This window comes from Pseudomonas sp. Marseille-Q5299 (assembly GCF_943737035.1).
GTDB classification, from domain to species: domain Bacteria; phylum Pseudomonadota; class Gammaproteobacteria; order Pseudomonadales; family Pseudomonadaceae; genus Aquipseudomonas; species Aquipseudomonas putida_E.
Genome location: NZ_CALSFR010000003.1, coordinates 226,686 through 284,356, shown reverse-complemented (window position 1 = coordinate 284,356; position 57,671 = coordinate 226,686). Strand labels below are relative to the sequence as shown.

At 62.5% G+C, this 57,671-nt stretch carries 48 protein-coding genes, 1 pseudogene and 1 riboswitch (2 of these 50 cut by a window edge); of the genes and pseudogenes, 27 read left to right on the top strand and 22 right to left on the bottom strand.

Translation table 11 applies throughout. The features are described 5' to 3' along the window. The 4 genes from NGJ21_RS09975 to ahcY all read right to left on the bottom strand — a co-directional run. Positions 1-249 carry the beginning of a substrate-binding periplasmic protein gene (locus NGJ21_RS09975; RefSeq protein WP_119688159.1) on the bottom strand. Its footprint begins 540 nt before the window's first position, so the window shows 249 of its 789 coding nt (coding positions 1-249); its start codon is at positions 247-249; its stop codon lies off the left edge, out of view. 76 nt (positions 250-325) lie between these two features. Beyond that, complete coding sequence (locus NGJ21_RS09970) at positions 326-1,402, bottom strand: hypothetical protein (RefSeq protein ID WP_251962067.1); 1,077 nt, start codon at positions 1,400-1,402, stop codon at positions 326-328. Between the two features lie 94 nt (positions 1,403-1,496). Beyond that, positions 1,497-2,342, bottom strand: coding sequence for a methylenetetrahydrofolate reductase [NAD(P)H] (gene metF / locus NGJ21_RS09965; RefSeq protein WP_119688161.1), 846 nt, complete (start codon positions 2,340-2,342; stop codon positions 1,497-1,499). A gap of 165 nt (positions 2,343-2,507) precedes the next feature. Next, positions 2,508-3,917 carry an adenosylhomocysteinase gene (gene ahcY, locus NGJ21_RS09960; protein WP_046785039.1) on the bottom strand — a complete coding sequence of 470 codons (1,410 nt, stop codon included), beginning with the start codon at positions 3,915-3,917 and terminating at the stop codon, positions 2,508-2,510. Between the two features lie 20 nt (positions 3,918-3,937). Next, positions 3,938-4,034: riboswitch (S-adenosyl-L-homocysteine riboswitch) on the bottom strand. A 179-nt stretch (positions 4,035-4,213) separates the two neighbouring features. On the opposite strand from ahcY, the gene NGJ21_RS09955 reads away from it, so the two are divergent. Further along, complete coding sequence (locus NGJ21_RS09955; RefSeq protein ID WP_012312432.1) at positions 4,214-4,615, top strand: acyl-CoA thioesterase; 402 nt, start codon at positions 4,214-4,216, stop codon at positions 4,613-4,615. A gap of 51 nt (positions 4,616-4,666) precedes the next feature. Here NGJ21_RS09955 and NGJ21_RS09950 read toward each other — a convergent pair whose 3' ends face one another. After that, positions 4,667-5,902 (bottom strand): cation:proton antiporter, encoded by a 1,236-nt coding sequence (locus tag NGJ21_RS09950; RefSeq protein ID WP_115273426.1) that lies wholly within the window; start codon positions 5,900-5,902, stop codon positions 4,667-4,669. A 202-nt stretch (positions 5,903-6,104) separates the two neighbouring features. On the opposite strand from NGJ21_RS09950, the gene NGJ21_RS09945 reads away from it, so the two are divergent. Then, entirely contained in the window at positions 6,105-6,938 is an 834-nt protein-coding gene (locus tag NGJ21_RS09945; RefSeq protein ID WP_115273427.1) for an EamA family transporter, read from the top strand. A 25-nt stretch (positions 6,939-6,963) separates the two neighbouring features. Beyond that, the gene (locus NGJ21_RS09940) at positions 6,964-7,350 is read left to right on the top strand and encodes an MAPEG family protein (protein WP_012312435.1); all 387 of its coding nucleotides are present in this window, start codon (positions 6,964-6,966) and stop codon (positions 7,348-7,350) included. 49 nt (positions 7,351-7,399) lie between these two features. Here the strand turns inward: NGJ21_RS09940 and mltA are convergent, their stop codons facing one another. Continuing rightward, the gene (gene mltA / locus NGJ21_RS09935) at positions 7,400-8,551 is read right to left on the bottom strand and encodes a murein transglycosylase A (protein WP_046785041.1); all 1,152 of its coding nucleotides are present in this window, start codon (positions 8,549-8,551) and stop codon (positions 7,400-7,402) included. A 115-nt stretch (positions 8,552-8,666) separates the two neighbouring features. Here mltA and NGJ21_RS09930 point away from each other — a divergent pair, with 115 nt between their 5' ends. Further along, complete coding sequence (locus tag NGJ21_RS09930) at positions 8,667-9,113, top strand: c-type cytochrome (protein ID WP_115273428.1); 447 nt, start codon at positions 8,667-8,669, stop codon at positions 9,111-9,113. A 56-nt stretch (positions 9,114-9,169) separates the two neighbouring features. Here NGJ21_RS09930 and NGJ21_RS09925 read toward each other — a convergent pair whose 3' ends face one another. The 5 genes from NGJ21_RS09925 to NGJ21_RS09905 form a co-directional block, all read right to left on the bottom strand. Then, positions 9,170-9,565, bottom strand: coding sequence for a DUF1090 domain-containing protein (locus NGJ21_RS09925; RefSeq protein ID WP_039601823.1), 396 nt, complete (start codon positions 9,563-9,565; stop codon positions 9,170-9,172). 126 nt (positions 9,566-9,691) lie between these two features. Next, positions 9,692-10,087: a DUF1090 domain-containing protein gene (locus NGJ21_RS09920; protein WP_115273429.1), complete on the bottom strand. Its 396-nt coding sequence runs from the start codon at positions 10,085-10,087 to the stop codon at positions 9,692-9,694. A gap of 132 nt (positions 10,088-10,219) precedes the next feature. Next, entirely contained in the window at positions 10,220-11,923 is a 1,704-nt protein-coding gene (gene ligB, locus NGJ21_RS09915; RefSeq protein ID WP_196997375.1) for an NAD-dependent DNA ligase LigB, read from the bottom strand. 167 nt (positions 11,924-12,090) lie between these two features. Further along, positions 12,091-13,281 carry a methionine adenosyltransferase gene (gene metK, locus NGJ21_RS09910; RefSeq protein ID WP_251962066.1) on the bottom strand — a complete coding sequence of 397 codons (1,191 nt, stop codon included), beginning with the start codon at positions 13,279-13,281 and terminating at the stop codon, positions 12,091-12,093. Between the two features lie 19 nt (positions 13,282-13,300). After that, positions 13,301-14,293, bottom strand: a complete 993-nt coding sequence (locus NGJ21_RS09905) for an ArsR/SmtB family transcription factor (protein ID WP_046785046.1) — start codon at positions 14,291-14,293, stop codon at positions 13,301-13,303. A gap of 226 nt (positions 14,294-14,519) precedes the next feature. Here NGJ21_RS09905 and tkt point away from each other — a divergent pair, with 226 nt between their 5' ends. The 10 genes from tkt (at position 14,520) to NGJ21_RS09855 (ending at position 24,777) form a co-directional block, all read left to right on the top strand. After that, a complete protein-coding gene (gene tkt / locus NGJ21_RS09900; protein ID WP_115273431.1) occupies positions 14,520-16,517 on the top strand; it encodes a transketolase in 1,998 nt (665 codons plus the stop codon). Positions 16,518-16,674: 157 nt separating this feature from the next. Further along, positions 16,675-17,736 (top strand): erythrose-4-phosphate dehydrogenase, encoded by a 1,062-nt coding sequence (epd, locus tag NGJ21_RS09895; protein ID WP_046785048.1) that lies wholly within the window; start codon positions 16,675-16,677, stop codon positions 17,734-17,736. A 12-nt stretch (positions 17,737-17,748) separates the two neighbouring features. Next, positions 17,749-18,912: a phosphoglycerate kinase gene (locus NGJ21_RS09890; RefSeq protein ID WP_046785049.1), complete on the top strand. Its 1,164-nt coding sequence runs from the start codon at positions 17,749-17,751 to the stop codon at positions 18,910-18,912. A 32-nt stretch (positions 18,913-18,944) separates the two neighbouring features. Continuing rightward, positions 18,945-19,163, top strand: a complete 219-nt coding sequence (locus tag NGJ21_RS09885) for a hypothetical protein (RefSeq protein WP_012312446.1) — start codon at positions 18,945-18,947, stop codon at positions 19,161-19,163. Between the two features lie 64 nt (positions 19,164-19,227). Continuing rightward, entirely contained in the window at positions 19,228-19,557 is a 330-nt protein-coding gene (locus NGJ21_RS09880) for an MliC family protein (protein ID WP_046785050.1), read from the top strand. A 101-nt stretch (positions 19,558-19,658) separates the two neighbouring features. Further along, positions 19,659-20,723 carry a class II fructose-bisphosphate aldolase gene (gene fba / locus NGJ21_RS09875; protein WP_008093958.1) on the top strand — a complete coding sequence of 355 codons (1,065 nt, stop codon included), beginning with the start codon at positions 19,659-19,661 and terminating at the stop codon, positions 20,721-20,723. 197 nt (positions 20,724-20,920) lie between these two features. After that, positions 20,921-23,041 (top strand): putative bifunctional diguanylate cyclase/phosphodiesterase, encoded by a 2,121-nt coding sequence (locus NGJ21_RS09870; protein ID WP_046785051.1) that lies wholly within the window; start codon positions 20,921-20,923, stop codon positions 23,039-23,041. Positions 23,042-23,080: 39 nt separating this feature from the next. Then, the gene (locus tag NGJ21_RS09865) at positions 23,081-23,581 is read left to right on the top strand and encodes a M48 metallopeptidase family protein (RefSeq protein ID WP_125923473.1); all 501 of its coding nucleotides are present in this window, start codon (positions 23,081-23,083) and stop codon (positions 23,579-23,581) included. 12 nt (positions 23,582-23,593) lie between these two features. After that, positions 23,594-23,890 (top strand): winged helix-turn-helix domain-containing protein, encoded by a 297-nt coding sequence (locus NGJ21_RS09860; RefSeq protein ID WP_012312450.1) that lies wholly within the window; start codon positions 23,594-23,596, stop codon positions 23,888-23,890. Between the two features lie 149 nt (positions 23,891-24,039). Next, positions 24,040-24,777, top strand: coding sequence for a substrate-binding periplasmic protein (locus NGJ21_RS09855; RefSeq protein WP_046785053.1), 738 nt, complete (start codon positions 24,040-24,042; stop codon positions 24,775-24,777). Between the two features lie 23 nt (positions 24,778-24,800). On the opposite strand, the gene yccS is transcribed toward NGJ21_RS09855, so the two are convergent. The 7 genes from yccS to NGJ21_RS09820 form a co-directional block, all read right to left on the bottom strand. Continuing rightward, positions 24,801-26,984, bottom strand: coding sequence for a YccS family putative transporter (gene yccS, locus NGJ21_RS09850; protein WP_046785174.1), 2,184 nt, complete (start codon positions 26,982-26,984; stop codon positions 24,801-24,803). An 83-nt stretch (positions 26,985-27,067) separates the two neighbouring features. Beyond that, on the bottom strand, positions 27,068-28,249 hold the full coding sequence (locus NGJ21_RS09845; protein ID WP_115273436.1) for a BaiN/RdsA family NAD(P)/FAD-dependent oxidoreductase: 1,182 nt from the start codon (positions 28,247-28,249) through the stop codon (positions 27,068-27,070). A gap of 117 nt (positions 28,250-28,366) precedes the next feature. Then, on the bottom strand, positions 28,367-29,704 hold the full coding sequence (gene dbpA, locus NGJ21_RS09840; RefSeq protein WP_237859352.1) for an ATP-dependent RNA helicase DbpA: 1,338 nt from the start codon (positions 29,702-29,704) through the stop codon (positions 28,367-28,369). A gap of 112 nt (positions 29,705-29,816) precedes the next feature. Then, positions 29,817-31,244 carry a multidrug transporter subunit MdtD gene (gene mdtD / locus NGJ21_RS09835; protein WP_039604767.1) on the bottom strand — a complete coding sequence of 476 codons (1,428 nt, stop codon included), beginning with the start codon at positions 31,242-31,244 and terminating at the stop codon, positions 29,817-29,819. Between the two features lie 74 nt (positions 31,245-31,318). Next, the gene (locus tag NGJ21_RS09830) at positions 31,319-32,650 is read right to left on the bottom strand and encodes a TldD/PmbA family protein (RefSeq protein ID WP_115273438.1); all 1,332 of its coding nucleotides are present in this window, start codon (positions 32,648-32,650) and stop codon (positions 31,319-31,321) included. Beyond that, positions 32,650-34,092, bottom strand: coding sequence for a TldD/PmbA family protein (locus tag NGJ21_RS09825; RefSeq protein ID WP_251962065.1), 1,443 nt, complete (start codon positions 34,090-34,092; stop codon positions 32,650-32,652). Before NGJ21_RS09825 ends, NGJ21_RS09830 begins: the two co-directional genes overlap by 1 nt. A 30-nt stretch (positions 34,093-34,122) precedes the next feature. Then, a complete protein-coding gene (locus tag NGJ21_RS09820; RefSeq protein ID WP_119688168.1) occupies positions 34,123-35,925 on the bottom strand; it encodes an acyl-CoA dehydrogenase in 1,803 nt (600 codons plus the stop codon). 344 nt (positions 35,926-36,269) lie between these two features. Between NGJ21_RS09820 and NGJ21_RS09815 the strand changes: the two genes are divergently transcribed. Beyond that, complete coding sequence (locus tag NGJ21_RS09815) at positions 36,270-36,998, top strand: hypothetical protein (protein ID WP_144415439.1); 729 nt, start codon at positions 36,270-36,272, stop codon at positions 36,996-36,998. 61 nt (positions 36,999-37,059) lie between these two features. Here NGJ21_RS09815 and NGJ21_RS09810 read toward each other — a convergent pair whose 3' ends face one another. After that, positions 37,060-37,467 (bottom strand): hypothetical protein, encoded by a 408-nt coding sequence (locus tag NGJ21_RS09810; protein ID WP_158621129.1) that lies wholly within the window; start codon positions 37,465-37,467, stop codon positions 37,060-37,062. A gap of 539 nt (positions 37,468-38,006) precedes the next feature. Between NGJ21_RS09810 and NGJ21_RS09805 the strand changes: the two are divergent. Then, positions 38,007-38,247, top strand: a pseudogene (locus NGJ21_RS09805) (hypothetical protein). Between the two features lie 93 nt (positions 38,248-38,340). Beyond that, positions 38,341-38,604, top strand: coding sequence for a DUF3077 domain-containing protein (locus tag NGJ21_RS09800; protein WP_115273442.1), 264 nt, complete (start codon positions 38,341-38,343; stop codon positions 38,602-38,604). A 170-nt stretch (positions 38,605-38,774) separates the two neighbouring features. Here the strand turns inward: NGJ21_RS09800 and putA are convergent, their stop codons facing one another. After that, positions 38,775-42,728, bottom strand: coding sequence for a trifunctional transcriptional regulator/proline dehydrogenase/L-glutamate gamma-semialdehyde dehydrogenase (gene putA, locus NGJ21_RS09795; RefSeq protein WP_119688170.1), 3,954 nt, complete (start codon positions 42,726-42,728; stop codon positions 38,775-38,777). Positions 42,729-43,084: 356 nt separating this feature from the next. Between putA and putP the strand changes: the two genes are divergently transcribed. The 8 genes from putP to NGJ21_RS09755 all read left to right on the top strand — a co-directional run bounded on the left by putP (position 43,085) and on the right by NGJ21_RS09755 (position 52,727). Continuing rightward, a complete protein-coding gene (gene putP / locus NGJ21_RS09790; protein WP_251962064.1) occupies positions 43,085-44,563 on the top strand; it encodes a sodium/proline symporter PutP in 1,479 nt (492 codons plus the stop codon). A 129-nt stretch (positions 44,564-44,692) separates the two neighbouring features. Further along, on the top strand, positions 44,693-45,529 hold the full coding sequence (locus NGJ21_RS09785) for a 23S rRNA (adenine(2030)-N(6))-methyltransferase RlmJ (RefSeq protein WP_115273445.1): 837 nt from the start codon (positions 44,693-44,695) through the stop codon (positions 45,527-45,529). Between the two features lie 184 nt (positions 45,530-45,713). Beyond that, the gene (locus NGJ21_RS09780) at positions 45,714-47,471 is read left to right on the top strand and encodes a carbamoyltransferase family protein (RefSeq protein WP_115273446.1); all 1,758 of its coding nucleotides are present in this window, start codon (positions 45,714-45,716) and stop codon (positions 47,469-47,471) included. Next, complete coding sequence (locus NGJ21_RS09775) at positions 47,455-48,585, top strand: glycosyltransferase (protein ID WP_161870970.1); 1,131 nt, start codon at positions 47,455-47,457, stop codon at positions 48,583-48,585. The genes NGJ21_RS09780 and NGJ21_RS09775 overlap by 17 nt, the downstream gene beginning before the upstream one ends. Next, positions 48,585-49,481: an antimicrobial resistance protein Mig-14 gene (locus NGJ21_RS09770; RefSeq protein WP_115273448.1), complete on the top strand. Its 897-nt coding sequence runs from the start codon at positions 48,585-48,587 to the stop codon at positions 49,479-49,481. The genes NGJ21_RS09775 and NGJ21_RS09770 overlap by 1 nt, the downstream gene beginning before the upstream one ends. Next, positions 49,478-50,881, top strand: a complete 1,404-nt coding sequence (locus tag NGJ21_RS09765) for a PIG-L family deacetylase (RefSeq protein ID WP_115273449.1) — start codon at positions 49,478-49,480, stop codon at positions 50,879-50,881. Before NGJ21_RS09770 ends, NGJ21_RS09765 begins: the two co-directional genes overlap by 4 nt. Positions 50,882-50,929: 48 nt before the next feature. Next, a complete protein-coding gene (locus NGJ21_RS09760) occupies positions 50,930-51,886 on the top strand; it encodes a glycosyltransferase family protein (RefSeq protein WP_115273450.1) in 957 nt (318 codons plus the stop codon). A gap of 67 nt (positions 51,887-51,953) precedes the next feature. Further along, positions 51,954-52,727 (top strand): glycosyltransferase family 2 protein, encoded by a 774-nt coding sequence (locus tag NGJ21_RS09755; protein ID WP_046785067.1) that lies wholly within the window; start codon positions 51,954-51,956, stop codon positions 52,725-52,727. Between the two features lie 54 nt (positions 52,728-52,781). Here the strand turns inward: NGJ21_RS09755 and NGJ21_RS09750 are convergent, their stop codons facing one another. After that, on the bottom strand, positions 52,782-53,387 hold the full coding sequence (locus NGJ21_RS09750; RefSeq protein WP_039603331.1) for a serine/threonine-protein kinase: 606 nt from the start codon (positions 53,385-53,387) through the stop codon (positions 52,782-52,784). 228 nt (positions 53,388-53,615) lie between these two features. On the opposite strand from NGJ21_RS09750, the gene msbA reads away from it, so the two are divergent. Together msbA and hldE are read left to right on the top strand one after the other, a co-directional pair. After that, on the top strand, positions 53,616-55,424 hold the full coding sequence (gene msbA, locus NGJ21_RS09745; RefSeq protein WP_046785175.1) for a lipid A export permease/ATP-binding protein MsbA: 1,809 nt from the start codon (positions 53,616-53,618) through the stop codon (positions 55,422-55,424). A 130-nt stretch (positions 55,425-55,554) separates the two neighbouring features. Continuing rightward, complete coding sequence (hldE, locus tag NGJ21_RS09740; protein WP_039602848.1) at positions 55,555-56,976, top strand: bifunctional D-glycero-beta-D-manno-heptose-7-phosphate kinase/D-glycero-beta-D-manno-heptose 1-phosphate adenylyltransferase HldE; 1,422 nt, start codon at positions 55,555-55,557, stop codon at positions 56,974-56,976. A gap of 32 nt (positions 56,977-57,008) precedes the next feature. Here the strand turns inward: hldE and NGJ21_RS09735 are convergent, their stop codons facing one another. Continuing rightward, a protein-coding gene (locus NGJ21_RS09735; RefSeq protein ID WP_115273451.1) for a metal ABC transporter ATPase crosses the window boundary here: on the bottom strand, positions 57,009-57,671 show its 3' portion. It continues 306 nt past the right edge of the window; only the last 663 of its 969 coding nucleotides appear in the window; its start codon lies beyond the right edge, outside the window — the gene reads right to left on this strand; its stop codon occupies positions 57,009-57,011.

Below are 57,671 nucleotides of genomic sequence, written 5' to 3'. Positions count from 1 at the left end.
CCCGTCGGCCTGGCCCTGTTCGATCATTGCCAGGCATCGCTTCCAAGGCATGAACTCCCACTCCAGCTCGACACCCAGGCGCCTGAACACCTCAGTGGTGACTTCGTAATCTATGCCCTTGGGCTGGCCGTTGTGCTGGTACACATAAGGCGCCCAGTCATCGGTAACCAGGCGCAGGCGTTCGGCCTGCGCCATGGGGCTCAGGCAGGCGAGCAGCAGGATGCAGAAGAAGCGGACGATGAACGGCATGAGGCGAGATTACGCGCTCGGCTTGGGTAAGGCCAGTTGCAGGCGCTGAGGCAGCACCTTCGCGGGAGTAGTGCGCTCAACGCTGTGCGGGCTGCAGCAGATGCGCTTCGATTTCCTTGCGTTGGGCGCCGAGCGAGAGGCGCAGGCATGGGTGGCGCAGGCACTGGCGTAATTGCTCCGGCTCCATCGGGCCATAACGCTCATTGAGATTCTGCAGTGCCTTGTCCCACCAGGCGGGTGCGCAGGCACGGTCAAATTCGTTGGGGTAGGGGTAGCTGCCATACAACAGTTCGCGGGCAAACTGGCGCTCGCGGCTGGGCAGCGTCAGGCTCATGGCCTTGTAACCCAGGCGTTGCAAGGTCGGCGGGCGCGGCAACTGGTCATTCACCAACAGCACGTCTTCCAAGGCGGCGGCGCTAAGTGGCTGGTCTGCGTGCTTGCGCAGCCAGGCCTGTATCTTGGCCCGGAACTGAGCCTTGCGGCTCCAGTAGTGATGGATGACATCGGTGCATTCAGCCAGCGCCAGCTTGCGGTAGGCGGCGACCGCCAGGCAGAACTCTTCCAGCGTATAGGCCGTGCGAACCAGTGGATGGAATTCGTCCATCATCGCGATCGAGTGGTCCAGTATCCCCGCATCTTCTGCGGTCAGGCCAATCACCCCGGAGTTGACCATAGGCATCTGGCCGTCTGCCAAGCCCCGCGCCTGGAGAATGTTCTGCAGGTTCTGGTAGAGCAGGCACTGCTGATTTGCGCCGTAGCGCCCGCCGATCGCGTTGCACAGCAGGCTGCCGGCTTTGACTCGCTGGAACAGGTTCAGTGGCGACTTGCGGAAGAATGTGTCGGTATCGATCAGCACGGCCTGCGAATGCTGCTGGAGGACTTGGCGCAACACGACATGCTTGCTGCGGAAATGGTAGCCGTGAGGTTCGTTCCAGGCCGTACGCGTTTCCTCATCGAGCAGATGAACGGTAACCGTCAGCTTGCCGTAGGGCTCGGGGTTGTCGGTGTAGACCTGTATATCCATGGCCTCGCCCGCAGCCGTGCCCAGGTGGGCCAGGGCGCTGACGATGCTGAAGCAGGCCTCCTGATGATAGGTGGCAGGGCCGAAGGCCAGGTAAACCAGTTGAGGGCGCTGGGGTGTGAAATGTTGCATGGCTGGCAAGACCCGTCTGAACCGGAAATGAAATAAGGCCTTAGTCTATGACTAAAGCCTTAAGCATTTCTGAATAGGATTTTACCAAATGATTTCAGCGAGGCAGCTTCAGGTTGTTCCAGATCGCCAGGCTCGCCTCTGCCTGGTTCAAGGTGTAGAAATGCAGGCCCGGTGCGCCGCCTTGCAGCAGTTGTTCGCACATGCGGGTGATGACTTCTTCACCGAAGGCCTGGATGCTGGCGGTATCGTCGGCATAAGCTTCCAGCTGCTTGCGGATCCAGCGCGGGATTTCGGCGCCGCAAGCGTCGGAGAAGCGCGCCAGCTTGCTGTAGTTGGTGATCGGCATGATGCCGGGCACTACAGGAATTTCGACGCCCAGCTTCTGTGCGCGCTCGACAAAGTAGAAATAGCTGTCGGCGTTGAAGAAGTACTGGGTGATGGCGCTGTCGGCACCGGCCTTGACCTTGTGCACGAAGTTGGCCAAGTCGGTTTCGAAGTTGCGTGCCTGCGGGTGCATTTCCGGATAGGCGGCCACTTCCAGGTGGAAGTGATCAGCGGTTTCCTGGCGGATGAACTCGACCAGGTCGCTGGCATAACGCAGTTCACCACTTGCCATGCCCATGCCCGACGGCAGGTCGCCGCGCAGGGCGACGATGCGCTTGATGCCGGCAGCCTTGTATTGGGCGAGCAGCGCGCGCAACTCGTCCTTGGTGTCGCCGACGCACGACAGGTGCGGGGCGGCAGGCACCTTCACTTCGCTTTCCAGCTGCAGCACGGTGTTCAGCGTGCGGTCGCGAGTGGAGCCACCGGCACCGTAGGTGCAGGAAAAGAAGTCCGGGTTGCAGCCAGCCAGCTGGCGGGCAACACCCATCAGCTTTTCATGACCGGCGTCGGTCTTGGTCGGGAAGAATTCGAAACTGTAGCGGCGTTCTTGTGACATCACTCGTTCCTCAAGCAGCAAGCTTCAAGCGGCAAGCTGCAAGTAAAAGCCAGATCGGTGATGGCCGATCTGGCTTGGCATCGTTCAAGATCGTGGGTGCTGGAGCTGCAAGCGGCAAGGGCACGGTCTGCCTTTTCTTGCCGCTTGCAGCTTCAAGCTTGCCGCTTAGTAGCGGTAGGCGTGCGGCTTGAACGGGCCTTCGACAGTCACGCCGATGTAGTCGGCCTGTTGCTGGGTCAGCTTGGTGACCACGCCGCCGAAGCCGCGGACCATTTCCAGGGCCACTTCTTCGTCGAGCTTCTTGGGCAGTACTTCAACGGTCAGGCGTTCGGCTTTCTTCTCGGCCGAAAGGTCAGCGAACTTCTGCTCGAACAGGAAGATCTGTGCCAGTACCTGGTTGGCGAACGAACCGTCCATGATGCGGCTTGGGTGGCCGGTGGCGTTGCCCAGGTTCACCAGGCGGCCTTCGGCCAGCAGGATCAGGTAGTCGTCGTTCTGCGGGTCGAAGTCGCCAGCGCCGGTACGGTGGATCTTGTGGACCTGCGGCTTGACCTCTTCCCATGCCCAGTGCTTGCGCATGAAGGCGGTGTCGATCTCGTTGTCGAAGTGGCCGATGTTGCAGACCACGGCGCGCTTCTTCAGGGCCTTGAGCATGTTGGCGTCGCAGACGTTGACGTTACCGGTGGTGGTGACGATCAGGTCGATCTTGCCCAGCAGGGCCTTGTCGATGCTGGCTTCGGTGCCGTCGTTGATACCGTCGATGAACGGCGAGACCAGCTCGAAGCCGTCCATGCACGCCTGCATGGCGCAGATCGGGTCAACTTCGGTGACCTTGACGATCATGCCTTCCTGGCGCAGCGACTGCGCAGAACCCTTGCCCACGTCACCGTAGCCGATCACCAGGGCCTGCTTGCCCGACAGCAGGTGGTCGGTACCGCGCTTGATGGCGTCGTTCAGGCTGTGACGGCAGCCGTATTTGTTGTCGTTCTTGCTCTTGGTGACCGAGTCGTTGACGTTGATCGCCGGGACCTTCAGCTCGCCTTTGGCCAGCATGTCCAGCAGGCGGTGCACGCCGGTGGTGGTTTCTTCGGTGACACCGTGGACGCGGTCCAGCACGGCCGGGTACTTCTTGTGCAGCAGCTCGGTCAGGTCACCGCCGTCGTCGAGGATCATGTTGGCGTCCCATGGCTGGCCATCCTTGAGGATGGTCTGCTCCAGGCACCACTCGTACTCTTCCTCGGTTTCACCTTTCCAGGCGAACACCGGGATACCGGCGGCAGCGATGGAGGCTGCGGCCTGGTCCTGAGTGGAGAAGATGTTGCAGGACGACCAGCGCACTTCGGCACCCAGGGCAACCAGGGTTTCGATCAGCACGGCAGTCTGGATGGTCATGTGGATGCAGCCCAGAATCTTCGCACCCTTGAGCGGCTGCTCGGCGAGGTACTTGCGACGCAGGCCCATCAGGGCAGGCATTTCCGATTCGGCGATGATGGTTTCGCGACGACCCCAGGCGGCCAGGGAGATGTCTGCGACTTTGAAATCGGTAAAACCTGCGGGCGTGTTTACAGCGCTCATGAGAGCCTCCATTCGTAGTGTGCGAATGGGCGCCGTTGTGCGTTGAGCGTCCGCGGGAGCGGACAACGCCCCATCCGAGCCTGACAGGATGACCCTGCTGCAGCGCCCCTCGGACAGGTGGCGGGCATGGCACCGCGGCGGGTGGCCATGTGAATCGGCGCAGATTATAGCCTTGGCGGGAGTCATCGCCCAAGGTTTTCTGTCGATTAATAGCGACGATAGTCGATGATCAATGGAGCGGCGCCGGCCGCTCTGCCATCATTACCGCACGTTAGCCAAGCAGGTCAGGAGTACAGATGAACTTTCACACCCGCAAATGGGTAAAACCCGAAGACCTCAACCCCAACGGCACACTGTTCGGCGGCAGCCTGTTGCGCTGGATCGACGAAGAGGCGGCGATCTACGCCATCGTCCAACTGGGCAACCAGCGTGTGGTGACCAAGTACATGTCGGAGATCAACTTCGTCAGTGCCTCGCGCCAGGGCGACATCATCGAGCTGGGCATCACCGCAACCGAGTTCGGCCGCACCTCGATCACCCTCAAGTGTGAAGTGCGCAACAAGATCACCCGCAAGAGCATCCTGACTGTCGACAAGATGGTCTTCGTCAACCTGGGCGAGGATGGCCAGCCGGCGGCCCACGGGCGCACCGAGATCAAATATGTTCAGGACCAGTTTCCGGACAGCGCGGTGGAATAACGTGATGGGGCTGCTTCGCAGCCCTTTCGCCGGCAAGACGGCCCTGGGTTTTCAGGGTTGTGCGCTGACCTTGCGCACCACCCGCCCGATGCTCAAGCCCTGCACCAGGATCGACGACAGCACCACGATGTAGGTGATCGACAGCAGCAGGTCACGCTCCTCGCCCAATGGCAGCGACAGTGCCAGGGCTACCGAAACGCCACCGCGCAGGCCGCCCCAGGTCAGTACCCGCACGGTGCCTTTGGGCACGCTGCGCCAGCGGCGCAAAAGCACGATCGCCGGGGCCACGGTCAGCAGCCGCGACAGCAGCACCGCCAGCGCCAGCACGCTGCCAGCCGCCAGGTGCAGCCAGTTGAACGGCAGCAGCAACAGCTCCAGGCCGATCAGGGCGAAGAGCAGGGCGTTGAGCATGTCGTCGATCAACTCCCAGAAACCGTCCAGGTAGCGACGGGTCATGTCGTTCATCGCCAGGTTGCGCCCCAGGTTGCCGATGATCAGCCCGGCCACGACCATCGCGATCGGTGCCGAGACGTGCAGCTCGTAGCACATCGCCGAACCACCGATGACCAGCGCCAGGGTCAGCATGACCTCGACCTGATACTGCTCGACGCTTTTGATCATGCGGTAGGTGGCGTAACCGAGCAGCCCGCCAAACACCGCCCCGCCAATGGCTTCGCGGGCGAACAGGATCGCTGTGTCAGTGATGCTTGGCGTTTCACCCAGTTGAATGATGCCCAGCAGGACGGTGAACACCACCACGGCGGTGCCGTCGTTGAACAGAGACTCGCCGACGATGGTGGTCTTCAGCGGCTTGGAGGCGTTAGCGGTCCGCAGGGCCCCTAGCACAGCGATCGGGTCGGTGGGCGAGATCAGTGCACCGAACAGCAGGCAGTAGATCAGCGGCACCTGCCAGCCGAACAGCGCAAAGACCCAGTGCGACAGAAAGCCGATCACCACGGTGGCGATCAGCACGCCGAGCGTTGCCAGCAGCCCGATCGGCCAGCGGTAGCTGCGCAGATCGGTGAGGTTGACGTGCAGTGCGCCGGCGAACAGCAGAAACGCCAGCATCCAGTGCATCAGCAGGTCATTGAAGTCGATCTGGTTCATCAGCCCTTCGACGCGTTCTTCAAGGCCCGGGAAGCCGATCAGGCTAAGCCCCTGCAGCATCAGCGAGAACAGCAGTGCCGTGACCATCACGCCGATGGCGGGGGGCAGGCCGATAAAGCGGTAATTGACGTAGGTGAGGAGTGTTGTGAGGCAGATAAACGCAGCAACTAATTCAAGCATCCCAAATCCTGTAACAATGGCTTCCAAGTCGTAACCCGAATGGCTCGGGCAGTTCTTTGATGATCTGGCGAGGGTCTCGGGACACAGTTTTTGACCTGATTGACTGGATTCGTTCCGCATTTGCTACGGAACTGCTTCGCACCCCATGGTCCCGTCAACGCTATATATTCACAGGCTGATCTCGTCACAAGGACCTGAAGGCGTGCTGGCAACTTCCCTGGTACTGATCGCGGCCCTACTACACGCGACCTGGAACACCCTGATCAAATTCAGTGGCGAGCGCTTGCTGGTGATCGCCAGCATGGACTCGGTAGCCCTGGCCTTTGCCGTGCTCGCAGTGGCCTTCGTGGACCTGCCGCCTGCCGAGATCTGGCCTTGGCTGATCGCCTCGGCATTGGCCGAGCAGTTGTACCGATTCCTGCTGATCCAGGCATATCGGGTAGGCGATCTGGGGCTGGTCTATCCTCTGATGCGTGGCCTGTCACCGCTGGTGGTGCTGGGGCTGACCCTGGCGTTCGCCGGCGAGTCGCTCAGCCAGCAGCAAATCATCGGCATATTGCTGATTCCGTGTGGCATGGCGTGCCTGCTGTGGCAGGGAGGTGGGGGTGAGCGCCTGCCCTGGTCGATGCTGCCAGTGGTGGCGCTGATCGGCCTGTGCATTGGTTGCTACACCTGGTTCGACGGGCAGGCCGTGCGGTTGTGGGGCAAGCCCTGGGACTACCTGGTATGGCTGACCCTGCTCAGCGCCTGGCCGTTTCCGCTGCTGGCCTGTGTGGCACGGCGGGGGCCGTTCGTGCTGTTCTGGCGCACCCAGTGGCGCTTGGGGTTGGCAGTGGGCTTTTGCGTGTTGTTCAGCTACGCGCTGGTATTGTGGGCCATGCATCTGGGTTCGGTGGCCGAGGCGGCGGCCTTGCGCGAGCTGAGCGTCATCCTGGTGGTACTGCTGGGCATGCGCTACCTCAAAGAACCTTTTGGCGGCCCGAGACTCCTAGCTTGCGGGCTGGTACTGGCAGGCATGCTGGTGATGAAGCTCTAACCTAACGACTGAAGGAGTCCTGTCCATGACCGTTGCCCTGTGGTGCATCCTGATCGCATTGTTCCTGCCGCCGCTGTGCGCCTTGATCGCCAAGGTGAGCAGTGGCCGTTTCGGCTTGAAGGACAATCACGACCCACGCGCCTTCCTCGACACATTATCGGGCCTGCCACGGCGTGCCCATGCCGCCCAGCAGAACAGCTATGAAGCGTTTCCGGCATTTGCCGCGGCGGTGCTGGTGGCCGATATCGTGGGCAATGCCGAGCAGGTGACGCAGGACGTGCTGGGGGTCTTGTACATCACCAGTCGGCTGCTTTACATCATCTGCTATCTGGCGGACTGGGCGGCTTTGCGCTCGCTGGTGTGGTTCGCCGGGGTGGCCCTGATCGTGTCGTTCTTCGTCGTTTCGGCCTGAAGCCTGGCTGCCCTCCTCGCGTGTGAGCCGCGAGGAGGGCAGCAGCCAGTCAAAGGACTTTGGGTACTTCAGGCAGTGGCTTGCCCTTTGGCCATAGCATCCAGATCTGCCCCTGCTGCTTCATGTTCCCCGCCAGTTCGCCGGCCTCAGGCCCGGTGCCCCAGAACAGGTCCGCACGCACTTCGCCGGTAATCGCGCCACCGGTATCCTGAGCGCCCACCGGCCGAACCACCGGTGTGCCGTCCGGGCGTGTGGTGGACAGCCAAAGCAGGCTGCCCAATGGAATGACCTTGCGATCGATGGCCACGCTGTAGCCCGCGGTAAGCGGCACATTCAGCGAGCCGCGCGGGCCTTCGTTGCTGTCAGGGCGGGTGCTGAAGAATACATAGCTGGGGTTGCTCGCCAGCAATTCCGGCACACGCTGCGGATTGGCCTGAGCCCAGGCATGAATGGCGCCCATGCTCACGTCTTCCTTCTTCAACTGGCCCTGCTCGATCAGCCAGCGACCTATCGGCCGGTACGGGTGGCCGTTCTGGTCGGCGTAGCCCAAGCGCAATTGACGGCCATCTTCCAGCTTTACCCGGCCAGAGCCCTGGATCTGCAGAAACTGCAGGTCCATCGGGTCGGTCAACCACGCCAGTACCGGGGCCTTCACGCCGTCCCGGTAGATCACCTCGGCGGTGTCATAGGGCTTGAGCACGCGGCCGTCGAGGCGGCCTCGCAGGCGCTTGCCCTTCAGTTCCGGGTAAACGCTGGCCAGGTCGACCACGATCATGTCATCGGGGATGCCATACACCGGTACATTGGCCGCTTCGGTGCGTGTCAGGCTGCCGGGGTAGACCGGTTCGTAGTAGCCGGTGATCAGGCCATTGGCGTTGTTCTCGGCCGAGCGCAGGCCATAGACCTGCAATTGCGCTTGCAGGAACGTGCGCACCTGGGGCGCCTCCAGGGCAATCGGCTGTGCTGCTTCGCACGTGGCGGCCCACACCGGATCACGCTTGAGCTTTTCACAGCCAGTGCGCCAGGCGTTGAAACCCGCGACCAGGTCGCTGTCGCTGACGCTGGGCAGGTCGGCCCAAGCCGCAGGGGTGTAAGTAGCGACGGCGTGGGGTTCGGGCTTGGCGTTTTCGCCGCCGTTGCAGCCGGCCAGCAAGGCCAGGGCCGGCAGCGCCCAGGCGAGATGGCGCAGAGCAGATTTCATGGTTGAATCCTTGGAGGGCAGCAGCGGATGGCTGCCCATAGTGTTCGTAAGGGTATTGGTCTTTGCATGGCAGGCGAGGATACTGGTGGCCCTTTCCTCTGCCAATGTGACTGTGATGTTCAAATGTTTCACCGCCATACTGCTGATCAGCCTGTCCCTGGTAGCCTGCGACCGTGTCGATCCTAACTCACCCTTGGGGCAGCGCAAGGCGATCTTCAAGCAGATGCTCAAGACCAGCGAGGACATGGGTGGCATGCTGCGCGGGCGGTTGCCGTTCGATGGGGCTAAGTTTTCCGAGGGTGCGGTGAAACTCGATAGCCTGGCCCATGCGCCCTGGCAGCATTTTCCGCAGGTAAAGGATGATGGCGACAGCAGTGCGCGGCCCGAGGTCTGGGAGCGTCAGGCGCGCTTTCATGACTTGGCGCAAGCGTTGGAAGGGGTGACAGGCGAGTTGCTGGCGGTGACACGCAAGCAGCCGCTGGATGCGGCGATGCTCAAGGCACCTATGGACAAGGTCGAGGCAGCCTGCAAGGCCTGCCATACAGAGTTTCGTAATCATTGATGCGCCAGCCAATAGTTTGCGGACTGCTGGCTGGCGCGCGTGACTGAAGGCTCAGATTACTTGGTCAATTCGGCTTTGGCGTCTTCGAGTTCTGCTTTGGATTCGGCCAGTTTCTTTTCGCGCTTGGCAATTTTGCTCGCTTCGCCTTTTGCCTGCGCCTGCTTCAGGTCTGCTTCCCGCTCTTGGACTTCTGCTTCGGCTTCGCGCACTTTTTGTTCACGCTCTTCTTTCAAGCCGGCATCGGTGCAGTGCTCGGTGTTCTCCTGCAGGGCCTTCTCCAGGCCGCGGATCTCACCCGAATTATTGTGCGCCCTGGCATATTGCAGCTGGTTTTCGATGGCGCTGCGTTTGGCTGCGCAACCGGTCAAGCCAGGCGTGGGCTGAGCTGCTTGGGCGGCGGATGCGCTCAAACCGAGAACAGCCAGCATGACTACGGAAGAAACAACTTTCATGGAAGCCTCCTTGTAGGGGCATATGGCAGTAGCGCTGCGATGGTGCCCCTTCCCTAAGACCAAGTGAACCCTTCAGTGGGTAACTTCAGAAAAGTCCTACAAGCCAAGAGGAGTAGGAACTTGCTGTCAACGCTCCAGGTCTTCGACAGCTTCCTGCAACTCCTTTTTCGCCTCGGCAAGTTTGTCTTTGCGCTTGTTGATGCGCTCCGGGTCGCCCTTCTTCATGGCCTTGTCCAGGTCCTTGGTGCGCTGGTTGACCTCGTGGCGCGCCTCGAGCACCTTCTGTTCGCGCTCTTTGCGCAAGCCGGCATCGGTGCAGTTCGCGTCAACTTCGCTCAGCGCTTTTTCCAGCCCGGCCTGTTGGTTGCTGTTGTTGTGGGCCTTGGCCTGTTCGATCTGTTCAGCAATCGCTTGGCGCTTGGCTGCGCAACCGGTGAGCGCGGGTTGTTCTTTGGCGGGCTGGGCGGCGTTAGCTGAAAAAGCCAGCGTTGCCAGCACGAAAAGGGTGGAAATACGTTTCATGAAAAGCCTCTTGGACGGGGCGGGGCAGCAGAAAGTGGGGAAATCCTGCCTTGGTTTTACCGATTTATAAACCCTTGGCAGGTTTTTCCAGGCTCAGATTCGGAAATCCCCTTACAGGTCGTTGCGCATTCGCTAGTGGGATTTGGCCTCTTCAGCCATGTGAAAACCGTCGACGCCATTGTTCCCCAGATGTGTTGCAATGCGCTGTACTTCTCCCTGGGCGAAGAAGTCTGCGAGCTGCCTGGCGCGTGTTTCGCCTATGCCGGGCAAGGCTTGCCATTCGCTGGGGGAACGGCTGGCAAGCGCCGGCCAGTACTCATGCTCAGGCACGTTGCCGTGGGCAGGCACGCCAAGGCCCCTCAGCCAATGGGCGAAAGGCCTGGAGCGGGCAATGTCGAAACCGCGTTGCAGCCGCATGGCTTTGACTTCACTGATGCCCGGCACTTGTTGCAGTTGCTGGGCATCGAGCGCCAACCAGTCCGTCAGCGATGTGACCAGGCCCGCGTGCACCAGCAGCCGCCAGGTGCCCGGGCCGGCGCCTGGCATGGCCAGCCCTTGCTTGCCCCCGAGCCAGGCCAGGCGGGCGATGAACTGCTCTTCACACCCCTCGCCGGCTTGCCAGCAACTGTGAGGACCGTATCTTCCAGGTACAGGTACCGTCAGCGGTTGTCGCTCGACAGCGCGGTGGACCACCTTTTCGAAACGTGGAATGGTCAGCCCGGCTAGGCTGATCGCCACCCGGTCGCCTGGGCGAATGTCCAAGGTTTGCCAGCGGGCCATGGAGCCGAGGCTGACTTGGCTGATCCGGCGGTCGTCCAGGGTGACCGGCTGCAGCTTGAGCACTGGCGTCACCCTGCCGGTGCGGCCGATTAGAAAGTGTACGTCGCGCACCTCTGCCAGCGCCTGGGCGAAGGGGTATTTCCACGCGGCGATCCAATAGGGGGCGTTGGGCCGCCAGCGGGCGGCTGGCGGGCGGCTGTCCTGGCGCAGAATCACGCCGTCGGTGGCAAAGGGCAGCGGTGAGCGATACCAGTGCAGGCGCCAGTGGGTAGCTTGCGCGGGGGTGTCGATAGCTGTGCTGAAACGCTGACTGTCGGGGAACCCCCAGGCTGCAAGTTGTGTGAGGCGCTCGCCCTGGTTGTCAGGCCCATGCGGCCAGTCCCAGACGAACAGGCCGATGCTCGCGCCCAGTTTCGGGCCAAGCTGCTTGCGCGCCAGCATCCCGGCCACGCTACCGCGCGCATTGCTGCTGCCTGCCTCAGCTTGCACGTGCGCTTGCAGGCGTAGGTACAACTCGCCTTGCAATACGACGTCCAGCGGCTGAGGCAATTGCCGGGTGATGCTGTCGAGGTCCTTGATGTGGCGGCTCCAGTCATGCCCTTGGCGGCCATCACCGCGGCTGAGCAGCTGTACCAGCCGGCCTTGGCGATAGACCAGCGAGACCGCCACTCCGTCGACTTTCGGTTGCACCCACACGCCCTTCTTGCCGGTCATCCAGCGTGCAACGCCAGCTGCGTCAGGGAGTTTCTCGACGCCAGTGTGGGCAACGGGGTGGGCAATTGGGCCGCGTGCGCTGGCCAGTGGGCTTGGGCCTGTGGGTTCCAGGCCAAAGCACTGTTGCAGGTGTAGCAGGTGGTGTCGGGCCTGGTCGTAGAGCTCATCGGCTACGAGCGCTATACCCTGGCGGTGGTAATGGTCGTCCCAGTTGGCCAGGGTGGTGCGCAGTTGTGCAACTTCGGTTCTGGCTTGCTTGGCATCCCAGTCTGGACAGTGGCCGGCTTGGGCGATGGATGTGTGGAGCAGCAACAGGGCGGCGAGGCGCAGGAAAGGTGACATGGCCAGCATCCTTGCGTGGCGGAGTGGAGTGTTCAGGCTAGGCAAGCGTGGGGGAGGTTGGCGGGTTCAGTTGTCAGGTGATGTGTCGAGGGGCGATACCATGGAAACTACAAAAAAGCCCCTGCCGATCACTCGGCAAGGGCTTCGATGCACCGCTGCAGGAGAAATTACAGGCCGGCAGCATCACGCAGCGACTGGGCGCGGTCGGTGCGCTCCCAAGTGAAGGTGGTGAAGGTGTCGTCGCCGACAGTCTTCTGCTGCGGGGTACGGCCGAAGTGGCCGTAGGCAGCGGTTTCCTGGTACATCGGGTGCAGCAGGTCGAGCATCTTGGTGATGGCGTACGGACGCAGGTCGAAGCACTCACGCACCAGCTGGATGATCTTGTCGTCCGAGACCTTGCCGGTACCGAAGGTGTTGATCGAGATGGAGGTCGGCTGGGCTACGCCGATGGCGTAGGACACCTGAATCTCGCAACGTTCGGCCAGGCCGGCGGCGACGACGTTCTTGGCTACGTAACGGCCGGCGTAGGCGGCGGAGCGGTCGACCTTGGACGGGTCCTTGCCGGAGAACGCGCCACCACCGTGACGGGCCATGCCGCCGTAGGAGTCGACGATGATCTTGCGGCCGGTCAGGCCACAGTCACCCACCGGGCCACCGATGATGAAGTTGCCGGTCGGGTTGATGTGGTAATGGGTGTCCTTGTGCAGCAGTTCGGCAGGCAGGGTGTGCTTGACGATCAGCTCCATCACGGCTTCCTGCAGGTCTTTTTGCGAGACTTCAGGGTTGTGCTGGGTCGACAGGACCACCGCGTCGATGCCGACTACCTTGCCGTTTTCATAGCGGCAGGTGACCTGGGACTTGGCGTCCGGGCGCAGCCAAGGCAGCAGCCCGGATTTGCGCGCTTCGGCCTGACGCTCGACCAGGCGGTGCGAGAAGCAGATCGGCGCCGGCATCAGCACGTCGGTTTCGTTGCTGGCGTAGCCGAACATCAGGCCCTGGTCACCCGCGCCCTGGTCTTCCGGCTTGGAGCGGTCGACGCCTTGGGCGATGTCCACCGACTGTTTGCCGATGATGTTCATCACGGCGCAGGTGGCGCCGTCGAAGCCGACGTCGGAGCTGTTGTAGCCGATGTCGATGATGACTTTGCGCACCAGCTCTTCCAGGTCGACCCAGGCCGACGTGGTGACTTCGCCGGCGATGATGGCGACACCGGTCTTGACCAGGGTTTCACACGCCACGCGGGCGTATTTGTCCTGGGTGATGATGGCATCCAGGACCGCGTCCGAAATCTGGTCGGCGATCTTGTCCGGATGCCCTTCGGACACGGACTCGGAGGTGAAAAGGGAGTATTCGCTCATCTCGACGGGTTCCTAAAATTTACCGATGGTGTGTGTCGCCAGCCGTCCGCTGAAAATGGCGGACCTGTATCTGGAAACCGTTACGCAAGCCCACATAGAGGCTGTCCCCCGGGGCCAGCCCGGCAGCGTTGGCCCAACGGGCCAGGTCGTCCTGTTCAAAACCAAGCCAGAGATCGCCGCAGGCTTCCCGCGCCCAATCCTGATCGTGGCTGCACAGTTCGGTGACCAGCAGGCTGCCGCCTGCCTTCACCCGTTTGGCCAAAAGGCGCAGGGCCAGGGCCGGGTCGCTGAAATGGTGCAGGACCATGTTCAGCACAACGCAGTCGGCTTCCACATCCGTTGCACCCAGTGCATCGGCCAACTGCAGGTTTACATTATCCAGGCGTTCGCGTTCGCAGACCTGGCGCGCCAGCTCGAGCATGGTCGGGCTGTTGTCCAGGGCTGTGACACAGGCGAAGCGCCGGGCCAGGTCGGGCAAAAAGCCGCCGTCGCCGGGGCCGACTTCCAGCGCGCTGGCGGTCGGCTCGAAATTCAGTGTGTCGAGCAGCGCCAGCAGGCTTTCGCGGTACTGCGGCAGGCCGGCGATCAGGTCCTGCTGGGCGCGGAACTTTTCTTCCACGCGCAGGAAAAAGTCCTGGCTGGTGGCGGCGCGGCGTTGTTGCACCTGAGCGATGCGCGCCTGCACGTCCAGCGGCAGTGCCAGGTCGTCGACCTCTTCGAGCAGCGCGGTGTGCAGGCGGCCGCCCAGGCGGTGGCTGTCGGGCAGGGCCCTGCGGTAGAAAACCGCATTGCCTTCGCGGCGCGTAGCCACCAGCTCGGCCTGGGCCAAAACCTTGAGGTGATGGCTCATGCCCGACTGCCCGATGTCGAAAATCTGTGCCAGCTCCAGGACGCCGAACGAGTCGCTGGCCAAGGCGCGCAGGACATTCAGGCGCAGTTCGTCGCCACTGGCTTTGCACAGGGCTGCCAGTGTGTCGCTTCGCTGAGGGATCGGTTGCGCACGGAGGTTCATGACGCGGCAGTCTAGACAGGCATCGTTGCCCTAGCAAGACCAATATCAAAAAGTTTTGATATTGGCGATGAGCTGCAAGAAATAGAGCCTTGCGCGCACGCTTCGGCTTTCTCTTGCTGCTTAAAGCTTGCCGCTTGCCGCTTAAATGTTTGCCCCCAGCCCCCCAGTGGGGGAAAATGGCCGCCTTTTTCGTTACACCACCTATTCAAGCCCCAGGAGATAAGCGATGCCCAGCCGTCGTGAACGTGCCAACGCCATTCGTGCCCTCAGCATGGATGCCGTGCAAAAGGCCAACAGCGGCCACCCAGGTGCCCCCATGGGCATGGCGGATATCGCCGAAGTGCTTTGGCGCGACTATCTGAAGCACAACCCGAGCAACCCGAGCTTCGCCGACCGTGACCGCTTCGTGCTGTCCAACGGCCACGGCTCGATGCTGATCTACTCGTTGCTGCACCTGACCGGCTACGACGTCACCCTCGACGACCTCAAGTCGTTCCGCCAGCTGCATAGCCGTACCCCGGGCCACCCCGAGTTCGGCTACACCCCGGGTGTGGAAACCACCACCGGCCCGCTGGGCCAAGGTTTGGCCAATGCCGTGGGCTTTGCCTTGGCGGAGAAAGTGCTGGGTGCCCAGTTTAACCGCGAAGGCCACAACATCGTCGACCACAACACCTACGTGTTCCTCGGCGACGGCTGCATGATGGAAGGCATCTCCCACGAAGTCGCCTCGCTGGCCGGCACCCTGGGCCTGAACAAGCTGGTGGCCTTCTATGACGACAACGGCATTTCCATCGACGGTGAAGTGGAAGGCTGGTTCACCGACGACACCCCCAAGCGCTTCGAGGCCTACAACTGGCTGGTGATCCGCAACGTCAACGGCCACGACGCCGACGAGATCCGCACGGCTATCGAGACTGCGCGCAAGAGCGACCGTCCGACCCTGATCTGCTGCAAGACCATCATTGGTTTCGGCTCGCCCAACAAGCAGGGCAAGGAAGACTGCCACGGTGCTCCGCTGGGCAACGACGAAATCGCCCTGGCCCGCAAGGAACTGAACTGGAACCACGCTCCGTTCGAAGTTCCTGCCGACATCTACGCCGAATGGGACGCCAAAGAAGCAGGCGCCAAGGCTGAAGCCGAGTGGAACACGCGGTTCGATGCCTATGCCGCCGCCTTCCCGGAACTGGCCAGCGAACTCAAGCGCCGTCTGAGCGGTGATCTGCCAGCCGACTTCTCCGAAAAGGCCGCTGCCTACATCGCTGAAGTCGCTGCCAAGGGCGAGACCATCGCCAGCCGCAAGGCCAGCCAGAACACCCTGAATGCCTTCGGCCCACTGCTGCCGGAATTCCTTGGCGGCTCGGCCGACCTGGCCGGCTCCAACCTGACCCTGTGGAAGGGCTGCAAGGGTGTGGACGCCAACGACGCCAGCGGCAACTACGTGTTCTACGGCGTGCGCGAGTTCGGCATGACCGCGATCATGAACGGGGTTGCCCTGCACGGCGGCCTGGTGCCTTACGGCGCGACGTTCCTGATGTTCATGGAATACGCCCGTAACGCCGTGCGCATGTCCGCCCTTATGAAGCAGCGCGTCATCCATGTGTACACCCACGACTCCATCGGCCTGGGCGAAGACGGCCCGACCCACCAGCCGATCGAGCAACTGACCAGCCTGCGCAGCACGCCGAACCTGGACACCTGGCGCCCGGCCGACGCAGTCGAGTCGGCTGTGTCCTGGAAGCACGCCCTGGAGCGCAAGGACGGCCCATCGGCGCTGATCTTCTCGCGCCAGAACCTGCAGCATCAGGACCGCGACGCCCAGCAGATCGCCGATATCGCCCGCGGCGGTTACGTGCTCAAGGACTGCGCCGGCGAGCCCGAGCTGATCCTGATCGCCACCGGTTCGGAAGTGGGCCTGGCCGTTCAGGCGTTCGACAAGCTGACCGAGCAGGGCCGCAAGGTGCGTGTCGTGTCGATGCCGAGCACCAGCGTGTTCGACGCACAGGATGCGGCCTACAAGCAGTCCGTACTGCCGCTGCAAGTGGGTGCCCGCATCGCCATCGAAGCGGCTCATGCCGACTTCTGGTACAAGTACGTGGGCCTCGAAGGCCGTGTCATCGGCATGACCACTTACGGTGAATCGGCTCCGGCCAGCGCACTGTTCGAGGAGTTCGGCTTCACCCTGGAGAACATCCTGGGTATTGCCGAAGAGCTGCTGGAAGACTGAGGCAACCCTGGAGGGCTTGGCCCTCCATCGCGACGCAAGGCCGCTCCTGCAGTTACCGCGCAGCCTCGATGTTGGCGCGGTGCCTGTAGGAGCGGCCTTGTGTCGCGATGGGCCGCAACGCGGCCCCAACAGCCACCATGCGTTAGCGAGCCCACCAATGCCCCACCCGCGTCCCTACAAAGTTGCACTCAACGGTTACGGCCGCATCGGCCGCTGTGTCCTGCGCGCACTGTTTGAGCGTGGGGCAAAGGCTGGCTTCGAAATCGTTGCATTGAACGACCTGGCCGACCAGGCCAGTGTGGAATACCTGACACGCTTCGACTCCACTCACGGCCGATTCCCCGGCGACGTGAAGGTCGACGGCGACTGTCTGCATATCAATGGTGACTGCGTGAAGGTCATGCGCAGTGCCACCCCCGAGGGCGTCGACTGGGCCGCCCTGGACATCGACCTGGTGCTGGAGTGTTCCGGCGCCTATCACACCCGTGCCGATGGCCAGCGCTTTCTTGATGCCGGTGCGCCGCGGGTGCTGTTCTCGCAGCCCATGGCCAGCGAGGCCGATGTGGATGCGACGGTGGTCTACGGCATCAACCAGGCTTGCCTGACCGGCACCGAGCGCCTGGTGTCCAACGCCTCCTGTACCACCAACTGTGGCGTACCGCTGCTGCGGGTACTGGACCAGGCGTTCGGCATCGAGTACGTACAGATCACCACCATTCACTCGGCAATGAACGACCAGCCGGTGATCGATGCCTACCATCATGAGGATTTGCGCCGTACGCGCTCGGCTTTCCAGTCGGTGATCCCGGTGTCCACTGGCCTGGCGCGTGGTATCGAGCGCCTGCTGCCGGAACTTGCCGGGCGAATACAGGCCAAAGCGGTACGCGTGCCTACCGTCAACGTGTCGTGCCTGGACATCACCCTGCAGACCGCCCGTGACACCAGTGCGGTCGAAGTCAATCGGGTGCTGCGCGAGGCGGCGCTGGATGGCCCGCTCAAAGGCTTGCTGGCTTACACCGAATTACCCCACGCCAGCTGTGATTTCAACCATGACCCGCATTCGGCGATCGTCGATGCCAGCCAGACACGCGTCTCGGGCCCCCGCCTGGTGAACCTGCTGGCCTGGTTCGACAACGAATGGGGTTTTGCCAACCGTATGCTCGACGTTGCCGAACATTATCTGCACGTCGTCCACCCAACCCGCACCAAACAGCCCTGAAGGACTGCATTCATGACCGTGTTGAAGATGACCGACCTCGACCTGCAAGGTAAACGCGTACTGATCCGCGAAGACCTCAACGTGCCTGTGAAGGACGGTGTGGTAACCAGCGACGCGCGTATCCTGGCTGCGCTGCCGACCATCAAGCTGGCCCTGGAGAAGGGCGCGGCGGTAATGGTCTGCTCGCACCTGGGCCGCCCGACCGAAGGTGAGTTCTCGGCCGAGAACAGCCTCAAGCCGGTTGCCGACTACCTGAGCAAGGCCCTGGGCCGCGACGTTGCACTGGTCGCCGACTACCTCGATGGCATCGAGGTCAAGGCCGGTGACCTGGTGCTGTTCGAGAACGTTCGCTTCAACAAGGGCGAGAAGAAGAACGCCGACGAGCTGGCGCACAAGTACGCGGCCCTGTGCGACGTCTTCGTCATGGACGCCTTCGGCACCGCTCACCGTGCCGAAGGCTCCACCCACGGCGTCGCCAAGTTCGCCAAGGTCGCTGCGGCAGGCCCGCTGCTGGCCGCCGAGCTGGACGCCCTGGGCAAAGCCCTGAAGGCACCGGCCAAACCAATGGCGGCCATCGTTGCCGGCTCCAAGGTTTCCACCAAGCTGGACGTGCTGAACAGCCTGAGCTCGGTTTGCGACCAGTTGATCGTTGGTGGCGGCATCGCCAACACCTTCCTGGCCGCCGCCGGCCACCCGGTGGGCAAGTCGCTGTACGAGCCTGACCTGGTGGAAACCGCCAAGGCAATCGCCGCCAAGGTCAGCGTACCGCTGCCAGTCGACGTGGTGGTTGCCAAGGAGTTTGCCGAGAGCGCCGAGGCCACCGTCAAGGCCATCGCCGACGTGGCCGCCGACGACATGATCCTGGACATCGGGCCACAGACTGCGGCCAACTTCGCCGAACTGCTGAAGTCGTCGAAAACCATCCTGTGGAACGGCCCGGTCGGTGTGTTCGAGTTCGACCAGTTCGGCAACGGCACCAAGGTACTGGCCAAGGCTATCGCCGAGAGCGCTGCATTCTCCATCGCCGGCGGTGGCGATACCCTGGCAGCCATCGACAAATATGGCGTCAGCGCCGAGATCTCCTACATTTCTACCGGTGGTGGTGCATTCCTCGAGTTCGTCGAAGGCAAGGTACTGCCGGCCGTGGCGATCCTTGAAGAGCGGGCAAAAGCCTGACAATGGCGGCGCCTGGCAAAGGGAGCGACCTGATGGTCAAGCAATTGCCTGTGATCTTGCTGGCTGGTTTGCTGAGCGCATGCTCCAGCAGCCCGTCCTCGGACAACGATCCGGCGCAGCCGCCCAAGGGCGGCTGCTACCAGTCTGAGTGGCAGGCCGAGACCGTGCCGGTAATCAGCAAGCGCGTGGGCCCGGAAGGCCTGGAAAAGTATGACGAAGACCACCAGCGCAAGGCGCCTGGCTGCCCATGAACCGATGCGCTTCGTCGGAGCAGGCAACCAAGCGACCATTGTGTGGTCATCTAGAGGATATGCAATGAAAGCGCTGATGGCCTTGATGGCCCTGGCGACACTGGCAGGATGCTCGCTGCTGCAGCCGGCGCAACCCGCCCCGGCAGCCGCCTGGACCCGTTGGGTCTGTGACAGCCAGACCGAAGTGCTCTGGCGCTTCGCCGATGCACAACAGGATTCGGTCGACGTGCGCCTCGGCGGCGGCGACCAGGTCTACCGGCTCAAGTCCGAGCCGAGTGCGTCGGGCGCGATGTACAGCGATGGCGTGCTGGCCTTCCACACCAAGGGCGAGGAAGGCCTGGTGTACTGGGTGGCAACCAACGATCTGATTGGGCGGGGCTGCAAGGCACCGTGACTGGCCGGGCCGCACCGGTGGCCCACACTACTTGAACAGCAACCGCCCCTGCGGCAGGCTTGCACGAAACAAAACGACGCTTGTCGGGAGAGAGATACACAATGGCACTCATTAGCATGCGCCAGATGCTGGACCACGCCGCCGAGTTCGGTTACGGCGTTCCAGCTTTCAACGTCAACAACCTCGAGCAGATGCGCGCCATCATGGAAGCGGCCGACAAGACCGACTCCCCAGTGATCGTCCAGGCTTCGGCCGGTGCCCGCAAATACGCTGGCGCGCCGTTCCTGCGTCACCTGATCCTGGCCGCCATCGAAGAATTCCCGCACATCCCGGTGTGCATGCACCAGGACCACGGCACCAGCCCTGACGTGTGCCAGCGTTCGATCCAGCTGGGCTTCAGCTCGGTGATGATGGACGGCTCGCTGGGCGAAGACGGCAAGACCCCGACCGACTACGAGTACAACGTCCGCGTCACTCAGCAGACTGTCGCCATGGCGCACGCCTGTGGTGTTTCGGTCGAAGGCGAGCTGGGCTGCCTGGGTTCGCTGGAAACCGGCATGGCCGGTGAAGAAGACGGCATCGGCGCCGAAGGCGTGCTGGACCACAGCCAGATGCTCACCGACCCGGAAGAAGCCGCCGACTTCGTCAAGAAGACCCAGGTGGATGCCCTGGCCATCGCCATCGGCACCAGCCACGGTGCCTACAAGTTCACCAAGCCGCCAACCGGTGACGTGCTGGCGATCGACCGCATCAAGGAAATCCACAAGCGCATCCCCAACACCCACCTGGTGATGCACGGTTCTTCCTCGGTACCGCAGGAGTGGCTGGCGATCATCAACCAGTACGGCGGCGACATCAAAGAGACCTACGGCGTACCGGTCGAAGAAATCGTTGAAGGCATCAAGCACGGCGTGCGCAAGGTCAACATCGATACCGACCTGCGCCTGGCCTCCACCGGTGCCATGCGCCGCCTGATGGCGCAGAACCCGAGCGAGTTCGACCCGCGCAAGTTCTTCGGTGAAACCGTGAAAGCCATGCGCGATGTGTGCATCGCACGTTACGAAGCCTTCGGCACCGCCGGTAATGCCTCGAAGATCAAGCCGATCTCCCTGGAAGGCATGTTCCAGCGTTACCTGAAAGGTGAGCTGGCCGCCAAGGTCAACTGATCACAGGCCGCCTTAAAAAGACCCACAGAAATGTGGGTTTTTTTATGGCTGAATGCCCGGCAAACGACCGTTAGTCGACTACCCTTACCTTTAGTCACTGATAGCGTTCTGATTGCATTGCGTGTTACACACTCGAGTCTAGAGTGTTAAACCGGATCCAGATGCAAGTCGAAGTCGGTCATACAAGAGAAAGCAGCATGGATGGCGCTTACCCTCAACCACCGGATGGCAACTCGGTTCTCCTGGTGGTGGACGATTACCCTGAGAACCTCATTAGCATGCGAGCCTTACTGGCCCGCACAGATTGGCAGGTGCTGACAGCAGGTTCAGGGACGGAAGCCTTGAGCGCCTTGCTGGAGCACGAAGTCGACCTTGTGTTGCTCGACGTGCAGATGCCCGAAATGGACGGCTTCGAGGTTGCCCGGCTGATGCGTGGCAGCCACCGTACCCGGCTGACCCCGATCATCTTTCTCACCGCTAACGAGCAGTCCGATGCCGCCGTGCTCAAGGGCTATGCCAGTGGTGCGGTGGATTACCTGTTCAAGCCGTTCGACCCGCAGATCCTCAAGCCCAAGGTGCAGGCGCAACTGGACCAGCAGCGCAACCGGCGCATGCTGCAACGCTTGACGCGCGAACTGGAGGCGGCCAGGGCGTTCAATGCGTCCATCCTGGAGAATGCCGCCGAAGGTATTCTGGTGGTCGACGCCCACGGCAACATCAGCTTTGCCAACCCGGCGATCTCGCGCTTGCTCGATGCCCCGGTCGAGCAATTGCAGGGCGTGCAGTTACTTGAGTTGCTGCAACTGCCCAATGCCACCCTCTGGAGCGAATCGGATTTCCATCAGGCCTACCAGTCACGGCAGATCTTCCGTGTACACGACGCCCACCTGCGCACGGCAGGCGGTCATCTGGTCCCGGTGGCATTGTCCTGCGCACCGCTGCCGGCCGATCAGCAGGCGATGGTGGTGACGGTGCTGGACATGTCGGCGGTGCGCAATTTGCACCAGCAGCTCGAATACCAGGCGGTGACCGACCCGCTTACCGGCCTGCTCAACCGCCGTGGGTTCTATCAGGCCGCTGAAAGCGTGCTGCTGCGCAACGAACGCTCAGACAAGGCCCAGGCCTTGATGTACATGGATTTGGATGGTTTCAAGCGGATCAATGACTCGCTCGGCCACGAGGCCGGGGACCGGGTACTGGGTTGGGTTGCCGAGCAGCTCAAAGACTGCCTTGGTAGTGAGGCGCTGCTGGCACGCATGGGCGGCGACGAGTTCACGGCGCTGTTCGATGGCCTGCCGTATCCGGAACAAGCCGGCCGCTTTGCCGAGCAACTGCTAGAGCGTATGTCCGTCCAGCGCCAGGTGGCCGGCCTGGATGTCTGCCTGGGTGTCAGCATCGGCATTGCCACCTTCCCGGACTGCGGTGCCACTGTCGAAGGCCTGTTGCGTGCCGCCGATGCGGCGATGTATGCGGCCAAGCAGGCTGGGCGCGGGCAGTACCGCTTCTATGACCAGGAGCTCAATGGCCGGGCGCGGTCACGGCTGATGCTTGAGGACAGCGTGCGGCACGCCGTCGAGTCGCAAGGCTTCAACATGGTGTACCAGCCCCAGGTCGCTTTCGCCGATGGTCACCTGCGCGGTTTCGAAGCCCTGCTGCGCTGGCAGCACCCCAGCGTCGGCGATGTACCGCCGGGGCTGTTCATCCCTTTGCTTGAGGAGGCGCGACTGATAACGCGCCTGGCCAGCTGGATCTACCGCCAGGGGGCGGCGCAGCGTCAGGCCTGGTGTGAGCGTTTTGCCCCGGATCTGGTGCTGGGTATCAGCCTGAGCCGCGCTCAGTTCGCCATGCCTGGACTTGTCGATGAGCTGCAGCGGGTGATACAGGATTACCGGCTCAACCCGGCGCAACTGGAAGTGGAAGTTGCCGAGACCTCACTGATGTACAACATCGACGCGGCGATCAAGCAGATCCACCGCCTGCGCGAGCTGGGAGTGCGCGTGGCGCTGGACGACTTTGGTGCTGGCGACTGCTCGCTGCGCATGCTGCGCGACTTGCCTGTCGACACCTTGAAGCTGGACCGCCATTTGGTGGCGCGCCTGCCCGATTCGGCGCCGGACGCCGCGTTGGTGCGCAGTGTCATCGGCCTGTGCGCCGAGTACAACGTCACGGTCATCGCCGAAGGCGTGGAAACTGCGGCCCAGGCTGCTTGGCTCAAGGCAAACGGTTGCGCCTACGTGCAGGGCTTCCTTGTCGCCCGGCCGATGACCGCCGCCGATGCCAGCGGCTTTCCAGCAATTTTTCCCTGGCCGCAGTCCTGATTGGCTAGAATCGGTATTCGTTACGCCGAATGTCATGCCATGACCGTATTACGCTATTTGCAAGCTTACCCGCCGCACCTGCAAGAGCAGGTGCAGCAGATGATCGACAGCGACCGCCTGGGCGACTACCTGCAACGCCGCTATCCCGATCGCCATGAAGTGCAGAGCGACAAGGCGCTGTACGGCTACGCCCAGGATATGCGCCAGCAATACCTGCGCAGTGCGCCAAGCCTGGACAAGGTACTGTTCGACAACCGCCTGGACCTCACCCACCGTGCGCTGGGGCTCAATACTGCGGTGTCGCGGGTACAGGGTGGCAAGCTCAAGGCGAAGAAGGAAATCCGCATCGCCTCGCTGTTCAAGGAGGCGGCGCCGCAGTTCCTGCGCATGATCGTGGTACATGAACTGGCGCACCTGCGCGAGCGTGACCACAGCAAGGCCTTCTACCAGCTTTGTCAGCACATGGAGCCGGACTACCACCAACTGGAATTCGACCTGCGCGTCTACCTGACCTATCGGGAGCTGCCGGGTAACCTGTAAGGATCACGCAGCATGGATGTGAGCAAGACCAAGAGCAGTTTCTATCGCCGCCTGTACGTGGCCTGGCTGATCGACAGCCAGACCGCTACCAGCGTGCCAGCCTTGATGGAAGCCACCGGGATGCCGCGCCGCACCGCGCAGGACACCATCGCTGCGTTGGCTGACCTGGACATTGTCTGCGAGTTCGAGCAGCAGGAAGGGGCGCGCAACCATGCCGGGCATTATCGCATCCATGACTGGGGTGCGATCGACAAGCAGTGGATCATCCGCCACCTGCGCCAGATCAGGGAAGTGCTCGGCTACCCGTAAATGCGGGGGGCTGCATGCTTCGGCCAAAATAGAGGCTAATTGACACTATTGGCCGCTGCCCTGTGCGGCGGCTTTGTGTAGTCTCATGACCTGCGTTATCGAAGACCGCCATCAACAGCCTGTGCCTACCACTGCAAAAGGACTTGAGCATGCGGCCACTGCTTTGCGTTCTGGGATTGTTGGGTGTGATGCTGGCTGGGCCAGCCTTGGGCCAGGGCAAACTACGGCTGGTGGCCGATACCTGGCCGCCGTTCACCGATGCCGGCATGCCCGGTGGTGGCCTTGCCACCAGCATCGTCACCACGGCGCTGGCGCGTGCAGGTTACCCCAGCGAGTACGAGGAAGTACCGTGGGCGCGGGCGCTGCTCGGGGTTAGCGAAGGCCGTTACGACGTACTGATCAATGCCTGGTACAACGATACGCGTACCCGCATCGGCCAGTTTTCCAAGGCCTACCTGACCAACCGCATCCGTTTGCTCAAGCGCAAGGGCGACAGCTTCCGTTACAGGCGCCAGGCTGATCTGTATCCCTACAGCATTGCCGTGGTGCGTGATTATGCCTACTCACCCGAATTCGATAGCGACACCCGCTTGCACAAGGTGCCGGTACGCAACTTTTCCTCCGCCGTGCGCATGCTGGCGGCAGGGCGGGTGGATCTGGCAGTGGAAGATGAGTTCGTGGCGCGCTACAACCTGCAGCGCGAACCCGAGCAGGTGCGTGATGGGGTAGTGCTGGTCGAACCCGCGCTGGGCGAGAACACCCTGCATATTCTGGTGAGCCTCAAGCACCCTGAGCATCGGCAGATCGTCGAGCGGTTCGAACGCAGCATTGCAGCGATGAAGGCAGACGGCAGCTATGCAAGGCTTCTGCGTCAGCATGGCTTTTGATGTGCAGCGCAGGCAACGAACAATCAGGCCGGTGAGCCCTCTTTGATCAGGTGCGCGGCCAAGGTCCGCAAGGGCCCCAACTGCCGGCAGATCAGCGCCAACTGGGTCTGCACCAATCGTTGATGTTCATCCAGTTCCTCAGGCATCTGCTCCAGCGTATTGGCCAAGGCTTCTTCGGCATCGCTGTGAATCGCCACGGGTAACCGCGCGGCCAGGCCGTTGGCGATTTCGTCGAGGCTGGCGGCCAATGCCTGCCCCGCCCCCTCGATCAACTGTTCATGGACCTCTGCCGGCAGCGCCGTATCACGGTGTGCCCCCAGCCCTGAGAGGTAGCTGAGCAAGGTATGCGACAGCACCAGGAAGCGGAAGCCCACGTCGGCCTCCTTACGGAAGTGCCCCGGCTCCATGAGCATGTTGGCCAGCGTGGTGGACAGCGCCGCGTCAGCGTTGTGTGCGTTGCGCCGGGCCAGGCGGTAAGCCAGGTCATCGCGCTTGCCGTGGGCATACTGCTGCATGATCTGACGCAGGTACACACTTGCGCAGGCTAAGGTATTGGCCAGCGCCTTGTTAAGGCGGCGGCCCTGCCAGTCGGGGAGGAACAGGAACACGGCGAGAATGGCGATCAGGCTACCGACCAAGGTATCGAACAGCCGTGGCAGGAACAGGCCGTAGCCATCGCCGATCTGGTTGAAGCAGAACAGGATCATCAGCGTGATCGCCGCCGTGGCCAAGGTGTAGCGGGTGGTCCGGTTGACGAAGAACACCACCCCGGCCACCACTGCGAACGCCGACTGGATGAGCGGATTCGGGAACAGGTCGAACAGGGCCCAGCCCACGGTCAGGCCGATGGCTGTGCCGAAGATCCTCTGCACCAGTTTGCGCCGGGTGGCGCCATAGTTGGGCTGGCAGACGAACAGGGTGGTGAGGATGATCCAGTAGCCTTGGGTCGGGTGAATCAAGTGCACCATGCCGTAGCCCACCGACAGCGCCAGCGACAGGCGCAGGGCATGGCGGAACAGCAGCGAGGTAGGTGTGAGCTGTGTGCGCAACCGCTTCCACACATCCTTGAGGTTGCGTGGCGAACGGTCGAGCAGGCTGCTGTCGCTGGCGTCGGCCAGGCTGTCGGGGTTGCTGGCGGCGCCAAGCAGGCGGTCCAGCGTGGCCAGGTTTGCGGCCAGGGCGCGTAGTGAGCGCAACAGGCCACGCCAGGCCGGGTTGTTCTGGTTACGCAGGTGCTCAAGCGAGGCATTGAGGTCCTCGAGGGCCTCGGCGAAGCCGGTGGCCAGAACGAACGGCTGGCGCAGCCGGATCGAGCGTGCCAGTTCCTGGCAGGATGCCCCTTGTTTGCGCAGTAGGCGCTGGCAGCGGAACATCACGTCGCTGTGGAAGAACGCCTCGGTGAGGGCGTTGTAAGGGTAGTGCGAGGCGCTCACCCTTTCGTGGATGTCCTGGGCCAGGAAGTACAGCTTCAGGTAGCGGCTGACCTTGGAGTTGGGCTGGCTGTTGCCTACCCGGTGCAGAATGATTTCCTTGGCGGCATTCAGCGCGGCCACCACCTTGCCGTTTTGCTGGGCCAGTGCCAGGCGCTGGGCTTCGACATCGAGTGTGCGAATCGGCTCGAACAGGCTGGCCTTGAGCTTGAGGTAAGTGCCCAGTTCGAAGAACAGTTTGGCCAGGCTCTGCTGTACCGGTTGGTTGGAGAACAGCGCCTGCCACAGCACCGAGAGCAGGCCATACCAGGCGGCACCGGCCACCAGCAGCAACGGTTCATGCCAGAAGTCGCTGACTTCGCCGCCGCGCTGGTCCACGCCGATCATGGTGTACACCGACAGAATCAGCGTTGCCGATGCGATCGCGCCGTAGCGTTCACCCAATGCGCCAAGCATGGTCAGGGAGAAGGCGGCCAAGGCCATGGAGACGGCGAAGATCCAGGGGTAGGGGAACAGCAGTTCCACCGAAAGCGCGGCAATGGCGAAACACAGCAGGGTGACGAGCAACGCGCTGAGGCGGCCTTGCCAGCTATCGTCGGTCTCGGCCAGGGCGCTGGCGATGATGCCGAGGAACAGCGGGATGAGCAGGCTCATCTCGTTCTGGTACCAGCACCAGGCCATGCTGCCGGTGAGCGCGATGGTCACGCGGATGGCGTAGCTGAACTTGTCTTGACCCCACAGGCGACGCAATGACTGACGGAACGAGCTCGATGACATGATGGCCTGCTGGCAGTGATCGATTGAATGCATTGCGGCACGGACCAGCAAGAAGCGTTCCGTGCTGCTGAATGGATTCTACTCTACACGAACTGTGCTGCAGCGTTGGCCGATGCCCAGGCCCATTGGAAATTGAAACCGCCCAGGTGGCCGGTGACATCCAGCACTTCACCGATGAAATAGAGGTTGGGGCTCTTCAGCGATTCCATGGTTTTCGACGACACCTCACGGGTATCGACGCCACCCAGGGTGACTTCGGCGGTGCGATAGCCTTCGGTACCTGCCGGTACCAGCTGCCAGGCCGCCAGCTTGTCGGCGATCTGCGCCAGCTCCGCCGGGGTGTACTGCTTCATCGGCTTTGACTCGAACCACTGCTCGGCCAGCAGGTTGGCCAGTTTGCGGGTGAACACCTCGCCCAATACGGTCTTGAGTTCCGCATTGGCGCGCTCGGTCTGCTGCTGTTGCAGCCAGGTCAGGGCATCACGGTCGGGCAGCAGGTTGATTTCGACCGTGTCGCCGGCCTCCCAGAACGACGAAATCTGCAGGATCGCCGGGCCGCTGAGGCCGCGGTGGGTGAACAGCAGGTTTTCGCGGAAGCTGGTGCCGTTGCAGCTGGCTGTGCAATCGAGCGAGGTGCCCGACAGCTCGGTGCACAGTGCCTTGAGTTGAGGCTCGGTAATGGTGAACGGCACCAGACCTGCGCGGGTCGGCAGCAAGGTATGGCCGAACTGGCGCGCTACCTGATAGCCGAAGCCGGTTGCGCCCAGCGTTGGAATCGACAGGCCTCCGGTGGCGATCACCAGCGACTGGCAGGCAAACTGGCCGGCGCTGGTTTGCAGCAGATAGCCGCTTTCGGTCTTCTCGATATGCTCGATGCTGGTTTGCATGCGCAGTTCGGCACCGGCTTCGTCGCATTCGGCCAACAGCATGTTGAGGATGTCGCTGGCCTTGTTGTCACAGAACAGCTGGCCGAGCTTCTTTTCGTGGTAGGGCACGCCATGCTTGGCCACCAGCTCGATGAAGTCCCACTGTGTATAGCGGGCAAGGGCCGACTTGCAGAAGTGTGCGTTCTGGGAGAGGAAGTTGGCCGGCTCGGTGTACAGGTTGGTGAAGTTGCAGCGCCCGCCACCAGACATGAGGATCTTCTTGCCTGGCTTGTTGGCGTGGTCGAGCAGCAGCACCCGGCGGCCACGGCGGGCGCTGAGCTGGGCGCACATCAGGCCGGCGGCGCCGGCGCCGAGGATGATCACGTCGGTGGTGTGCACGGGGTACCTCATTAAGAGTGCTGGGGCTGCTGCGCAGCCCTTTCGCTACAGGCGTACGCAACCCATTGTAGGAGCGGCCTTGTGTCGCGAAGGGCCGCAAAGCGGCCCCAAAAGATTTCAGAGAATGCGAACTTTCAGGGCGCGGCCCTTGATCTTGCCGCTGTTCAGGCGCTGCATCGCCTGCTTGGCCAGGGCCCGCTCCACCGCCACGAAGGCCTGGAAGTCGAAGATGGCGATCTTGCCCACCTGCTTGCCCGGGATGCCGGCATCACCGGTCAGCGCACCGAGGATGTCACCCGGGCGCAGCTTGTCCTTGCGGCCAGCGGCGATGCACAGCGTGGTCATGACCGGCAGCAGCGGTTCGCCACCTTTGTTCTTCAGGCTGTCCAGCTGGTCCCAGCGCAGCGGGCTCTTCTGCAGCGCCTCGATGGCCTGGGCCCGATGGCCTTCGGCCGGAGCGACCAGGCTCACGGCAAGGCCTTTCTCGCCCGCGCGACCGGTACGGCCGACGCGGTGCACGTGGATCTCGGCATCGCGCGCCAGCTCCACGTTGATGACCATGTCCAGGCCATCGATATCCAGGCCGCGTGCGGCTACATCAGTGGCCACCAGCACCGAACTGCTGCGGTTGGCGAACATGGTCAGCACCTGGTCGCGGTCGCGCTGCTCGAGGTCGCCGTGCAGGGCCTGGGCCACGATGCCCTTGGCGGTGAGGTGGGCGACCACGTCCTCGCACTGCTGCTTGGTGAAGCAGAACGCCACGCAGGACTGCGGGCGGTAGTGGCCGAGCACGCGGGTGACAGCCTCCAGGCGCTGTTGCGGGTCGATTTCGATGAAGCGCTGTTCGATCTGGTTGTCGGTGTGCAGGCTCTCGACCTTGACCTGCTGCGGCTTGCGCATGAAGTCGGCGGCCAATTGCTCGATACCGGCGGGGTAAGTGGCCGAGAACAGCAGGGTCTGGCGGCGCGACGGGGTCTTGCCGATGATGCTGGCGATAGCGTCGAAAAAGCCCATGTCGAGCATACGGTCGGCTTCGTCCAGCACCAGGGTATTGAGCCCGTCGAGCACCAGGGTGCCTTTGTCCAGGTGCTGCTGGATGCGCCCTGGGGTGCCGACGATGATGTGCGCGCCATGCTCCAGCGAAGCGATCTGCGGGCCCAGCGAGACGCCACCGCACAGGGTGAGGATCTTGATGTTGTCTTCAGCGCGGGCCAGGCGGCGCAGCTCTTTGGCAACCTGGTCGGCAAGCTCGCGGGTGGGGCACAGTACCAGTGCCTGGCAGCCGAAGTAGCGCGGGTTGATCGGGTTGAGCAGGCCGATGCCGAAGGCGGCGGTCTTGCCGCTGCCGGTCTTGGCCTGGGCAATCAGGTCCTGGCCCCTGAGGATGACGGGCAGGCTCTGGGCCTGGATCGGCGTCATCGAGGCATAGCCGAGGGCGTCCAGGTTGGCCAGCATGGCGGCGGACAGCGGCAAGGTGGCAAAAGCGGTGGATTCGGTGGTCACGAGGCGGGCCTGCGTTGCGAAGCGAAAAATGCCGCATAGTCTACCAGCCTCGTGGCCATTCGCCCTAAGACTCCATGTGCGGTTCCGGACGACGGGCACGCCTTCCGTCCGTCGGCGACAGCTGCAGGAAGATCGCCGCCGCCAGCATGGCCATGATACCGATGGTCACGAAGGTCAGCTGGAAGGCGCCCAGGGTGGTTTCCACACCATCGGCATTGCCGGCTGCAGTGAAACCGCCCAGCAGTGCGCCTGCGCAGGCCACGCCCAGGCTCAGTGACAGCTGCGCGACCACCGACAGCAGGCTGTTGCCGCTGCTGGCGCTGGCATCGTCGAGGTCGATCAGGGTTACCGTGTTCATGGCGGTGAACTGCATGGAGTTCACCGCGCCCAGCAGGGCCAGTTGCACCAGCAGTACGGCATACGGGGTCTGCCCGTCGACCAGCCCCAGGCTGGCCAGCAGCAGGCCGAGCAGCACGGTGTTGCCGGTGAGGACGATGCGGTAACCGAGGCGTTCGATCAGCGGCCGGGCAACGGACTTGGCGACCATTGCCGCCGCCGCCAGCGGGATCATGCTCATGCCGGCCTGCGCCGGCGAATAGCCCAGTGCCACCTGCAGCAGCAACGGCACCAGGAAGGGCAGGGCGCCGCTGCCCAGGCGTGCGAACAGGTTGCCCAGAATGCCGATGGCGAAGGTGCGCACCCGGAACAGGCTGGGCGAGAACAGTGGCTCGGGATCGCGCCCGGCGCGCAGCCAGTAGGCCGCCAGGCAGGCCATGCCGGCGAACAACAGGAGCATCACCCGCAGGTGCGGCAGGTGCAGCTCGCCCAGGCCTTCCATGGCGATGGTGATCAGCACCATCGCCGCGCCAAACAGGATGAAGCCTGGGCCATCGAAGGTGGTGCGTTCGGCACCGCGCAGGTCGGGGATGAACTTCCACACGGCGTAACAGCCCAGCGCGCCCACGGGCAGGTTGAGCAGGAAGATCCAGTGCCAGGTGAGAATCTCAACCAACCAGCCGCCCAACGTCGGGCCTAGCAGTGGGCCCAGCAGGCCGGGGATGGTGATGAAGCTCATGATCCGCACCAGTTCGCTACGTGGATAGGCGCGCAGCACCACCAGCCGCCCGACCGGCAGCATCAGTGCGCCGCCCAGGCCCTGCACCACACGGGCGAAAATCAGAAAGCCCAGGCTGTTGGCCATGGCACACAGCAGTGAACCGAAGCTGAACAGCACGATGGCGCTGAAGAAGATACGCTTGGTGCCGAAACGGTCGGCGATCCAGCCCGAGGCGGGGATCAGCAGGGCCACGGTGAGCATGTAGGCGATGATCACACCCTGCATGCGCAGCGGGTTCTCTTCTAGCGAGCGGGCCATGGCCGGCAGTGCGGTGTTGAGGATGGTGCCGTCCAGGGATTGCATGAAGAAGGCGATCGCCACTACCCAGGGGATCCAGCGGGCGGTGACAGGGTCCAGCGGAGTGCGTTCGGGCATATGAACCTCAATGTTCAGTGTTGCCTGTCCTGGCCTCATCGCAGGCAAGCCGGCGATGAGGCCGGGATAGCCGATCACAATGTCAGGGTCAGCCCTTTGACCAGCGCCCCCGGCAAATGACTCGAACCGGTACTGCGCTGTCCATAGGTGCTGGTCGACAGGATCATCTCTCGCTCACAGGTCAGGTCTTCCAGCTGGCTGCCCAGCAGACTGTACAGGCTGTCATCGAAACGCATGGTGCTTACCGGCCCCTGAATCTGGCCGTTTTCCACCCAGAAGGTGGCGAAGCGGGTGAGCCCGGTCATGCGCGCAGCCGGCAGGTCCGAGTAGTTCAGGTACCACAGGTTGCTGATGTACAAGCCAGTGCCCAACCGCGCAAGGATGTCTGCGTTGGCAAGATTCCCCGCTGCAAGGCTGAGTGCGCAGGGCGATTCGTAGCTGTCCGCGCCATTGGCAAGCAGCTCGAACTCGGCGGCACTGCGGGCACTGACCAGCCTGCCCAGCGCTTGCCCTTCCCTTATCAGTGGTACGTCCTGGCGCGGCGAACCCTCATCGGAAAACGCCGGGCTCAACGACCCGCTGACCTGCTCGTGGAAACACACCAGCGGGCTCAGCCGGGCATCGCCGCTGTACAGGCGCTGCAACGCACTGTTGCCAGTGGCCAGAGACTGCGCAGAGAAACCGCCCCAGCACAGCATGCCGGCGATTTCGTCCATCGCGGCAGGCGCCAGATAGGCGCGGTAGCTACCAGGCTTCAGGGTAATTGCCGGGCGGCCGAGGAAGCCCAGCTGTTCGCGGGCCTGGCGCAGGCGGGCGGTGAATTCGTCTGCATTCCACGCCTGGCCGGCATAATTCGCCTTCACGGCCTGGCCGTTACTGTGGAACAGGCTCCAGTCGAAGTTGAAACTGTTGGCCTGGTGCCAGCCGAAGGCCCCGTAAGAGCTGGCAAAGCCCCTGCAGATCGGGCCAGCGGCATAGATCCCAACCAGGTCCAGGTCGCCTGCTTCGCCGTCGAGCAGCGCCAGTACTTCGCCCAGCTCAGGCAGCGCCTGATCCTGCAGGCTGTGGCTGTGCCAAGCGCTCTGGTCCAGGCGCAGGTAGGGGTCCGCAGGCAGAAGGGGCAGCGTCTGGCGCAGCTGTTCAAGGGCTTCGCCCAGGCGCTGACGGTCCACTTGCGCATCGCCGCTCAGGGTCACTTGCTGTTCAGCCTGGCGCCCGTCGCGGATCAGCCTCAGGTGCGCACTGGCCTGGCTGACCTCGCCGGCCTGGCGCACCTTGGCATGGTTGAAACGCACGAATTGCGATTGTTCAGCGCTGTAGCCCAGGGTGAACTGTTCTTCTGCATGTTTCACTTCACGCAAGGCACTGACCAGTTGTTCGAAAGCATGCTGTGGTGTTGCGCTCATCAGGCGTCCCCCCCGAATACGTCGATCTGGCGGAACACGCAGGCCGGAGCGGCATGGCCCACCCGCACCACCTGGTTGGGTTCGCCCTTGCCGCAGTTGGGCGTGCCCAGTACCTGGAAGGTGCTACGGTCACCAACCGCCGCGAGGTTGCGCCAGAACTGCGCGGAGATGCCGCGGTAGTTGGGGTTTTTGACGATGCCTTTGAGCTCGCCGTTTTCAATCAACTGGCCCCATTCACAGCCAAACTGGAACTTGTTGCGCGCATCGTCGATGGACCAGGAACGGTTGGTGCGCATCAGGATGCCGTGCTCGATTCCCTGAATCAGTTGTTCAAGGGTTCGATCACCCGGCTCGACATTGAGGTTGGCCATACGGTCGATCGGCGCGCGGTTCCAGCCGCAGGCGCGGCTGTTGGCCACGCCATCGAGCCCGGAACGGAACTGCGACAGCGCGCCGCCCAGCGGGCGCAGCAACAGACCGTCCCGGATCAGGAACTGCTTGCTGGCCTGGCTGCCGTCGTCGTCATGGCTGTAGCTGGCGAGTTCCTCCCCGATGGTCGGGTCGAAGGTCACGTTGAGCAGTGGCGAGCCGTATTGCAGGTGGCCGAAATCACTGGCTTTGACAAAGCTGGTGCCCGCGTAGTTGCGCTCGTCGCCGAGGATGCGGTCCATTTCCAGTGGGTGGCCGATCGACTCATGGATCTGCAGCATCATCTGGTCTGGCATCAGCAGCAGGTCACGCTGGCCGCTGGGTGTGTTGGCCGCCAGCAGCAGCTGCAGCGCCTCGTCGGCCACACGCTGAGCAGCACCGACCAGGCCGCAGCGTTCGATGATTTCGAAGCCACCCTGCTGGCCGAAGTTGTCCCGGCCCAGGCTACGGCTCTGGCTGTCCTGGCCGTCGCTGGCGGTGACACTCAGCCCCGGGAACAGGAACCGCTGAGCATGGCGCAGTTCGGCACCGGCGGAGTTCAGGTAGGTCTGCTCGACCAGGCTTTGGCTCAGGCTGGCCTGCCAGTCCACCAGGCGGCAGTCCTTGGGTACGCTGGCCGATTCGGCGGCGAGCAGGCCCAGGCAGTCGGCGAGGCTGGGCAGTGGGCGGTCGAAATTTGGCGAAACATGGTCGTGGCGCGAGCTGGGCACCGGCTGGTCGCGCAGGTCAAGCAGGCTGTGCCTGGCGATCTGCCGGGCCATGGCTTCGGCATGTTCCAATGCTCGTTGTAGCCCTTGCTGGGACAGATCGGCGGTGGCCGCGTAGGCCTCTACGCCGTTGACCCGCACCGTGAGCATGGCGCCCTCGTCCTGGCTGAAGAATGGCGGCTCGGCCACGTTACGGCGTACCGAAAGCGCCTGGTGGGACTGTTTCACATGGCGCAGGGAAAACAACTCGGCCGTGCTGCGCAGCGTGGCAAAGCGCTGGCGCAGCAGGGCGCTGGAATCGAACATGGAAAACCTCCGTGTGCACGGTGGCTCCCCCTAGAACCACCCATCTTGCATGGCCAGGCAGGTATCGTCGCGTGCCTCGAGCAATGCCAGCTCATTATGGCAGCCTGGTACCTCCCAGGTCAGGAAATAACGGGCTGCCTGCAGTTTGCCCAGGTAGAAGTCGCGGTCTGCGGCATTGCCCTTGAGCAGGCCTAGCTCGGCATGTATCGCTTGTTCCAGCCAGCGCCAGCCGATCACGCAATGGCCAAAGGCCTTGAGGTACAGGGCCGAGTTGGCAAGGGCGCCGGCAGTCTGGCCTTGGGCGAGATCACCCAGCAGGCCGAGGGTCACGGCTTGCAGGCGAGTGACCAGTTGCTCGAGCGGTTGGCGCAAGGCATCAAGATTCGGGTGGTGGCTGGCGCGCTCACCGGTACTTGCGATCAGGCGAATCAGTTGTTTGAGGCCGGCTCCGTTGTGCTGTGCCAGCTTACGGCCCAGCAGGTCGAGTGACTGGATGCCTTCGGTGCCCTCGTGGATCGGGTTCAAACGGTTGTCGCGGTAGTATTGTTCTACCGGGTATTCGCGGGTGTAACCGTGGCCACCCAGGATCTGGATGGCCAGTTCGTTGGCCTTCAGGCAGAAGGTCGAAGGCCAGGATTTGACAATTGGCGTCAGCAGGTCGAGCAACGCTTGTGCCTGCTGGCGTGCACTTTCGTCCTCTGCGGTCTGGGTGTCGTCGAATAGGCGCGCCGCGTACAGGCCCAGGTCGAAGGCGCCTTCCACGTAAGCCTTCTGTGCCAGCAGCATGCGTTTCACATCGGTGTGCTCGATGATCGGCACCGCCGGGCTGAGAGGGTCCTTGCTGTCCGGCAGCCGGCCTTGCGGCCGCTGGCGGGCATACTCCAGCGAATACAGGTAGCCGGCGTAGCCGAGCATCACTGCGCCCATGCCAACACCGATGCGTGCCTCGTTCATCATCTGGAACATGCAGGCAAGGCCCTGGTGTGGCTGGCCGACCAGGTAGCCGACGCACTGGCCGTTGTCGCCAAAGTTCAGTGCCGTGGAGGTGGTGCCGCGCCAACCCATCTTGTGGAACAGCCCGGCCAGCAGTACGTCGTTGCGCTCGCCACGGCGGCCATCCTGATTGACCAGATACTTGGGCACGATGAACAGCGAGATGCCTTTCACACCGGGTGGCGCGTCCGGCAGCTTGGCCAGGACCATGTGCACGATGTTTTCCGACAGTTCGTGGTCCCCGCCGGAGATGAAGATCTTGTTGCCCTTGATCCGGTAGCTGCCGTCTGCGCAGGGTTCGGCGCGTGTGCGGATGTCGGCCAGGGACGAACCTGCGTGCGGCTCGGTCAGCGCCATGGTGCCGAAGAACCGGCCTTCGATCATTGGCTGCAGGAACAGGCGTTTTTGCTCGTCGCTGCCGAAGCTTTCGATCAGGTTGGCCGCGCCCATGGTCAGGAAGGGGTAGGCCGTGGTACCAGCGTTGGCGGCCTGGAAGTGGGCGAAGCAGGCCTGCGAGACCAGGCTGGGTAGCTGCATGCCGCCGACCTCGAAGTCGCGATTGGCGTTGAGGAAGCCGGCCTTGAGGAAGGCATCGACGGCAGGCTTGACCTCGGGGATCAGTTCAGCGCGGCCGTCCACGTAGCGCGGCTCGTTTTCGTCGGCCTTGCGGTTGTGCGGGGCGAAGTACTTTTCGGCGATGGTGCGCGCGGTGGTCAGCGCCGCGTCGAAGGTTTCGCGGCTGTGCTCGGCAAAGCGCGGGCGCTGGGTGAGGGCTTGGGCGTCGAGCACTTCGTAGAGTTCGAAGGCCAGGTTGCGGGGGCTGAGCAGGGTCTCGGGCATGGGGGCGGTCCTTGAGCGGGCTTGAGGCGAGTCTAGGATTGGCCGAATAAGACTGGCTACCATGATTGATTGAGATGATGTTCAGTCAAAAATCCTCGCATTTGGAGCCTCTGATGTTGGTTGACGGGGGAAGGGGCTGGGTTGAGTGAGCGTCAAGGCCACCCGTTCGCAGCAAATCTTGAAGCACGTGTGAGATCAAAAGGCATTCATCTGTCAGCCTTGGCACCTTTTAAGCTCTGCTATTCCACTGACTGCATGAAAAATTTGAGGCGTCAGAGGCGTGCTTGTAGAAGGCGACAGGAATATTCCTACGCGCTGCGCCGAAATCTCCTACGACCGCAGTGATGGAAAATGAGGTAGATATTGATTCTTCACTGTGGAGGAATTCTATGGACAGGATTTGTGAGTGGCGCGACGTTTGGAAAGAAGATTTAGAGAGGGTTGAAGACCCTTTTTTTGCTTGTTCGGTAGTTCAGAGGGCTTTGCTGGAAAATACGACCCTGCGTGGATTGTGTGACTTCCAGAAAGCATGTGATTTGCCTCTGGGGCGTCCTTTGCTGCAGGATGATATCTGGCGAGCTTTGAAGCTGGTGGAAGACGGCAGGTGGTTCCTTATTCGGGAGCAGCCAATTTCTCCAATTGATGTGTCGCGTTACCCTCGTTTGAGATGGGCGGAATCAAAGCTGGATTTACTGCTGTCTGAGAGTAAATACCCAGAAGCTGATGGCCCTGGCAAGTGGAAAACATTTAGTATTGATACAGATTTATTGTGGTCTGGGGTAGCGTTGGCCGCAAACTTTTTAACATCCCGAGGTGACGAGGGACGTCTTTTTTCGAGCGAGGGGAAAGACTATGCTAATACCCGTAGATTGGTAAGTCAGAGGTGGGTGCCATTAGGCGAAAAGGAGCGGAGCTTCGCCAGACTATCGGCTACACATCGATATGGGGATGTACGACGGATAACGCAAAACTATGTACAGGCAGATGATGCCTGGGCGATCACGGGGGAGTCCTGGCACTGGCGTCCTGTGGTACCTGACGAGGAGTATGAATATAGAATAGGGGCCTATTGATGGTGTCAACTACCAATAAGCAGCGAGCTCTATATTTGCTTTGGGCAAGTATGGATGCGTTTTATATTATTTTGTACATCTTGCGTAATATCGCCCGAGGCGCAATACCTTTTTTGTCGGATTTGAATAGTGGTCTTGACGTAGTGCGGAGTTGGGGTGGTTCAGGCATTGTGATCTGGGCCGGGCTGTTTTTACAGTTTTCAGTTATTGTTACATGCGTGGGTTTTTTCAGGTGTAAAAAAATCGTGGTGTTTTTGGCGCTGGTGCAGATGCCATTCAGATTTTTTTTCATCGTTCCGTCAGTTTCGGTGGTTTTGCTCTTGCCTATGGTCGTTGCTGGCATCAATAACTGGATATGGGTTGGGTTGTTGCTTGCTTCAGAAGCGTTTAAGGGGTGGAGTATCTGGTGGCTTTGGCGTAACTCTGGGGCGCGCATGGTGGAAAGATAGCGTGGCAACTGCTCGGCCATGGTTGCCCGCTTTGTGGTTTGACGGTATTTCCCTGTTGGCGCGGCTGCCGCCCCGCATTCCTTCGCTCATGCGACAAGGCTGACAACCATGGCCTCACAGGCATGGCCACGTTGCAACAAATGTGAGCAGCCTTGTGCTGCGCAGCGCCGCGCGGGCGGCGCTCGGCCTCACAGGCGCTGAAAAGGGTGAGGCGCGAACACCTGCCAGTCTCACCGCATTCCGGCCAGTTTCGGCAGATCATTTTAGGTTTTCACCTATTCCATGTAGTCCATTTCCCAAACATACTCCCAACCCCCTCCAAGCCATTGCGGTGCTCTGGGTAGGGCCCTAGTCTCGGGTGGTCGCTGCCGAATCAGTGACCGGCTTTGACAGGCCGCTTAGGTCAAACCGAATCGCTTTGCCTTTATGGCAGCTGTGCATGGGGCACTTCGTGTGCGCCGGGTTTTGGTTTGCCTACCGGTCTGTCAACCCATGTACAGCTGCCACCCTCTTGTTTGACAGCAGGTGTGTAGTGGCCTTTATCACTAGGTGAACCATGATGCTGAAGATAGTCCCCGATCCACCCTAACGCCCATTCCCTTGAAGACACCCTGATCCAGGCCACGGATCACGCGCTGTGTGCCGCAACCGTGGTGCACCACGCCATGCAGCTGCAGCCCAGGTCGCCGGCTTCGATCCTGATGATGACCACGATGCATGAACTGGAGGCGCTGCGGGCTTTGCTTGAGTCTGCATTGGTTCAGGTGCAGATGCCCGCTGAGGCCAAACCTGTGCATTGAGGCTGCGTAATGTGTTGCCTGGGCTGGCCTCTTCGCGGGTAAACCCGCGAAAGGGCCAGGCCAGGCAGTCGAGAATTATCAGGGGATTGAACAATGACAACAGAAGACACCCAGTTCACCGTCGGCAAGACCACCTTCTACCAGGGCGAGAATGGCACACATCCACTGTTTCGCATCGAGCCGGGTATCCCGTGCCGGGATGCCCGAGAGCAGTCTTCGGAGTTGATGGGCTATGTGCGCGAACTGACCATTACCGGGTTGATGGATGAGAAAACGATGATGCTCTGGGCTGCGCATTATTTGAGTGCGATGGCCAAGGCACTGATGGATGATGCTGAGTTGGGGATGAAGCAGTGAGGGCCTGGCTTCAGGCTGCATGAAGGCCCCAATGTATTCGCCGCAGCAGTTTCAGCGCCTGTGAGATCGAGCGCCGCGCGGGCGGCGCTCGATCTCACAGGCGCCAAACATCTCAAGATATGCGCCCATAAAAAAGGAGAGCCGAAGCTCCCCTTTTTTATCAACAGCAATCAGCCAATGGTCATCAAGCTGGCATTCCCCCCCGCCGCCGCGGTGTTCACACTCACCGCCCGCTCAATCACCAGCCGCTCCAGCGCAATCTGGTGATCCCCGCTGGACAGCCCGTGCACACCGACGATCGCACCAGCACGCTTGGCCACCTGCTGGCACACGCTGCGCAGCTGGTCCGAATCGCCATGGTGAATCACGGCGTCGAACGCCACTTCATCCTTGTTCCAGTCCGCCACCAGCTTGACCTTGGCCTGCAGCTCACGCGGCAGGCGGGCACGCAGGGCTTTGCCAGGCTCGCTGTCTGCCCACACCGCCGAGCTGCCGACGGCCAGTACTGCGGCCAACTGCGCCAGCAGGTCAGCCTCGTTGTCGGCCAGGCACAGCACGTGCTCGCGTGGCAGGATGGTGTAGCTGTTGCGCTCGCCGGTCGGGCCTGGCAGCAGGCGGGCGATGCCGCTCTGCGACTGGCTGGCGAACTGGTCGCACAGCGCAGCCAAGTCGGCCAGCTGGTTGCTCTGGGCCCAGGCCTTCAGGCCGTGCAGCGGCTTGATCAGCTGATCGTGCAGGGTACGGTCCGGTTTGCCTTCGCCATCCTGTTGCTGGAAGTGACGGCCAATGGCGTCTGCCGGGCGGGTCGACAGCAGGCGGTACAGGTACAGCGGGCCACCCGCTTTCGGGCCGGTACCGGACAGGCCTTCACCACCGAACGGCTGCACGCCCACCACCGCACCAACGATGTTGCGGTTGACGTACATGTTGCCGGCGTTGGCGTTCTCCACCACCTTGGCGATGGTCTCGTCGATGCGGGTGTGCACGCCGAGGGTCAGGCCGTAGCCGGAGTTGTTGATCTGCTCGATCAACTGGTCGAGGTTGCGGCGGTTGTAACGCACCACGTGCAGTACCGGGCCGAAGATCTCGCGCTTGAGCTCATCGAAGCTCTCCAGCTCGATCAGCGTTGGCATCACGAAGGTGCCACGCTTGGTTTCAGCAGCATCGGCGATGGCGACCTGATAAACAGGGCGGCCTTTTTCGCGCATGCCCTGGATGTGCTTCTCGATACCGGCCTTGGCTTCGGCATCGATCACCGGGCCAATGTCCACGGCCAGGCGGTCCGGGTTGCCCAGGCGGCTTTCGGCCATGGCGCCTTTGAGCATCTCGATCACGCGGTCAGCCGAGTCTTCCTGCAGGCACAGTACGCGCAGGGCCGAGCAGCGCTGGCCGGCACTGTCGAAGGCCGAGGACACCACGTCGATCACCACCTGCTCGGTCAGCGCCGAGGAATCGACGATCATCGCGTTCTGGCCACCGGTTTCGGCGATCAGCGGGATCGGACGGCCCTGGTTGTCCAGGCGCCCGGCGACGTTGCGCTGCAGCAGGCGCGCCACTTCGGTGGACCCGGTGAACATCACGCCCTTGACGCGTTCGTCGCCGACCAGGCCGGCACCAACGGTTTCGCCGCGCCCTGGCAGCAGTTGCAGCACGCCTTCCGGAATGCCGGCTTCGAGCAGCAGGCGCACAGCCTGGGCTGCGATCAGCGGGGTCTGTTCGGCCGGTTTGGCCAGCACTGGGTTACCGGCAGCCAAGGCTGCGGCTACCTGGCCGGTGAAGATGGCCAGCGGGAAGTTCCACGGGCTGATGCACACCACCGGGCCCAATGGGCGGTGGGCGTCATTGCTGAAATCGTTGCGCGCCTGCACGGCGTAGTAGCGCAGGAAGTCAACGGCCTCGCGCACTTCGGCAATGGCGTTGGCGAAGGTCTTGCCGGCCTCGCGGATGAGCAGGCCCATCAGCGGCTGGATCTCGGCTTCCATCAGGTCAGCGGTGCGCTCCAGAATCGCTGCGCGCTCGGCGGGTGGAGTGGCCTGCCAGATGGGGGCGGCATTGAGCGCGCACTGGATGGCGTTGTCGACGTCGGCAACGGTGGCTTCCTGCACGTGGCCGACCACGTCGCGATGATCTGCCGGGTTCAGTACCGCTGTGGCAGCGCCTTCGCTGGCGGCGCAGGCGAGCAATGGGGTGGCTTTCCAGTCATTGTGGGCCGTGGCCAGCATGGCGCAGGACAGCGACGCCAGGCGGTGTTCGTTGGCCATGTCGATACCGGCCGAGTTGGCCCGCTCACTGCCATACAGGTCACGCGGCAACGGGATGCGCGGGTGCGGCAGGCCGATGCTGCCTTCCTGGGTGGCCATGCGCTCGATACTGGCGACCGGGTCGGCGACCAGTTCCTGGATGGAGATCGAGTGGTCGGCGATACGGTTGACGAACGAGGTGTTCGCGCCGTTTTCCAGCAGGCGGCGCACCAGGTAGGCCAGCAAGGTTTCGTGGGTGCCGACCGGCGCGTAGACGCGGCACGGGCGGTTAAGCTTGCCTTCCGAGACCTTGCCTACAACCTGCTCGTACAGCGGTTCGCCCATGCCGTGCAGGCACTGGAACTCGTACTGCCCCGGGTAATAATTCTGACCGGCGATGTGGTAGATAGCCGACAGAGTGTGTGCGTTGTGAGTAGCAAATTGCGGATAGATGGCTTCCGGTACCGCCAGCAACTTGCGGGCGCAGGCGACGTAGGAAACGTCGGTGTACACCTTGCGGGTGTAGACCGGATAGCCTTCCAGGCCCTCGACCTGGGCGCGCTTGATTTCGCTGTCCCAGTAGGCGCCTTTCACCAGGCGGATCATCAGGCGGTGACGGCTGCGTTTGGCCAGGTCGATGACGTAGTCGATGACATACGGGCAGCGCTTCTGGTAGGCCTGGATGACGAAGCCGATCCCGTTCCAGCCGGCCAGTGAAGGCTCGAAGCACAGGCGCTCGAGCAGGTCGAGCGACAGCTCCAGGCGGTCGGCCTCTTCAGCGTCGATGTTCAGGCCGATGTCATACTGCTTGGCCAGCAGAGTCAGCGACAGCAGGCGCGGGTACAACTCTTCCATCACCCGCTCGTATTGAGCGCGGCTGTAGCGTGGGTGCAGTGCCGAGAGCTTGATCGAGATGCCCGGGCCCTCGTAGATGCCGCGGCCGTGGGAGGCCTTGCCGATCGAGTGGATCGCCTGCTCATAGGAGGCCAGGTACTTCTGCGCATCATGCTCGGTCAGCGCGGCTTCGCCGAGCATGTCGTAGGAGTAGCGGAAGCCTTTGGACTCGAAGCGGCTGGCATTGGCCAGCGCTTCGGCGATGGTCTCGCCGGTGACAAACTGTTCGCCCATCAGGCGCATGGCCATGTCGACGCCCTTGCGGATCATCGGCTCGCCGCTCTTGCCGATGATGCGGGTGAGCGAGGTGGTGAGGCCGGCTTCGTTGTGGGTGGAAACCAGCTTGCCGGTCAGCAGCAGGCCCCAGGTGGCCGCGTTGACGAACAGCGACGGGCTGTTGCCCAGGTGCGGGTGCCAGTTGCCGCTGCTGATCTTGTCGCGGATCAGCGCGTCACGGGTGCCTTTGTCGGGAATGCGCAGCAGGGCTTCGGCCAGGCACATCAGCGCCACGCCTTCCTGGGACGACAGCGAGAACTCCTGCAGCAGGCCCTGGACGATGCCGGCGCGGCCACCGGCGCTCTTCTGGTTGCGCAGCTTCTCGGCGATGCCGGCGGCCATCTTGTTGGTCGCCTCGGCCAGGGGCGCGCTCAGGCGCGCCTGTTCCAGCAGCATCGGCACCACTTCCTGCTCGGGGCGGCGATAGGCGGCTGTAATGGCCGAGCGCAGCACCGACTGGGGCAGGATGCTCTCAGCGAACTCCAGGAAGCACTGGTGCGCATGGTCGGGCTGTACTTCACCGGCATCGTCGGCCGGGCTGTTGGCCTGACCGTTGAGTTCGGTCAGGGTGGCGCCACCCTCGAGCTTCTCCAGGTAGTTGAAGATTGCTTGCTTGATCAACCAGTGCGGCGTGCGGTCGATGGACTGCGCAGCTGCCTTGAGTCGCTCACGGGTAGGGTCATCGAGTTTGACCCCAAGGGTGGTCGTCGCCATTTCTTATCCTCGTTATTGCCACGGTTGTGGCCTAAGCTAACGCCAAGAGTAGCCGTAGGACATTTCGGGTGCAACCAGGTGCAACCCGATTTTTTGACGGAAAAGGTGCAACTCGTCCGATGAATGATCCTACGCTTCAAATACGGTTTTTTCTGATGCGTTTTGTTCTGAAAAACGCGGGTTTTGCTCCATAAAGGAGCAAAAAAGCGGCATTACCTGAAAATGCACGAGAAGGTGCAACTGGCGGACGAAAAGTGGTTGCACCCTATTAACGTTGTTGCATAGGATTCGCCGCCTGGGTGCAACCGTCTCGATTCGGTTGTGCATGAAATAAAAACAAACGCCAGGGCACAAGCATGGGCAATCCACTAACGATCACTTTCGTGATCTATATCGCGGTAATGGTACTGATCGGCTTTGCCGCCTATCGCTCCACCAAGAACCTTTCCGACTACATTCTGGGCGGTCGCAGCCTGGGTAGCGTTGTCACCGCGCTTTCCGCTGGTGCTTCCGACATGAGCGGCTGGCTGCTGATGGGCCTGCCGGGCGCCATCTACTTTTCAGGTCTGTCCGAGGCCTGGATCGCCATCGGCCTGACCGTCGGTGCCTACCTCAACTGGTTGTTCGTCGCTGGCCGTCTGCGCGTGCAGACAGAGCACAACGGCGATGCGCTGACCCTGCCGGACTACTTCTCCAGCCGCTTCGAAGACAGCAGCGGCCTGCTGCGGATCATTTCGGCCATCGTCATCCTGGTGTTCTTCACCATCTATTGCGCCTCCGGTATCGTCGCCGGTGCCCGTCTGTTCGAAAGTACCTTCGGCATGTCGTACGAGACTGCGCTGTGGGCCGGTGCTGCGGCAACCATCGCCTACACCTTCATCGGTGGCTTCCTGGCGGTGAGCTGGACAGACACCGTGCAGGCTTCGCTGATGATCTTCGCGCTGATCCTGACCCCGATCATCGTGCTGATCTCCACGGGCGGCTTCGACACGACCTTCCTGGCCATCGAAGCGCAGAACCCGGCGCACTTCGACATGCTCAAGGGTGCTTCTTTCATCGGCATCATTTCGCTGATGGGTTGGGGCCTGGGCTACTTCGGTCAGCCGCACATCCTGGCGCGCTTCATGGCCGCCGATTCGGTCAAATCCATCGCCAAGGCGCGCCGCATTTCCATGACCTGGATGATCCTGTGTCTGGTCGGTACCTGCGCCGTGGGCTTCTTCGGTATCGCTTATTTCTCCGCGAACCCTGACCTGGCAGGCCCGGTCACCGAGAACCACGAGCGTGTGTTCATCGAGCTGGCGAAGATCCTGTTCAACCCTTGGGTGGCCGGTGTGCTGCTGTCGGCCATTCTGGCCGCGGTGATGAGTACCTTGAGCTGCCAGTTGCTGGTGTGCTCCAGTGCGCTGACCGAGGACTTCTACAAGGCCTTCCTGCGCAAGAATGCCTCGCAGCGTGAATTGGTCTGGGTCGGTCGCCTGATGGTGCTGGCCGTGGCCCTGATCGCCATCGCCATGGCTGCCAACCCGGGAAACCGCGTGCTGGGCCTGGTGGCCTACGCCTGGGCCGGCTTCGGTGCCGCCTTCGGCCCGGTCGTGCTGATCTCGGTGCTGTGGAAAGGCATGACCCGTAACGGCGCGCTGGCCGGTATCGTGGTCGGTGCGCTGACCGTGATCCTGTGGAAACAGTTCGACACCATCGGTTTGTACGAAATCATCCCGGGCTTCCTGTTCGCCAGCATCGCCATTGTCGTGGTGAGCAAGCTGAGCAGCCCGTCGAGCAGCATGGTTTCGCGCTTTGAAACCGCTGATGCCGCGTATCACGCTGAAAAGTAATACCTGACACCTGTCGGGTCGAGGTGCCCCGGCCGCCGCTAAACCGGCGGTCGGGGCGCTGTCGATCGGCAGCCAGGCCTGACTCCGCCGGCAAGGCAAGGTAAACTTGCCGCTCGCGCAGGAGTTGCCATGAACTATCGTCACGCCTTCCACGCCGGCAACCATGCCGACGTCCTCAAGCACATCGTGCTGACCCGCCTCATCGCCCTGATGTCGCGCAAAGAACAGCCGTTCGCCTATATCGACACCCACGCCGGTTTGGGCCTGTATGACCTGCAAGGCGACCAGGCCACCCGTACCGGTGAGTACCTGGAAGGGGTCGCGCGCCTGTGGAACCGCGATGATCTACCGGCCATGGCCGCCGATTACCTGCGCATCATCAAGCGCCTGAACAGCGATGGCGAGTTGCGCTACTACCCCGGCTCGCCGGAGCTGGCCCGCCGCCTGATGCGCCAGCAGGACCGCGCCCTGCTCAACGAGAAGCACCCCGAAGACGGGCCGCTGCTCAAAGAGAACATGAAGAAAGACCCGCGCGTGGTGGTGCACCTGGGTGAAGGCTGGCATGTGCCGCGGGCGTTGCTGCCGGTGCCGGAAAAGCGCGCGATCATGCTGATCGACCCGCCGTTCGAACAGGCCGATGAGCTCAAACGTTGCACCACCTCGATGAAAGAGGCGATCGGCCGCATGCGCCAGACCGTCGCGGCCATCTGGTACCCGATCAAGGACCAGCGCTCGCTCACCCGGTTCTACCAGGACCTGACCAGCACTGGTGCGCCCAAGCTGCTGCGGGTCGAGCTGTACGTTCACCACCAGGACAGCCCGCAGGGCCTCAATGGTTCGGGCCTGGCAATTGCCAACCCGCCATGGGGGCTGGAAGAAGAACTCAAGGAACTGCTGCCCTGGCTGGCCAGAGAGCTGGCGCAGACGGCCGGCAGCTACCGGATGGACTGGCTGATCGCTGAATAAAGCGGGTGCCCAGGCCGGCCCTGTCGCCGCCGCGGCGCCGCTCTTTGCGCGGCGCCGCGCCTGTCGGTGCCGGCTTGCCGGCGATAGGGCCAGTTGGAAGTGTTTGCGTTATAATCCCGCCTTTTAGCCGCCACCCGCCCCTGAGGCCGCTGGCGCATCTCTACCGAATGAAGAGGCTAATCCCTTGGCATTGACGATTCTTGGCCTGTCCGGCGCCCTTAGCCATGACCCTTCCGCGGCCCTGTACATCGACGGCAAACTGATTGCCGCCGCCGAAGAAGAGCGCTTCGTGCGTGACAAGCATGCGAAGAACCGCATGCCTTACGAGTCGGCGAAGTTCTGTCTGGAACAGGCCGGCATCAAGCCGTCCGATGTCGACGTGGTCGCCATCCCGTTCGCCCCGATCAGCCTGTTCGGCAAGGCTCGCTGGCACTATGCCAAGCGCTACTGGTATGCCCCGGACCGTGCCCTCGACGCGATCCTGATGGGCAACCGCCGTTACAAGCGCTACCGCAAGAAGATCGTCTGGTGCCTGGAGCAACTGGGCTTCGACCCGAAAAAAGTCAAGATCGAGCCGGTCGAGCACCACCTGGCGCATGCCTCCAGTGCCTATCACTGCTCGGGCTTCAAGGAAAAGACCGCGATCCTGGGTATCGACGGCAAGGGTGAGTACGCCACCACTTTCTTCGGCTATGGCGAAAACGGCAAGATCCACAAGATCAAGGAATTCTTCGACCCGGATTCGCTGGGCGGCCTGTACGGCGCGATCACCGAATTCCTCGGCTTCGAAATGCTCGATGGCGAATTCAAGGTCATGGGCATGGCGCCCTATGGCGATGCCAGCAAATATGACTTCTCCCGCCTGGCCAGCTTCGAGAACGGCGAACTGGTGATCAACACCGAGTATGCCAACGTCATCGGCCTGCGCCGCTATAAAGAGAAGGGCAAGGGCTTCTACTTCTCGCCGAAACTGATCGAATGGCTGGGCCCAAAGCGCGAAGGCGACATTGCCGACGAGCCCTATATCCATTACGCAGCGAGCATGCAGGCGCTGTTCGAGAAGCTGGCCTTGCAGATGATCGACCACTACCTGGGCGACACCCTGCGTGAAACCGGCAAGCTGGCCTTCGCTGGCGGCTGCGCGCTGAACGTCAAGCTCAACCAGAAGATCATCGCCCGTCCGGACGTCAAAGAGCTGTTCGTCCAGCCGGCCTCCGGTGACGCCGGTACTGCAGTCGGTGCTGCGGCCTATGTGTCGCATGCCCGTGGCGTACCGGTCGAGAAGATGGAGCACGTCTACCTCGGCCCTTCGTACTCCAACGAAGACGTGATTGCCGCCTGTGCCCGTCACCCGAACCAGCCGAAATGGCGCAAGCTCGACGACATGCCCCAGCAGATCGCCCGGATCATGGTCGACGGTAACCCGGTGGCCTGGTTCCAGGGCCGCATGGAATTCGGCCCGCGCGCGTTGGGTGGCCGTTCGATCATCGGCTGCCCGAGCGTCGAAGGTGTGGCTGACCGCATCAACCACCAGATCAAGTTCCGCGAACGCTGGAGACCTTTCTGCCCGTCGATGCTCGACACCGTCGCCCCGCAAATGATCAAGATCGATCACCCGGCGCCGTTCATGACCTTCACCTTCGAAGTGGCCGAAGAGTGGAAAACCCGTGTGCCGGAAGTGGTTCACGAGGATGGCACTTCGCGTGCCCAGGTGCTCAAGCGTGAGTACAACCCGCGTTACTACGACATGATGAAGGCACTGGAAGACCTGACCGGCAATGGCGTGTCGCTGAACACTTCGCTCAACCGCCGTGGCGAGCCGATGATCTGCTCGCCGACCGATGCGCTGAACATGTTCTTCGGTTCGGACCTGCAGTACCTGATCATGGAAGACATTCTTGTTGTGAAGGACGGCGCCGCCGCGTATGACCAGCCGCTCTGAACCGCGCATCCTGCAGTTCTGCCATGGCTACGACGGGCCGTTCCTCGACTGCGCCCGTCAGTACGCCAGCCTGTTCCAGGGCAGCGGCTACAAGGTCACCACGGTATTTCTCACCGGCGCCGCCGACCCGCAGGTTGCGGCTGGCTGCGCGTCGGACGAGGTGCTGTTCCTCCAGTTCAGCTCCAAGGCCGTCCGCGGCCTGAAGCTCGGCGCCATACGCGCCCTGCGCCGCATCGCGGCCGAGCGCAATTTCAGCTTCTGCATCGCCCACCGCTTCAAGCCGATCTACGTGGCTTTGCTGGCGACGGGCCTGCCGGTGATCGGCGTGCACCATGCGTTCGGCGACTATGAGCGCAAGGGGCGGCGCCTGTTCGCCAACCTGTTCAGCAAACGGCTGAGCCTGCTTGGCGTGTCGGACGCCGTGCGTGACGACATGCGCCGTTGCCTGCCTCAGTGGCCGGCCGAACGTATCCAGACGCTGTACAACCGTATCGACATCGAGGCCCTGCAGGCCGCACTGGTACCGCGCGCTGAAGCGCGTCAGGCCCTTGGCCTGGATGCGCAGGCGTGGGTCGTCGGCAATGTCGGGCGCCTGCACCCGGACAAGGACCAGGCGACCTTGCTGCGCGGCTTTGCCCAAGCCCTGCCTGAGCTGCCGGCCGGCGCTCGTCTGGCGATCCTCGGCATGGGGCGCCTGGAAGACAAGCTCAAGGCGCTGGCTGGCGAGCTGGGCATTGCCGGGCAAGTCGACTTTCTGGGCCAGGTCCCGGATGCGCGCCGCTACTTCCAGGCATTCGACGTGTTTGCCCTGAGTTCCGACCATGAACCGTTCGGTATGGTCCTGCTCGAAGCCATGGTGGCCGGCGTACCTGTGCTGGCAACGGCCTGCGGCGGGGCTCGTGAAGTGGTCGAGGGTGTGGGTGTGTTGTTCCCGCTCGGCGATGCCTCGCAGCTGGCCCAAGGCTTGAAGCATATGGCGTTGCTGGACGAGCAGCAGCGCGATGCATGCGCCTCGCACATGCTGCAGCGCCTGCGCGAGCGTTTCTCCGATCAGGCCGTGCGCGATGCCTTCTGGCAGCTGCCGCAGGTAAGCGCGCTGGTGGTGGGCAAGTGATGCTCAATCATATTCAGGCTTGGCGAGAACGCGGATGGCAGGTGATCGACGCTGCCGCCTACGCCGAGGCGTGGGCACGCTTCGGTGGCAGCGTTGCCACGCACCCGCTGGTGATCGAGCAGTTGGCGGACCTGGCGCAGATACCCGTGCGTTACCTGGGCTGGCATCAGGCAGGCGAGCTGAAGGCTGGCGTTGCGACCTGGGGGCGTCATTTGGCGCTGTCCAAGGACGTGCTCAAGCGTGCCGGCAAGAAAGGCCTGTTTGACCTGGGCAATGCCGAGATCATTCTGCCAGGCGCTGGCGATGCCGCCGCACCCTTGCGCCATACCGCGCGCTACCTGTCCGAGCTGAACCAGGGGCGCTTCAGCGGCCTGAAGGCTCAGAAAGAGCAGTTGGCGATGGCCCGGGCGCATGAAGACCTGTCGAAGAAATTCCGCTACAACCAGCGCCGCGAGTTGCGCCTGCTGGAAGAGGCGGGTGGTGTGGTGCGCCCTATTACCGATTTCAATACCCAGCAGATCGCGGCCATGTATTGCGACCTGTTCCAGCGCCGCTGGGGGTTCCCGGCCACCGGTGCCGAGCGTATGGCCGATGTGCTCGAGCGCCTGCGTGAGCTGCTGATCGGCTCGGTGCTGTTGCTCGACGACAAGCCCATCGCCATCCAGCTGGTCTATCGGGTCGAAGCGCCGCAGTGGATCAGTGTCGAGTACGTCAACGGCGGCGTCGACCCTGAGACCAAGGCCTTCAGCCCTGGCAGCGTGCTGAGCTTCCTCAACACCCAAGCTGCCTGGGACGATGCCCGCGCACGCAACAAACCTCTGCGCTTCTCGTTTGGCCGTGCCGACCGCGAGTACAAGGACCGTTGGTGCAACCCCGTGCCGGTGTTCCAGGCGTGAGCCGCAAACAGCAGTTGCTCAAGCGCCACCGGCGCAACAAGCGCCTGGGGCTGCTGGCCGGCCTGGCGGTGCTGGTTGCCCTGGGCGTATTCGCCTGGTGGTGGCTGCCGTTGTTGCTGCTGCCGCTGCTCTGGGCTGCCCACGAAGCTTGGTTCGCTGATCATCTGTTCTATGCACCGGGCGAAGATTACGCCTATAACTTCGGCGAGCAGACCGGCGAAGCGCCTGTCACCTTGCGTGACGGCGTGCTCAAGGTCGATGCGGCGCTGCAGGGTAATGAAACGCTGATCCTCGAAGTGCGGGTAAAAAGCGGATGGCTGGGGCGTTTTCTCGACCCGTGTGTCGAGCTGCTGGCCGATGAGTGTGCTGACCGGCAGGCGTTCGAGCGCGGTGTCGACGGCGTTCGCTTCCTGAACCTGACCGGGCTGGCTGCACCGCTGCAGGCCGGTACGCTGCGCGTGCGCGGCCGTCACTGTCGTTTGCAGGGCCAGCCGCGTCTGTGGATAACCGCCGGCGTCGAAACGCAGCGCCGTCGCGTGATGGTGATCGCGCCGCATGCCGATGATGCCGAGCTGGCGGCCTATGGCCTTTACAGCCAGGCGGACGAAGCCTGGGTGGTGACCTTGACCGCTGGCGAAATCGAAACAGAGCACTACCAGCAGATGGGCATGGGCAAGGCCGAGGCGGCACGGCTGAAGGGCCGTCTGCGCGCCTGGGACAGCATTGCCGTGCCGCGCTGGGCCGGGGTGCCAGAGGCGCGTTGCGTGCAATTAGGCTACTTCTGCCTGCAACTGCCCGCCATGCAGGCAGCGCCCGATGTGCCGGCCGTTTCCCGAGAAGCCGACATGGCCGATATCCGCCCGTTCCGTCGCTTCAACCCGTTGCGGTTGCCGGCCGACAGCGATGGCGCGCCAACCTGGAACAACCTGCTGGCTGACTTGCGTGCGCTGCTGGAGATGGCCCGGCCTGAAGTGCTGGTCATGCCGCACCCGCAACTGGACCCGCACCCTGATCACATCTGCGCCCATGTTGCCGTCATGCAGGCGCTGCAGGGCTTGGCGTGGCAGCCGCAGACGCTGCTGTGCTATGCCAACCATCTGCACGACAACGACCGCTGGCCCATGGGCAACAGCGGCGATGGAGTGGCCTTGCCACCGCAATTGAGTGCCGACCAGCCGTGGGCACCCTGCAGCCTGGTGCTGGACCTGCCAACGCAGCGCGACAAGGCGATGGCCCTGGGCATGATGCACGACCTGCAACCTGGCGCACCGTTCAAGCGCCGAGTGCGTCGGCTGTTGCAGCGCTGGCTGGCCGGGCGCCGGCCATCGCCTTACGGTGAGAACGAGTTCTTCCGCAAGGCCGTGCGCCGGCATGAACTGTTCTGGCGCCGTGAGCTGTAGATGATGCCGATGGTTGACCGCGAAGGCGCAGAGCGCCCAAGGAAAGCAATGAAAGTCTTATTTCTGGTGCAGAAGGAACAGCGGGCGATCCTCGATCGCCTGTACGACGGCGTCGCGGCCAACTGTGAGTGCGACCTGCGCTGGTTGACCAGCGATGACCAGCGCAACCTGCGCCGTTATTTCAAACGTGAAGTGCAGGTCGAGCGCTATGACCGCATCGTCTTCTTCCTGCGCTTCAAGCAGGAGATACGCCAGGCGGCGTTCATCCGTACCGTGCCGAACCTGGTGATCCTCGAGCATGATGCCTACCAGAACTACATCCCCTGCAAGTACACCGGCAAGTTCAGTGCGCATTACCGCAAGCTGCCGTGGGCACGGGTGATCAGTTCCGGCTACATGGTCAGTGAGCGCCTGCGCCAGGAAGGTTTCGATGCGGTGTTCGTGCCCAAGGGTTATGACGAGCGCCTGCTCACGGACCAAGGGCTTGAGCGTGATATCGAGCTGGCGTTCGTCGGCAGTACCAACAGTGTTGCCTACAGCGGGCGCAAGGCGTTGCTGGATGAGCTGGGGCGGGTGGAAAACCTGGTGGTGACCCGCACCAAATCCGGCGAAGACTATTGCAACACCCTCAACCGGATCCGTTTCTTCGTCAGTGCCGATGTGGGCATGGGCGAGTACATGATCAAGAACTTCGAGGCCATGGCCTGCGGCTGCGTGTTGCTGGCGTTCGACCAAGGGGCAGAAGAAAATAGCGCCCTGGGCCTGCAGGATATGCACAACGTGGTGTTATACGACAGCATTCCGACGCTCCAGGCGAAGCTGAGCACCCTGCGCGCCGATCCGGGCCTGGCGCAGCAAATTGCGGAAAATGGGCGGGACCTGGCGGTTTCCCGCTTCAGTTTCGCTGAAGTTGGCCGTAGCATCGTCGACCATATGCGCCCGGCACTCAGGCCGCACCCGCCCTTGTCCGCCTGGCAGAGGCTGCGGTTGACGCTGGGCATTTAATCTAAAGAGCTTTCGTGGCCAGGGAGTGGCTACGCAAAGTCTGTTGTCGCAACGCGGAGGGAGTCCGGTGCGCTTTTCAAATGATAGTGATGTCACGCTTGTCGTGACCAGCTGCGGTCGGTTCGATCTGCTCAAGGAAACCCTTGAGAGCTTCGATCGCTACAACACAGCGCCCATTCGCGAGGTCTTCATTACCGAGGACTCCGGTGACGACGCTGTTCACGGTGCCGTACCCGAGCACTGGAAACCCCACTGCACGGTGTTCGTCAACCGCCCCAAGCTTGGGCAGCTGGCGTCGATCGACCTGGCGTACAGCCATGTGAAGACGGCTTACATCTTCCATTGCGAGGACGACTGGCGCTTCTATCGCCAGGCCTTCGTCGAAGACTCCAAGGCGATCCTCGAGGTCAGCCCCGATGTGCTGCAAGTCTGGTTGCGCAGCCACGCCCATGACTTGTCGATCCACAGCCCTTACATTCATCTGGGGGATCGCCAGGTGATCGCCGGCGTGCCGTGCTATCCATTGCACTCCGAGAAAGCCGAATGGCAGGCCTTTTCCCTCAACCCGGGCTTGCGTCGGCTGAGCGATTATCAGCGCTGTGCGCCATTTGCCGCCTATGCCGGCGAGAAGGCGTTGTCGCGCCGTTACGCGGAGTTGAAACTGACAGCGGTGACCCTGGAGGGTGACGCGGTACTGCACACAGGCTTTGGCAGCCACGTCACCGTGCCTGAAGAAGTGCACCGCAAGGCCAAGCGGCGTAATCGCGACCGGGTCAAGCTCGCATTGACGCTGGTGATCGGTGCCTTGGCAGGTATGGGTATATCCATCTTCGTGCACTGACACCGCGCCTGGCAGGTTTTTTCAACGGCCTGCCAGGCGCTGCCGGGCTGATGTTCAACGCGCCAGCAGGGCCGCTTGGAAATCGGCGAGGGGGAAGCGGTCGCCCAGTTTCTCGCGTGCGATGTAACTCACCATATGTTGCACGTTGCGTCGAACCATACGGGCAGACAGCGGCGGGCGCAGGAAGCGCATGTCCGCAACGTCGATCAGGCCCAGCTGCTGGTCGGGCGTGACCACCACATTGCCCAGGTGCAGCGAGCGGAAGTACACGCCGCTACGGTGCAACTGGCGGATCAGGGTGATCAGGCGGGGCAGGTAGATGTCCCAGCTGAAGCCTTCGTCCCGCGACATCTGCAGCAGCGTGCGCCCCGGCAATGGCCGGTACAGCACCGCTGTTCTGCCCGGCAGGTCGAGCTTGTGCTGGCTGATTACCTCGAGCGTAGGGATGCCCAGCTGCGCAAGGCGCGCAGCGTTGTCCACGAAGCGCTGGGAGTAGGGGCGCAGCAGCGCAGATGAAATCAGACGCTTGCGCCGAAAAACCTTGAGGAAGTTACCATCCTCAAGCAGGTAGACTTTGGCGCCATGGCTGTCCGCCTCCAGTATCTGGGCGCCAAGTGTCAGCTGATCGAAGTCGACCTGGGTGAGCCGAGAGCATTGCATGAGTTGAGCCTTGTCGTCTGGCGAGCAAAATGACCGGCAATAATGCCGAAAATAATCCTCCAGCACCACGTTGGTCTCTTTTGACTGACCAGGGGGGCTCATACCGTACGAAAAAAACCGGGTGCAAGCCTTGTGGGCCGCCGGCCTGGCATGTTGTTGCCTCGCAGGCGTGCCGAAAATGACGCCTGTGGTAAAATTTCCGGTTCAACCTGAACAGCGAGCTCGATGATGGCCGAAACACCGCTACCGGCGGAGCACACCTCCAGCCTGAAGATCTACTTCCGGTTGCTGAGCTACGTGAAACCCTATATCGGCATTTTCCTGCTGAGTATTATCGGTTTCGTGATCTTTGCCTCGACCCAGCCAATGCTGGCCGGGATCCTCAAGTACTTTGTCGATGGCCTGAGCAACCCCGAAGCGGTGTTGTTCCCCAACGTGCCCTACTTGCGCGACCTGCAATTGCTGCAGGCGGTACCGCTGCTGATCATCCTGATCGCCGCATGGCAGGGCCTGGGTTCGTTCCTCGGCAACTATTTCCTGGCCAAGGTTTCCCTTTCCCTGGTGCATGACCTGCGCGTGGAGTTGTTCAACAAGCTGCTGGTACTGCCCAACCGCTATTTCGACAATCACAACTCCGGGCACCTGATTTCACGCATCACCTTCAACGTGACCATGGTAACGGGGGCCGCCACCGATGCAATCAAGGTGGTGATCCGTGAAGGCCTGACCGTGGTGTTCCTGTTTGCCTACCTGCTTTGGATGAACTGGCACCTGACCCTGGTAATGGTCGCCATCCTGCCGGTGATCGCGGTAATGGTCAGCGTCGCCAGCAAGAAATTCCGTAAACAGAGCAAGAAGATCCAGGTGGCGATGGGCGACGTGACCCACGTAGCTTCCGAAACCATCCAGGGCTACCGTGTGGTGCGCAGCTTCGGCGGCGAGGCTTACGAGCAGCAGCGCTTTGGCCGTGCCAGCCAGAGCAACACCGACAAACAGCTGCGCATGACCAAGACAGGCGCCCTGTACACGCCGATGCTGCAACTGGTGATCTACAGCGCCATGGCCGCGTTGATGTTCCTGGTGCTGTTCCTGCGGGGCGACTCGACCGCCGGTGATCTGGTGGCCTACATCACTGCTGCGGGCCTGCTGCCAAAGCCGATCCGCCAGCTTTCTGAGGTCAGCTCGACCATCCAGAAAGGCCTTGCCGGTGCTGAAAGCATCTTCGAGCAGCTCGACGAGCAGCCCGAGATCGACCGCGGTACGATCGAGAAGGAGCGGGTGGCCGGTCGCCTCGAAGTACGCAACCTGAGCTTCACCTACCCAGGTACCGATCGCGAAGTGCTGAGCGACATCAGCTTTACCGCCGAGCCTGGGCAGATGATCGCACTGGTCGGGCGCTCTGGTAGCGGCAAGTCGACCCTGGCGGCGCTGATCCCGCGCTTCTATCACCACGATCAGGGGCAGATTCTGCTCGATGGCGTGGAGATCGAAGACTACCGCCTGCGCAACCTGCGCCGGCACGTTTCGCAGGTGACCCAGCATGTGACCCTGTTCAACGACACAGTGGCCAACAACATTGCCTACGGCGACCTGGCCGGCGCGCCGCGCGCAGACATCGAAGCTGCGGCTGCCGATGCCTATGCCAAGGAGTTCGTCGACCAGCTGCCCAAGGGCTTTGACACCGACGTGGGTGAAAACGGCGTGCTGCTGTCCGGTGGCCAGCGCCAGCGCCTGGCGATTGCCCGGGCCCTGTTGAAGAACGCGCCGCTGCTGATCCTCGACGAAGCGACTTCGGCACTGGACACGGAGTCCGAGCGGCATATCCAGGCTGCCCTGGACCATGTCATGCAGGGCCGCACCACGCTGGTGATCGCGCACCGCCTGTCGACCATCGAAAAAGCCGACCAGATCCTGGTGATGGACCAGGGCCGCCTGGTGGAGCGCGGTACCCATGCCGAGCTGCTGGCAGCCAATGGCTATTATGCCCGCTTGCACGCCATGGGGCTGGACGAGCCGGCGAAGGCCGATATCACCTGAGTTGCCCTTGATCGGGGCCGTACGGCCCCGATTGTCACCGGAATTTTCCAGGGCCCGATCTGGCCGTAAAGCCGTCGCCTACCCTGTGCTAATATCCTGCCCCTGTTCATTATTTTCATATGGGTTGCCCATGAAGTTGTCCATGCCGCGTTTCGATCAAGCCCCGGTATTGGTGGTCGGCGATGTCATGCTGGACCGCTACTGGCATGGCGGTACTTCGCGTATCTCGCCAGAAGCGCCAGTGCCGGTGGTCAAGGTCGATCAGATCGAGGATCGCCCCGGCGGCGCGGCCAACGTTGCGTTGAACATCGCCGCCCTCGGTGCCCCGGCGGCACTGATCGGCGTTACCGGCCAGGATGAGGCCGCCGACAGCCTGGCCAACAGCCTGCAGGCTGCGGGGGTGCGTTCGGTGTTCCAGCGCATTGCGCACCAGCCGACCATCGTCAAGCTGCGGGTCATGAGCCGTCACCAGCAGCTGTTGCGCATCGATTTCGAAGAGCCGTTCGCCACTGACCCGCTGTCGCTGGGCGCCGAAGTCGAGAGCCTGCTCGAGGGTGTCAAGGTGCTGGTGTTGTCCGACTACGGCAAAGGCGCACTGAAAAATCATCAGAGCCTGATCGAGGCCGCACGTGCCAAGGGTATTCCGGTACTGGCCGACCCCAAGGGCAAGGACTTCTCCATCTACCGCGGTGCCAGCCTGATCACGCCGAACCTCAGCGAGTTCGAGACCATTGTCGGCCGCTGCGCCGATGAGGCCGAACTGGTCGCCAAGGGCCTGCAGCTGCTGCTGGACCTTGACCTGGGCGCGTTGCTGGTGACCCGTGGCGAGCACGGCATGACCCTGCTGCGCACCGGCCAGCCGGCGCTGCACCTGCCGGCCCGTGCCCGCGAAGTGTTCGATGTGACCGGCGCTGGCGATACCGTGATTTCCACCCTGGCTGCGGCCATCGCGGCCGGTGAAGACCTGCCCCACGCGGTCGCCCTGGCCAACCTTGCGGCTGGCATCGTGGTTGGCAAACTGGGTACTGCAGCGATCAGCGCACCTGAGCTGCGTCGCGCGATCCAGCGCGAGGAAGGTTCCGAGCGTGGCGTGCTGGGCCTGGAGCAATTGCTGCTGGCCATCGACGATGCGCGTGCGCACAACGAGAAGATCGTGTTCACCAATGGTTGTTTCGACATCCTGCATGCAGGGCATGTGACGTACCTCGAGCAGGCGCGTGCCCAGGGTGATCGTCTTATCGTCGCGGTCAACGACGATGCCTCGGTAAGCCGTCTGAAGGGCCCTGGCCGCCCGATCAACAGTGTCGATCGGCGCATGGCCGTGCTGGCTGGGCTGGGCGCGGTGGACTGGGTCATCAGCTTCCCTGAAGGTACGCCGGAGAACCTGCTGAGCCAGGTGAAACCGGATGTGCTGGTCAAGGGCGGTGACTACGGTATCGACCAGGTGGTGGGTGCCGATATCGTCAAGGGCTACGGCGGCACCGTGAAGGTGTTGGGCTTGGTCGAGAACAGCTCGACGACCGCGATAGTCGAAAAAATCCGCAAGAACTGATGTGCCCGGGGCCGTAAGGCGGCCCCGGATATTCATTTGTTCAGCGAGGTGCGCGCGCGCTCCAGCAGTGCCCGCGCCTTGTCGCCAAAGCGTCGCAGGTGTGAAGCCTTTGCGGTTTTGCGCTCCACCAGCCCCTGCTGCTTTACCCAATCCTTCCAGCGTATCCGCTCGTCCGCGACCACCCACCCGTCCTGCCGGGCAAAGCTCTCCGCCAGGTACAGCCCGCGGGTACTGGCCGGCACCAGTTCATCTTTCCTCAATGTATACAGCTCGGCCTGCGGCTGACCGTCCTGCACCGGCATCAGGTACAGGTCGGGCCGTTTACGGTTGAGCCGGGCGACCAGCTGATCACCTTCAAGGCGTTCATCGACATGGAACAGGCTCAGCTTCTTGGCGTCCCTGGGTACTTGCAGGCGCATGTCGTAGATCAGTTGCAGCGATGCCGTAGGCAGGTGCACGTAGGCCCGTGGGCGCTCCAGCAACATCAGGTTGCCGCAATGCACCGGCCGGGCGGCACCCGATTCCGGCGTCAGCACGAACGGCAGCGCTTCCCGGTAGTGCAGGGCAGCAGCGTAAGGTGCAGGTAGCCAGGTGTCGTTGAAGCGACCACCCAGCCAGCCTTCCGGCGTTTCCAGCAGGCACTCTTCCGCCACTTCCTGTACCGCGGTGTGCAGCGGCAGGTTGAGCTCCTGAGC

Bases quoted from the DNA above. Each gene is read 5' to 3' on its own strand.
- putA (WP_119688170.1), bottom strand. From the start codon at position 42,728: ATGGCGACGACCACCCTTGGGGTCAAACTCGATGACCCTACCCGTGAG.
- hldE (WP_039602848.1), top strand. From the start codon at position 55,555: ATGAAGTTGTCCATGCCGCGTTTCGATCAAGCCCCGGTATTGGTGGTC.
- NGJ21_RS09870 (WP_046785051.1), top strand. From the start codon at position 20,921: ATGGATGGCGCTTACCCTCAACCACCGGATGGCAACTCGGTTCTCCTG.
- NGJ21_RS09920 (WP_115273429.1), bottom strand. From the start codon at position 10,087: ATGAAACGTATTTCCACCCTTTTCGTGCTGGCAACGCTGGCTTTTTCA.
- NGJ21_RS09800 (WP_115273442.1), top strand. From the start codon at position 38,341: ATGACAACAGAAGACACCCAGTTCACCGTCGGCAAGACCACCTTCTAC.
- NGJ21_RS09825 (WP_251962065.1), bottom strand. From the start codon at position 34,092: ATGTTCGATTCCAGCGCCCTGCTGCGCCAGCGCTTTGCCACGCTGCGC.
- fba (WP_008093958.1), top strand. From the start codon at position 19,659: ATGGCACTCATTAGCATGCGCCAGATGCTGGACCACGCCGCCGAGTTC.
- epd (WP_046785048.1), top strand. From the start codon at position 16,675: ATGCCCCACCCGCGTCCCTACAAAGTTGCACTCAACGGTTACGGCCGC.
- NGJ21_RS09855 (WP_046785053.1), top strand. From the start codon at position 24,040: ATGCGGCCACTGCTTTGCGTTCTGGGATTGTTGGGTGTGATGCTGGCT.
- NGJ21_RS09770 (WP_115273448.1), top strand. From the start codon at position 48,585: ATGCTCAATCATATTCAGGCTTGGCGAGAACGCGGATGGCAGGTGATC.
- dbpA (WP_237859352.1), bottom strand. From the start codon at position 29,704: ATGCTGGCCAACCTGGACGCCCTCGGCTATGCCTCGATGACGCCGATC.
- putP (WP_251962064.1), top strand. From the start codon at position 43,085: ATGGGCAATCCACTAACGATCACTTTCGTGATCTATATCGCGGTAATG.
- NGJ21_RS09930 (WP_115273428.1), top strand. From the start codon at position 8,667: ATGTTCAAATGTTTCACCGCCATACTGCTGATCAGCCTGTCCCTGGTA.
- ahcY (WP_046785039.1), bottom strand. From the start codon at position 3,917: ATGAGCGCTGTAAACACGCCCGCAGGTTTTACCGATTTCAAAGTCGCA.
- NGJ21_RS09760 (WP_115273450.1), top strand. From the start codon at position 50,930: ATGAAAGTCTTATTTCTGGTGCAGAAGGAACAGCGGGCGATCCTCGAT.
- NGJ21_RS09880 (WP_046785050.1), top strand. From the start codon at position 19,228: ATGAAAGCGCTGATGGCCTTGATGGCCCTGGCGACACTGGCAGGATGC.
- tkt (WP_115273431.1), top strand. From the start codon at position 14,520: ATGCCCAGCCGTCGTGAACGTGCCAACGCCATTCGTGCCCTCAGCATG.
- NGJ21_RS09865 (WP_125923473.1), top strand. From the start codon at position 23,081: ATGACCGTATTACGCTATTTGCAAGCTTACCCGCCGCACCTGCAAGAG.
- NGJ21_RS09810 (WP_158621129.1), bottom strand. From the start codon at position 37,467: ATGGCCGAGCAGTTGCCACGCTATCTTTCCACCATGCGCGCCCCAGAG.
- yccS (WP_046785174.1), bottom strand. From the start codon at position 26,984: ATGTCATCGAGCTCGTTCCGTCAGTCATTGCGTCGCCTGTGGGGTCAA.
- NGJ21_RS09940 (WP_012312435.1), top strand. From the start codon at position 6,964: ATGACCGTTGCCCTGTGGTGCATCCTGATCGCATTGTTCCTGCCGCCG.
- mdtD (WP_039604767.1), bottom strand. From the start codon at position 31,244: ATGCCCGAACGCACTCCGCTGGACCCTGTCACCGCCCGCTGGATCCCC.
- metF (WP_119688161.1), bottom strand. From the start codon at position 2,342: ATGTCACAAGAACGCCGCTACAGTTTCGAATTCTTCCCGACCAAGACC.
- NGJ21_RS09820 (WP_119688168.1), bottom strand. From the start codon at position 35,925: ATGCCCGAGACCCTGCTCAGCCCCCGCAACCTGGCCTTCGAACTCTAC.
- NGJ21_RS09885 (WP_012312446.1), top strand. From the start codon at position 18,945: ATGGTCAAGCAATTGCCTGTGATCTTGCTGGCTGGTTTGCTGAGCGCA.
- NGJ21_RS09890 (WP_046785049.1), top strand. From the start codon at position 17,749: ATGACCGTGTTGAAGATGACCGACCTCGACCTGCAAGGTAAACGCGTA.
- NGJ21_RS09785 (WP_115273445.1), top strand. From the start codon at position 44,693: ATGAACTATCGTCACGCCTTCCACGCCGGCAACCATGCCGACGTCCTC.
- NGJ21_RS09950 (WP_115273426.1), bottom strand. From the start codon at position 5,902: ATGCTTGAATTAGTTGCTGCGTTTATCTGCCTCACAACACTCCTCACC.
- NGJ21_RS09775 (WP_161870970.1), top strand. From the start codon at position 47,455: ATGACCAGCCGCTCTGAACCGCGCATCCTGCAGTTCTGCCATGGCTAC.
- NGJ21_RS09750 (WP_039603331.1), bottom strand. From the start codon at position 53,387: ATGCAATGCTCTCGGCTCACCCAGGTCGACTTCGATCAGCTGACACTT.
- metK (WP_251962066.1), bottom strand. From the start codon at position 13,281: ATGAGCGAATACTCCCTTTTCACCTCCGAGTCCGTGTCCGAAGGGCAT.
- NGJ21_RS09925 (WP_039601823.1), bottom strand. From the start codon at position 9,565: ATGAAAGTTGTTTCTTCCGTAGTCATGCTGGCTGTTCTCGGTTTGAGC.
- mltA (WP_046785041.1), bottom strand. From the start codon at position 8,551: ATGAAATCTGCTCTGCGCCATCTCGCCTGGGCGCTGCCGGCCCTGGCC.
- ligB (WP_196997375.1), bottom strand. From the start codon at position 11,923: ATGTCACCTTTCCTGCGCCTCGCCGCCCTGTTGCTGCTCCACACATCC.
- NGJ21_RS09970 (WP_251962067.1), bottom strand. From the start codon at position 1,402: ATGCAACATTTCACACCCCAGCGCCCTCAACTGGTTTACCTGGCCTTC.
- NGJ21_RS09905 (WP_046785046.1), bottom strand. From the start codon at position 14,293: ATGAACCTCCGTGCGCAACCGATCCCTCAGCGAAGCGACACACTGGCA.
- msbA (WP_046785175.1), top strand. From the start codon at position 53,616: ATGGCCGAAACACCGCTACCGGCGGAGCACACCTCCAGCCTGAAGATC.
- NGJ21_RS09860 (WP_012312450.1), top strand. From the start codon at position 23,594: ATGGATGTGAGCAAGACCAAGAGCAGTTTCTATCGCCGCCTGTACGTG.
- NGJ21_RS09815 (WP_144415439.1), top strand. From the start codon at position 36,270: ATGGAAAATGAGGTAGATATTGATTCTTCACTGTGGAGGAATTCTATG.
- NGJ21_RS09955 (WP_012312432.1), top strand. From the start codon at position 4,214: ATGAACTTTCACACCCGCAAATGGGTAAAACCCGAAGACCTCAACCCC.
- NGJ21_RS09830 (WP_115273438.1), bottom strand. From the start codon at position 32,650: ATGAGCGCAACACCACAGCATGCTTTCGAACAACTGGTCAGTGCCTTG.